Origin of the sequence: Ralstonia insidiosa, from assembly GCF_008801405.1 — a bacterium.
Taxonomy (GTDB): domain Bacteria; phylum Pseudomonadota; class Gammaproteobacteria; order Burkholderiales; family Burkholderiaceae; genus Ralstonia; species Ralstonia insidiosa.
Genome location: NZ_VZPV01000001.1, coordinates 3,298,001 through 3,355,318, shown reverse-complemented (window position 1 = coordinate 3,355,318; position 57,318 = coordinate 3,298,001). Strand labels below are relative to the sequence as shown.

The 57,318-nt window shown below is 64.1% G+C and carries 51 protein-coding genes (2 of these 51 only partly in view); 8 read left to right on the top strand and 43 right to left on the bottom strand.

Going from position 1 to position 57,318, the window contains the following annotated elements; translation table 11 throughout:
• From F7R11_RS15945 to queA, 8 genes are all read right to left on the bottom strand, one after another.
• Positions 1–1,932, bottom strand: the 5' portion of a protein-coding gene (locus F7R11_RS15945; RefSeq protein WP_064805068.1) for a xanthine dehydrogenase family protein molybdopterin-binding subunit. Its footprint begins 324 nt before the window's first position; only the first 1,932 of its 2,256 coding nucleotides appear in the window; it begins with the start codon at positions 1,930–1,932; its stop codon lies beyond the left edge, outside the window.
• Complete coding sequence (locus F7R11_RS15940; RefSeq protein WP_064805066.1) at positions 1,933–2,406, bottom strand: (2Fe-2S)-binding protein; 474 nt, start codon at positions 2,404–2,406, stop codon at positions 1,933–1,935.
• The gene (locus F7R11_RS15935; protein ID WP_082932886.1) at positions 2,403–3,578 is read right to left on the bottom strand and encodes a cytochrome c; all 1,176 of its coding nucleotides are present in this window, start codon (positions 3,576–3,578) and stop codon (positions 2,403–2,405) included. The genes F7R11_RS15940 and F7R11_RS15935 overlap by 4 nt, the downstream gene beginning before the upstream one ends.
• A 454-nt stretch (positions 3,579–4,032) precedes the next feature.
• Positions 4,033–5,004, bottom strand: a complete 972-nt coding sequence (gene secF, locus F7R11_RS15930) for a protein translocase subunit SecF (protein ID WP_064805061.1) — start codon at positions 5,002–5,004, stop codon at positions 4,033–4,035.
• A gap of 76 nt (positions 5,005–5,080) precedes the next feature.
• Positions 5,081–6,973 carry a protein translocase subunit SecD gene (gene secD, locus F7R11_RS15925; protein ID WP_021195971.1) on the bottom strand — a complete coding sequence of 631 codons (1,893 nt, stop codon included), beginning with the start codon at positions 6,971–6,973 and terminating at the stop codon, positions 5,081–5,083.
• 121 nt (positions 6,974–7,094) lie between these two features.
• Positions 7,095–7,424 carry a preprotein translocase subunit YajC gene (yajC, locus tag F7R11_RS15920; protein WP_031329700.1) on the bottom strand — a complete coding sequence of 110 codons (330 nt, stop codon included), beginning with the start codon at positions 7,422–7,424 and terminating at the stop codon, positions 7,095–7,097.
• 109 nt (positions 7,425–7,533) lie between these two features.
• Positions 7,534–8,685, bottom strand: coding sequence for a tRNA guanosine(34) transglycosylase Tgt (tgt, locus tag F7R11_RS15915; RefSeq protein WP_021195969.1), 1,152 nt, complete (start codon positions 8,683–8,685; stop codon positions 7,534–7,536).
• 2 nt (positions 8,686–8,687) lie between these two features.
• Positions 8,688–9,752, bottom strand: a complete 1,065-nt coding sequence (gene queA, locus F7R11_RS15910) for a tRNA preQ1(34) S-adenosylmethionine ribosyltransferase-isomerase QueA (protein WP_064805059.1) — start codon at positions 9,750–9,752, stop codon at positions 8,688–8,690.
• A 92-nt stretch (positions 9,753–9,844) separates the two neighbouring features.
• Here queA and recG point away from each other — a divergent pair, with 92 nt between their 5' ends.
• On the top strand, positions 9,845–12,034 hold the full coding sequence (gene recG, locus F7R11_RS15905; protein WP_064805057.1) for an ATP-dependent DNA helicase RecG: 2,190 nt from the start codon (positions 9,845–9,847) through the stop codon (positions 12,032–12,034).
• A gap of 12 nt (positions 12,035–12,046) precedes the next feature.
• Here the strand turns inward: recG and F7R11_RS15900 are convergent, their stop codons facing one another.
• The 3 genes from F7R11_RS15900 to F7R11_RS15895 all read right to left on the bottom strand — a co-directional run bounded on the left by F7R11_RS15900 (position 12,047) and on the right by F7R11_RS15895 (position 13,433).
• Positions 12,047–12,478 carry a hypothetical protein gene (locus F7R11_RS15900; protein WP_064805055.1) on the bottom strand — a complete coding sequence of 144 codons (432 nt, stop codon included), beginning with the start codon at positions 12,476–12,478 and terminating at the stop codon, positions 12,047–12,049.
• A 189-nt stretch (positions 12,479–12,667) separates the two neighbouring features.
• On the bottom strand, positions 12,668–12,805 hold the full coding sequence (locus tag F7R11_RS27050; protein WP_021195965.1) for a hypothetical protein: 138 nt from the start codon (positions 12,803–12,805) through the stop codon (positions 12,668–12,670).
• Between the two features lie 61 nt (positions 12,806–12,866).
• Positions 12,867–13,433, bottom strand: coding sequence for a TetR/AcrR family transcriptional regulator (locus F7R11_RS15895; RefSeq protein ID WP_167317204.1), 567 nt, complete (start codon positions 13,431–13,433; stop codon positions 12,867–12,869).
• Between the two features lie 171 nt (positions 13,434–13,604).
• Between F7R11_RS15895 and F7R11_RS15890 the strand changes: the two genes are divergently transcribed.
• A complete protein-coding gene (locus F7R11_RS15890; protein ID WP_064805051.1) occupies positions 13,605–15,002 on the top strand; it encodes a DUF1254 domain-containing protein in 1,398 nt (465 codons plus the stop codon).
• Between the two features lie 25 nt (positions 15,003–15,027).
• Here F7R11_RS15890 and F7R11_RS15885 read toward each other — a convergent pair whose 3' ends face one another.
• Positions 15,028–16,059, bottom strand: a complete 1,032-nt coding sequence (locus tag F7R11_RS15885) for a sensor domain-containing diguanylate cyclase (protein ID WP_104577710.1) — start codon at positions 16,057–16,059, stop codon at positions 15,028–15,030.
• Positions 16,060–16,734: 675 nt separating this feature from the next.
• Between F7R11_RS15885 and F7R11_RS15880 the strand changes: the two genes are divergently transcribed.
• On the top strand, positions 16,735–18,480 hold the full coding sequence (locus F7R11_RS15880; RefSeq protein WP_064805045.1) for a hypothetical protein: 1,746 nt from the start codon (positions 16,735–16,737) through the stop codon (positions 18,478–18,480).
• Between the two features lie 164 nt (positions 18,481–18,644).
• Here the strand turns inward: F7R11_RS15880 and F7R11_RS15875 are convergent, their stop codons facing one another.
• The 3 genes from F7R11_RS15875 to F7R11_RS15865 form a co-directional block, all read right to left on the bottom strand.
• Positions 18,645–19,481: an undecaprenyl-diphosphate phosphatase gene (locus F7R11_RS15875; RefSeq protein ID WP_064805043.1), complete on the bottom strand. Its 837-nt coding sequence runs from the start codon at positions 19,479–19,481 to the stop codon at positions 18,645–18,647.
• 165 nt (positions 19,482–19,646) lie between these two features.
• Positions 19,647–20,543: an alpha/beta hydrolase gene (locus tag F7R11_RS15870; protein WP_064805041.1), complete on the bottom strand. Its 897-nt coding sequence runs from the start codon at positions 20,541–20,543 to the stop codon at positions 19,647–19,649.
• A gap of 91 nt (positions 20,544–20,634) precedes the next feature.
• The gene (locus F7R11_RS15865) at positions 20,635–21,486 is read right to left on the bottom strand and encodes an AraC family transcriptional regulator (RefSeq protein ID WP_197495014.1); all 852 of its coding nucleotides are present in this window, start codon (positions 21,484–21,486) and stop codon (positions 20,635–20,637) included.
• Positions 21,487–21,655: 169 nt separating this feature from the next.
• Between F7R11_RS15865 and F7R11_RS15860 the strand changes: the two genes are divergently transcribed.
• The 5 genes from F7R11_RS15860 (at position 21,656) to ubiA (ending at position 27,130) form a co-directional block, all read left to right on the top strand.
• Positions 21,656–22,603, top strand: coding sequence for a LysR substrate-binding domain-containing protein (locus tag F7R11_RS15860; RefSeq protein WP_064805039.1), 948 nt, complete (start codon positions 21,656–21,658; stop codon positions 22,601–22,603).
• 363 nt (positions 22,604–22,966) lie between these two features.
• Entirely contained in the window at positions 22,967–23,209 is a 243-nt protein-coding gene (locus F7R11_RS15855; RefSeq protein WP_064805037.1) for a hypothetical protein, read from the top strand.
• 168 nt (positions 23,210–23,377) lie between these two features.
• Positions 23,378–23,878, top strand: coding sequence for a Dps family protein (locus F7R11_RS15850; protein WP_048933003.1), 501 nt, complete (start codon positions 23,378–23,380; stop codon positions 23,876–23,878).
• Positions 23,879–24,007: 129 nt separating this feature from the next.
• Complete coding sequence (gene katG, locus F7R11_RS15845; protein WP_064805035.1) at positions 24,008–26,179, top strand: catalase/peroxidase HPI; 2,172 nt, start codon at positions 24,008–24,010, stop codon at positions 26,177–26,179.
• Positions 26,180–26,254: 75 nt separating this feature from the next.
• Positions 26,255–27,130: a 4-hydroxybenzoate octaprenyltransferase gene (ubiA, locus tag F7R11_RS15840; protein WP_064805033.1), complete on the top strand. Its 876-nt coding sequence runs from the start codon at positions 26,255–26,257 to the stop codon at positions 27,128–27,130.
• A 274-nt stretch (positions 27,131–27,404) separates the two neighbouring features.
• On the opposite strand, the gene F7R11_RS15835 is transcribed toward ubiA, so the two are convergent.
• From F7R11_RS15835 to F7R11_RS15705, 28 genes are all read right to left on the bottom strand, one after another.
• Positions 27,405–27,989: a hypothetical protein gene (locus F7R11_RS15835; RefSeq protein ID WP_064805031.1), complete on the bottom strand. Its 585-nt coding sequence runs from the start codon at positions 27,987–27,989 to the stop codon at positions 27,405–27,407.
• A gap of 65 nt (positions 27,990–28,054) precedes the next feature.
• Positions 28,055–28,852 (bottom strand): DNA adenine methylase, encoded by a 798-nt coding sequence (locus F7R11_RS15830; RefSeq protein ID WP_064805029.1) that lies wholly within the window; start codon positions 28,850–28,852, stop codon positions 28,055–28,057.
• 147 nt (positions 28,853–28,999) lie between these two features.
• Positions 29,000–29,224 carry a hypothetical protein gene (locus F7R11_RS15825; RefSeq protein ID WP_064805027.1) on the bottom strand — a complete coding sequence of 75 codons (225 nt, stop codon included), beginning with the start codon at positions 29,222–29,224 and terminating at the stop codon, positions 29,000–29,002.
• Positions 29,214–31,142 carry a hypothetical protein gene (locus F7R11_RS15820; protein WP_064805025.1) on the bottom strand — a complete coding sequence of 643 codons (1,929 nt, stop codon included), beginning with the start codon at positions 31,140–31,142 and terminating at the stop codon, positions 29,214–29,216. The genes F7R11_RS15825 and F7R11_RS15820 overlap by 11 nt, the downstream gene beginning before the upstream one ends.
• Before the next feature lie 4 nt (positions 31,143–31,146).
• Positions 31,147–31,575 (bottom strand): hypothetical protein, encoded by a 429-nt coding sequence (locus F7R11_RS15815; protein ID WP_064805023.1) that lies wholly within the window; start codon positions 31,573–31,575, stop codon positions 31,147–31,149.
• The gene (locus tag F7R11_RS15810) at positions 31,572–34,625 is read right to left on the bottom strand and encodes a LamG domain-containing protein (RefSeq protein ID WP_064805021.1); all 3,054 of its coding nucleotides are present in this window, start codon (positions 34,623–34,625) and stop codon (positions 31,572–31,574) included. Before F7R11_RS15810 ends, F7R11_RS15815 begins: the two co-directional genes overlap by 4 nt.
• Before the next feature lie 9 nt (positions 34,626–34,634).
• The gene (locus F7R11_RS15805; protein ID WP_064805019.1) at positions 34,635–35,801 is read right to left on the bottom strand and encodes a hypothetical protein; all 1,167 of its coding nucleotides are present in this window, start codon (positions 35,799–35,801) and stop codon (positions 34,635–34,637) included.
• Between the two features lie 10 nt (positions 35,802–35,811).
• The gene (locus F7R11_RS15800) at positions 35,812–39,492 is read right to left on the bottom strand and encodes a hypothetical protein (RefSeq protein WP_064805016.1); all 3,681 of its coding nucleotides are present in this window, start codon (positions 39,490–39,492) and stop codon (positions 35,812–35,814) included.
• Positions 39,493–39,891, bottom strand: a complete 399-nt coding sequence (locus tag F7R11_RS15795) for a hypothetical protein (RefSeq protein ID WP_064805014.1) — start codon at positions 39,889–39,891, stop codon at positions 39,493–39,495.
• A complete protein-coding gene (locus F7R11_RS15790) occupies positions 39,891–44,570 on the bottom strand; it encodes a tape measure protein (RefSeq protein ID WP_064805012.1) in 4,680 nt (1,559 codons plus the stop codon). Before F7R11_RS15790 ends, F7R11_RS15795 begins: the two co-directional genes overlap by 1 nt.
• Before the next feature lie 145 nt (positions 44,571–44,715).
• The gene (locus tag F7R11_RS15785) at positions 44,716–45,060 is read right to left on the bottom strand and encodes a hypothetical protein (RefSeq protein ID WP_064805010.1); all 345 of its coding nucleotides are present in this window, start codon (positions 45,058–45,060) and stop codon (positions 44,716–44,718) included.
• Positions 45,061–45,081: 21 nt separating this feature from the next.
• Positions 45,082–45,846: a phage tail tube protein gene (locus F7R11_RS15780; RefSeq protein WP_064805007.1), complete on the bottom strand. Its 765-nt coding sequence runs from the start codon at positions 45,844–45,846 to the stop codon at positions 45,082–45,084.
• 39 nt (positions 45,847–45,885) lie between these two features.
• The gene (locus tag F7R11_RS27045; RefSeq protein ID WP_156669025.1) at positions 45,886–46,062 is read right to left on the bottom strand and encodes a DUF7210 family protein; all 177 of its coding nucleotides are present in this window, start codon (positions 46,060–46,062) and stop codon (positions 45,886–45,888) included.
• Positions 46,059–46,514 (bottom strand): phage tail terminator protein, encoded by a 456-nt coding sequence (locus F7R11_RS15775; protein ID WP_064805005.1) that lies wholly within the window; start codon positions 46,512–46,514, stop codon positions 46,059–46,061. The genes F7R11_RS27045 and F7R11_RS15775 overlap by 4 nt, the downstream gene beginning before the upstream one ends.
• Complete coding sequence (locus tag F7R11_RS15770; protein ID WP_064805003.1) at positions 46,511–46,927, bottom strand: gp436 family protein; 417 nt, start codon at positions 46,925–46,927, stop codon at positions 46,511–46,513. The genes F7R11_RS15775 and F7R11_RS15770 overlap by 4 nt, the downstream gene beginning before the upstream one ends.
• Before the next feature lie 6 nt (positions 46,928–46,933).
• On the bottom strand, positions 46,934–47,389 hold the full coding sequence (locus F7R11_RS15765) for an HI1506-related protein (RefSeq protein ID WP_064805001.1): 456 nt from the start codon (positions 47,387–47,389) through the stop codon (positions 46,934–46,936).
• Positions 47,390–47,513: 124 nt separating this feature from the next.
• Positions 47,514–48,407: a Mu-like prophage major head subunit gpT family protein gene (locus F7R11_RS15760; protein ID WP_064804999.1), complete on the bottom strand. Its 894-nt coding sequence runs from the start codon at positions 48,405–48,407 to the stop codon at positions 47,514–47,516.
• Positions 48,408–48,468: 61 nt separating this feature from the next.
• On the bottom strand, positions 48,469–48,876 hold the full coding sequence (locus tag F7R11_RS15755; RefSeq protein ID WP_064804997.1) for a hypothetical protein: 408 nt from the start codon (positions 48,874–48,876) through the stop codon (positions 48,469–48,471).
• Positions 48,877–48,918: 42 nt separating this feature from the next.
• Positions 48,919–49,977, bottom strand: a complete 1,059-nt coding sequence (locus F7R11_RS15750) for a phage protease (protein ID WP_064804995.1) — start codon at positions 49,975–49,977, stop codon at positions 48,919–48,921.
• A 253-nt stretch (positions 49,978–50,230) separates the two neighbouring features.
• Positions 50,231–50,698 carry a phage virion morphogenesis protein gene (locus F7R11_RS15745; protein WP_064804993.1) on the bottom strand — a complete coding sequence of 156 codons (468 nt, stop codon included), beginning with the start codon at positions 50,696–50,698 and terminating at the stop codon, positions 50,231–50,233.
• Between the two features lie 153 nt (positions 50,699–50,851).
• Positions 50,852–52,222, bottom strand: coding sequence for a phage head morphogenesis protein (locus tag F7R11_RS15740; protein ID WP_064804991.1), 1,371 nt, complete (start codon positions 52,220–52,222; stop codon positions 50,852–50,854).
• 3 nt (positions 52,223–52,225) lie between these two features.
• Positions 52,226–53,866, bottom strand: coding sequence for a DUF935 domain-containing protein (locus F7R11_RS15735; protein WP_064804989.1), 1,641 nt, complete (start codon positions 53,864–53,866; stop codon positions 52,226–52,228).
• 5 nt (positions 53,867–53,871) lie between these two features.
• Positions 53,872–55,650, bottom strand: coding sequence for a hypothetical protein (locus F7R11_RS15730; RefSeq protein WP_064804987.1), 1,779 nt, complete (start codon positions 55,648–55,650; stop codon positions 53,872–53,874).
• Positions 55,643–56,143 (bottom strand): DUF1804 family protein, encoded by a 501-nt coding sequence (locus F7R11_RS15725; RefSeq protein WP_064804985.1) that lies wholly within the window; start codon positions 56,141–56,143, stop codon positions 55,643–55,645. Before F7R11_RS15725 ends, F7R11_RS15730 begins: the two co-directional genes overlap by 8 nt.
• Positions 56,143–56,364 (bottom strand): hypothetical protein, encoded by a 222-nt coding sequence (locus F7R11_RS15720; protein ID WP_064804983.1) that lies wholly within the window; start codon positions 56,362–56,364, stop codon positions 56,143–56,145. Before F7R11_RS15720 ends, F7R11_RS15725 begins: the two co-directional genes overlap by 1 nt.
• A complete protein-coding gene (locus F7R11_RS27495; RefSeq protein ID WP_082932846.1) occupies positions 56,364–56,591 on the bottom strand; it encodes a TraR/DksA C4-type zinc finger protein in 228 nt (75 codons plus the stop codon). The genes F7R11_RS15720 and F7R11_RS27495 overlap by 1 nt, the downstream gene beginning before the upstream one ends.
• On the bottom strand, positions 56,578–57,189 hold the full coding sequence (locus F7R11_RS15710) for a hypothetical protein (RefSeq protein ID WP_151180533.1): 612 nt from the start codon (positions 57,187–57,189) through the stop codon (positions 56,578–56,580). The genes F7R11_RS27495 and F7R11_RS15710 overlap by 14 nt, the downstream gene beginning before the upstream one ends.
• A protein-coding gene (locus F7R11_RS15705; RefSeq protein ID WP_064804979.1) for a hypothetical protein crosses the window boundary here: on the bottom strand, positions 57,170–57,318 show its 3' portion. Its footprint extends 109 nt past the window's final position; only the last 149 of its 258 coding nucleotides appear in the window; the start codon falls outside the window, past its right edge; its stop codon occupies positions 57,170–57,172. Before F7R11_RS15705 ends, F7R11_RS15710 begins: the two co-directional genes overlap by 20 nt.

Sequence of the window (57,318 nt, the reverse complement as noted above, 5' to 3'; positions counted from 1 at the left end):
GACCACCAGCCCACAGTCGTGCGCCACCGTCACCTTGCCGACCTGAATGACGCCGGTGGTGCGATCGACTTCCAATTCAATAACCGCAGCCACGTAGGCGTTGTTCGGCTCGTAGCGCACGCAGGCCATGCCGCGGCCACGGGCGATGTTGCCGCTGGGCTTGGTCGAGAACAATGGGCGGCGCACCCATCCGGAGCGCTTTTCCACCGCGTCGACGACTGCCTTGATGCGTGGCTCAGACAGATGGCGCAGCCGGAATTCGATCGGGTCGGCCTTGGCGGCCACCGACAGTTCGTCCATGAACGACTCGTTCGCATACGTGTGCTGGAGCCGGCCTGGGCCACGCAGCCATGCCGGGCGCAGCGGCGCGCGCGCATAGCGGTTGACCACGACGCTGGCGTTGGGCAGCTCGTAGGGCGCGACCATGTTGAATTCCATGCCACCGGGGTTGTCGGGTGGCTCGGCCAAGGTCGCGGAGCGGGTCAGTTCGCCAGCCAGCAAGGGCACGTCGACGCTGCCCGAAGCGCGATGCGGCACCCACGACGTGTACTGCCACGCCTGGATGCGACCCTGGTCATCGAGTGTGCCTGCCACATCGGAGATGACCGGCGGGCCTTTCGGGTCCCAGCCGTGCTCGTCATCACGCATCCACTGCACGCGCACGGGTTGGCCGATGGCCTTGGAGAGCAGGGCGGCTTCCGCCGCGGCGTCTTTGTGGCCATTGCGGCCGTAGCAGCCGGCGCCTTCTACGTAGATCAGGCGCACATCGCCCTTGTCCATCTTCAGCATCCTGGCGATCTGGTCGCGCGTCAGATGCGGTGATTGCGTGGCCGACCAGACGGTCAGCTTGCCATCGCGGTAATCACCAATCGCGCAGGAGGGGCCGATCGAGCCGTGTGTCTGAAACGGCCACGCATATGTGGCGCGAATGGCCTTGCCCTTGCTGATCTGCGCATCCGCCTGGCCGCGTTCCAGCACCTTGCCCTGATCGTGCAACGGCAGTGCGCGCACGGCATCGTACAGCTTGGCTTGCGCGGGCAGCCCCTTCCAGTCGGACCACGTGGCCTTCAGTGCGCGGGCGCTGCGGATGGCCGCCCATTCGTCGCTGGCGATGACGGCCAGCAGGTTGCCCACGCGCACCGTGCGCAGGAAGCCCGGCACCTTCTTGGCGTGCGTGTCGTCCACGGTTTCCAACTGCGCGCCGTAGGCATCGGGGTGGATCACGCGTGCGTGCACCATGCCGTCGACCTTCACGTCCTGCATGAAGGTGAAGTCGGCAAAGACCTTCGTACGCACGTCGTCGCGCTTGATCGGCTTGCCCACGAGCTTGTAGTCCGCCGGCTTCTTGAGCGGCGCCTTGGGGTCGAGGTTGAGTGACAGCGGGTGTGCGGCCAGTAGCTTGTGATACGGCGTGCCCTGCGTGTCCGCCGCGCTACGGAAGGCGAGGCCGTTTTCCAGGCGCACATCGGCGGGCGCCATGCGATACGCACGCCCTGCCACCTCGCGGATGGCCGCTGCAGCCGTGGCAGCAGCCTGGCGCAACTGCGGGCCTGCATTGGACACCGACAGTGAGCCGATGGTGGCCCCCTGATCGACCGTCATGGCCGTATCGCCCTGCACGACGCGCACGCCGTCGATCGGAAACTCCAGCTCTTCGGCCACCATCTGTGCGAGCGCGGTGGTGTTGCCGGTGCCCAGGTTGACCTTGCCCGTATAGAGCGTGAGCGCGCCGTCGCCTTCCAGCACGAGGAAGGCGTCGACGCGCGTGGCATCCAGGGACTTGGCCTTGGCGAGTGGTGCGGCGCTTTCCTCGGTGATCTCACCCAGGGCACGGGCCATGGCCAGCCCTGAGAACGAGAAACCAACAGCAAGCGCAGCCCCTTGCTTGAGAAAGTGCCGGCGGGAGAACGAAGTGGATTCACTGACGCGCATTTAGGCCTCGCTGGCTTTGAGGATGGCGCGGACGATCCGCATGTGCGTGCCGCAGCGGCACAGGTTGGAGGCCAGGGCTTCCTTGACCTGGGCTTCCGTCGGCTTCGGGTTGGTGTTGAGCAGCGAGCGCGCGGCGATCAGCATGCCGTTGATGCAGTAGCCGCATTGCACCGCTTGTTCGTCAATGAAAGCCTGCTGCAGCGGATCGGGTTTCTCTGGCGTGCCCATGCCTTCGAGTGTGGTGATGGGGCGTCCGGCTGCGGCGCCAACCGGCAGCACGCACGAGCGTTGCACCACACCGTCGATCAGCACGGAGCAGGCACCGCATTGGCCGAGTCCGCAGCCGAAGCGTGGCCCCTTGAGCGAGAGATCATTGCGCAGCGCATACAGCAGCGGCATCTCGGGCGAGACATTGACGTCAACCACCTTTCCGTTGACGTGCAGGGTGATGGGGGTCGAGGTAGGGGTGGTCATTTGTCGTGTCCGGTTTGCTCGCGCAGCGTCTTGACGTCGCGGGCGGTGACGGCGGGTGCCTGATTGCCCCAGCTATTGCGCGTGAAGGTCAGCGCGTCGGCAATCTGGGCGTCGGTAAGCGCAAGACGATGCGCGGGCATCGGATAGGGCGCGGGAACACCGTCAATCACCAGCGCTTCCGTGCCGTTCAGGGTGACGTTGATAAGGGAGACCGGATTGCCTTCCAGCACGTTGGGGTTGCCCGCAAGCGGTGACAGCCACGGCGCGGTGCCCTTGCCGTTGGGCAGATGGCAGGACACGCAGTAGTTCTGATACACCTGCGCGCCGTGCGCCATCACCTTCGGGTCGACGGGGCCATGCTGCGGGATTGGCGTGCCTGCGGCGGCCAGGGATTTCAGGTAGACCGCCATGGCGGCCAGATCCTGGTCGGTCATCCACTGCGCGCTGTTGTTGATGACCTCGGTCATCGGCCCGAATGCGGTGGCGTGCGAGTTGGCACCGGTCTTCAGGAAATCCACGATGTCCTGGGCACTCCACGTGCCGATGCCCGTGATGGGGTTGGACGTCAGGTTGGATGCGAACCAGCCGCCCAGCTCCGCGCCAGACAGGTAGGCGCTGCCACGCTGATCGAGCGCTTTTTCCTGCAGGCCGATACCGCGTGGCGTGTGGCAGGTGCCGCAATGGCCCAGGCCCTGCACCAGGTAGGCTCCACGGTTCCACTCGACGCTATTTTCGGGAATGGGCTTGAAGCGCTCGGTATCGAGAAACACCAGGTTCCACAGCTTGAGCGGCCAGCGCATCTGCAGCAGCTTGGGAATCTCGGGCGCGAGATTGGCCTGCTTGACGGGCTTCACGCCATGCATGAAGTACGCGTACAGGGCCGAGATATCTTCGTCCGAGACCTTGCTGTACGACGGATACGGCATGGCCGGATAGAGGTTGTGCCCATCTTTGGCGACCCCCTCACGCACGGCGCGCGCGAAATCCTGCACGGTATAGCGGCCGATGCCGGTTTCCGGGTCTGGCGTGATGTTGGTGGCGAAGATGGAGCCCAGCATGGGCACGGCCATCTTCAAGCCGCCCGCAAAGGGTGCTGCACCCTTTGCCGTGGAGGTGTGGCAGGCAACGCAGTCGCCCGCCTGAGCGAGGTAGCGCCCGCGCTCGATCAGCATTTGATCGGGCTCGGGTTGACTGGCTCTGGCGATGCCGATGGTGCTCAACAGCACGAGTATTGCGGGGGAGTAGGGTTCTCAACGGCCTGTCCTTTGTCGAAATCTGCCGCGACTTTCCCGACTGCGGGGAAAGCCATTGCCGAATGGGACGCGCCGCATTGGCGTGCTGTGAGAGCAGGGAGGGCGGCGGGAGCGACAGGCTGGGTTCGGTAGGGTGTTGCGCTTTTGGGTGTCCGATCCGCCATGCGGAGGTGCCGCTCGAATCGGCCGTGGCACGTATGGAGCGCGTCTACCCGAGACTGTGCGGGATCGCCTCGACTTCCGAAATCGGAAAAGTCCGATATGGAGGTGCGATGTGGCGCCGAGTTGCCAGAGCGGCGTCGGCGGAGCTACCAAAGAAAAAGCCCCGCGATTGCGGGGCTTTTTCTTGCTGCCTGAACGGCTGGCGAGGTGCTCAGACCTGCGCGCCGAAGTTTGGATCGTCTTCCTTGGGGCCGCCGGCCTTCTTGTCGGCCTTGACCAGGTCTTCACGCTTGACGCCCAGCCACATGCACAGCGCGGCCGCCACGAACACCGACGAATAGATACCGAACAAGATACCGATGGTCAGCGCCAGGGCGAAGTAGTGCAGCGTCGGGCCACCGAACACCAGCATCGACAGCACCATCATTTCGGTCGAGCCGTGGGTGATGATCGTGCGCGAGATGGTGCTGGTAATCGCGTGGTCGATCACCTCGTGCGTGTTCATCTTGCGGTACTTGCGGAACGCCTCGCGGATCCGGTCAAAGATCACGACCGACTCGTTCACCGAGTAGCCCAGCACCGCCAGGATACCGGCCAGCACCGACAGCGAGAACTCCCACTGGAAGAACGCGAAGAAGCCCAGGATGATGACCACGTCGTGCAGGTTGGCGATGATGCCCGCCACTGCAAACTTCCACTCGAAGCGGATCGACAGGTAGATGACGATGCCGATCACCACGAACAGCAGCGCCAGCAGGCCGTCGGTGGCGAGTTCCTTGCCGACCTGCGGGCCGACAAATTCAACGCGCTGCAGCGTGGCGTCGGGGCTGGTGGCGTTCAGGGCCGTCATGACCTGCTGGCTCTGCACGGCCGAGGCGATGGGCTTGCCATCCGGGCCGTTCTTGAGCGGCAGGCGGATCATCACGTCGCGCGAGGTGCCGAAGTTCTGCACCTGGGCGTCGGCATAGCCGAGCTTCTCGACGTCGGCGCGGACCTTCGGCAGATCAGCGGCCTGGGTGTAGGCGACTTCCATCACCGTACCGCCGGTGAATTCCACCGACAGGTGCAGCCCCTTGTGGAACAGGAAGAAGACAGCGGCGATAAACGTGATGAACGACACGGCGTTGAGAACCAACGCGTGCTTCATGAATGGAATATCGCGGCGGATGCGGAAAAACTCCATGGTCTGCCCTTTGTGGCACCGGCTGCGAAAGCGCTAGCCGGTGCCGGTTATGCAAGATGTCTGTGGGTGATGTGCCTTACTGCTTCGCCGGCGGCTGGGCGTTGGGGGCGGTATTGCCCGGCTTCCAGATCTGACCGATTGCCAGACCTTGCAGCTTCTTGCGGCGGCCGTACCAGAGGTTGACCAGGGCGCGGTTGAAGAACACCGCCGAGAACATCGACGTCAGAATGCCCAGGCAGTGCACCACGGCAAAGCCCTTCACCGGACCAGAGCCGAAGGCGATCAGCGCCAGACCTGCGATGAGCGTGGTGACGTTCGAGTCCACGATGGTGGCCCACGCACGCTCGAAGCCCGCGGCAATCGCCATCTGGGCCGAGGCGCCGTTGCGCAGCTCTTCACGGATACGTTCGTTGATCAGCACGTTCGCGTCGATGGCCATACCGAGTGCCAGCGCAATAGCGGCAATGCCCGGCAGCGTGAGGGTGGCCTGCAGCATCGACAGCACGGCGATCAGCAAGAACACGTTCACGCCCAGCGCCACCACCGAAAACACGCCGAACAGCATGTAGTACAGGACCATGAACACCGACACGGCGAGGAATCCGTACAGCGCCGAGTCGAAGCCCTTGCGGATGTTGTCGGCACCCAGCGACGGGCCGATGGTGCGCTCTTCGATGATCTCCATCGGCGCCGCCAGCGAGCCTGCGCGCAGCAGCAGCGCCAGGTCAGCCGACGCTTCCGTCGAGCCCATGCCGGTGATCTGGAAACGCGAGCCCAGTTCGGACTGGATGGTGGCCACCGTCAGCACTTCGCCCTTGCCCTTTTCGAACAGGACGATGCCCATGCGCTTGCCGATGTTGTCGCGCGAGACATCGCGCAGCATGCGGCCGCCCTGGCCGTCTAGCGTGATGTCGACCGAGGCGTTGTGGTTCTGGTCAAAGCCGGCCGACGCGCTGGTGATGCGGTCACCCGTGAAGATCACCTGCTTCTGCAGCAGCACCGGGGCGCTGCGGCCTTGCGTGAAGAGCTCGTCGCCCAGCGGCACCGGGTCGCCGGCACGCGGCACCAGCGGCGCGTTCGGGTCGGCCAGGCGGGCTTCCAGCGTGGCGGTCCGGCCGATGATGTCCTTGGCCTTGGCAGTGTCCTGCACGCCGGGCAGCTGCACGACGATGCGGTCCGGGCCCTGTTGCTGGATCACCGGCTCGGCCACGCCCAGTTCGTTCACGCGGTTGTGCAGCGTCACGACGTTCTGCTTGACGGCGTTGTCTTGCACTTCCTTCATCGCGGCTGCGGTGAAGGTGCCGGTGAGCGTGGCGCCGTCAGCGGTCTTGTCGACGCTGTAGGCCAGTTCACGGGTGGAATCTGCCAGTACGCCACGGGCGCGGTCGGCGTCGTCGGCGTTGCTGAACTTGATGGTGATGGTGTTGCCGCTGCGGTCGATGCCGTTGTGGCGGATGCTCTTGTCGCGCAGTTGCGTGCGGATGTCGCCCGCCAGCGAGTCGAGCTTCTTGGTGATTGCACCGTTCATGTCGACCTGCAGCAGGAAGTGCACGCCGCCACGCAAGTCCAGACCCAGGAACATGGGCAGGGCGTGGATGGAGGTCAGCCAGCGCGGCGAGCCCGACAGCAGGTTCAGCGCGACGATGTAGGTCGGATCGGTCTGGTCGGTGTTCAGGCCGTGGGACAGGATGTCCTTGGCCTTGAGCTGCGTGTCGGTGTCGGCAAAGCGCACACGCACGCTGGCCGAGGTGCCGTTGTTGTCGAAGAACACGCCGTTGGGCTGGATGTTGGCCGCAGCGAGCAGGCTCTCGACCTGCTTTTGCACGTTCAGGTCGACCTTGACGGTGGCCTTGCCCGAAGACACCTGCACGGCAGGCGCCTCACCGAAGAAATTCGGCAGCGTATAGAGGAACCCGATGGCAAGCGCCACCAGGATCACAAGGTATTTCCAGAGCGGATAGCGATTCATCTTGCTTGGATGGCGGTGAGGCGGCCCGTCAGCGATGCGGGCGTGGGCGCGGATTCTTAGAATAGGCGCTGCCAGGGGTTCCGGCGCCCGCGTACAACGTTCGGGCGCCGGTCAAACCGGATTACAGCGCTTTGAGCGTGCCCTTGGGCAGCACGGTCGTTACAGCGCTCTTCTGGACGGTGATTTCAGTGTTGGCGGCGATTTCAACCACCACGAATTGCTCGGTCACCTTGGCAACCTTGCCCAGGATGCCGCCGGCGGTGACGACTTCGTCGCCCTTGGCCAGGGCTTCGAGCATGGCCTTGGTTTCTTTCTGGCGCTTCATTTGCGGGCGGATCATGATGAACCACAGCACCACAAACATCAGGATGATGGGCAGGAAGCTCATCAGGCCACTGGCGGCGCCGCCCGCCGGAGCGGTTTGGGCGTAAGCGTCGGAAATGAGGAACACGGTCAAAACTCCGTAAATGGTTCGTCGATCGGGCAAAAATTGGACCGGACATTCTACCATTGCCGTCTTGCGGCAAATGGGCGCATGGCCAGTCCTGTCAAGGGGGGCGTCAGAGTGCGCCGCGAGCCCGGTCGGCGGCAAAGCGCGCCTGGAATGCGGCAAAGCCGTGCGACTCAATGGCGGTGCGCATCTCGGCCATCAGTTCCAGGTAGTAATACAGGTTGTGGATGGTGTTCAGGCGGGCGCCCAGGATCTCACCCACGCGCTGCAGGTGGTGCAGATAGGCGCGCGAGAAATTGCGGCAGGTGTAGCAGCCGCAGGTTTCGTCCAGCGGGCGCGGATCGTTGCGGTGCACCGCGTTCTTGATCTTGATATCGCCAAAGCGGGTGAACAGCCAGCCGTTGCGCGCGTTGCGGGTGGGCATTACGCAGTCGAACATGTCGACGCCGGCGGCAACACCCGCCACCAGGTCTTCCGGCGTGCCCACGCCCATCAGATAGTGCGGCTTGTTGGCCGGCAGGCGCGGCGCCACGTGCTGCAGCACGCGCATCATGTCTTCCTTGGGCTCGCCGACGGAGAGGCCGCCGATGGCGTAGCCGCCAAAGCCTTCGCCGCCCGCATCGGCGTCAATCGCCTGCAGCCCGGCCAGTGATTCATCGCGCAGGTTCTCGAACATGCCGCCCTGGACGATGGCGAACAGCGCGTTCGGGTTGTTCTCCCGCTCGAATTCGTTGCGCGAGCGCTGCGCCCAGCGCAGGCTCATGCGCATCGAGGCGGCGGCTTCGGCCTCGGTGGCGGGGCGATCCCCGATCTTGTATGGCGTGCATTCGTCGAACTGCATGACGATGTCCGAATTCAGCCGGCGCTGGATCTGCATCGAGATTTCGGGCGACAGGAACAGCTTGTCGCCGTTGATGGGCGAGGCGAACGTCACGCCTTCTTCGGTGATCTTGCGTAGATCGCCCAGCGAAAACACCTGAAAGCCACCCGAATCGGTCAGGATGGGCTTATCCCAGCCATTGAAGCCGTGCAGGCCCTTGTGCGCATCCATCACTTCCAGCCCCGGGCGCAGCCACAGGTGGAAGGTGTTGCCGAGGATGATCTGGGCGCCGATGTCCTTCAGCTCCGCCGGCGACATCGCCTTGACCGCACCATAGGTGCCCACCGGCATGAAGATGGGCGTTTCCACCACACCGTGGTTCAGGGTCATGCGGCCGCGTCGGGCGAGGCCATCGGTGGTGAGCAGTTCGTACTTGAGCATGGTCAGAGCGATTGGGTTTCCGGTTCAGCGCGCGTGAGGAGCATGGCGTCGCCGTAACTGAAGAAGCGGTAGCGCTGGGCAATGGCGTGCTGGTAGGCGCCGCGGATGGCGTCCATGCCGGCAAACGCCGACACCAGCATCAGCAGCGTCGACTTGGGCAGGTGGAAGTTGGTCACCAGCGCGTCGACCAGGCGGAAGCGGTAGCCGGGGGTGATGAAGATGTCGGTGTCGCCGCTGCCTGCGTGGAGCGTGCCGTCCGGCTGTGCGGCCGATTCGAGCGCGCGCATCGAGGTGGTGCCCACCGCGATGATGCGTCCGCCCGCAGCCCGTGTGGCACGGATGGCCTCGGCCAGTTCGGGTGTGATTTCGTACCACTCGCTGTGCATGCGGTGCTCGGCGATGTTTTCCACGCGCACCGGCTGGAACGTGCCTGCGCCCACGTGCAGCGTCAGGAAACCACGTTGGATGCCCATGGCGTCGAGCTTGGCAAACAGCGCATCGTCGAAATGCAGACCCGCCGTGGGTGCCGCGACGGCGCCCGGGTTGCGTGCGTAGATGGTCTGGTAGCGCGTCTCGTCAAAGCTATCGGGATCGTGCTCGATATACGGCGGCAGCGGCAGGCGGCCGTACTGCTCAATCAGATCCAGCGCTGGCTGCGGGAAGCGCAGCGTGAAGAACGGCTCGGCACGTGGACCGACCGTCACATCAAAGGCATCGGCCAGGCGCAGCGTCGTGCCCTCGACGGGCGATTTGCTGGAGCGGATCTGCGCCAGCACGGTGTGCTCGTCCAGCAGGCGCTCGACCAGCACCTCGACCTTGCCGCCGCTGGCTTTGTGGCCAAAGAAACGGGCCTTGATGACACGTGTGTCGTTGAAGACCAGCAGGTCGCCGGGGCGCAGGTAGTCGCCCAGGTCGGCGAACTGGCGATCTTCAAAGGACACACCCGAGTGCACGCCATCGGCCTCACGGCGGACAGCCAGCAGACGGCTCGCGGTGCGGTCGGGCAGGGCGGTTTGCGCGATCAGCTCGGGCGGCAGATCGAAATCGAAGTCGGACAGCGTCAGCATGAAAAGTGGCGCAGACGTGGATTGCGCCAAGTGATGGTGGCGGGCGCCGGTACAATCGGGCGACTCGCAAAGTTCGCCATTGTAAACGTCCTGTGCCGCCTCGCGCCCGTTCCGCCGCTGATACTGCTCCACTGCTCGACGCTGATACTGCGCCGGCGCCGAAGCCAAAACGTGCGACTCCGGCAGACAAGCCCGCCGGGGTGACCAAAGCGGCGGCCCGCCCGGCCGACAAACTCGCCAAGCTGGGCCTGCACCGCGACGTCGATCTCGTCCTGCATCTGCCGATGCGCTATGAGGACGAAACCACGCTCCTGACCATCGCCGAAGCCACCGTCCGCGCCAACACTGGCTGGGCCGCGCAAGTGGAAGGCACCGTCACCCGCAACGAAGTGGCGTTCCGGCCGCGCCGGCAGCTCGTCGTGCATATCGCGGACGACTCCGGCGAGCTGGTACTGCGCTTTCTCAATTTCTACGGCAGCCAGGTCAAGCAGATGGCCGAAGGCGTGCAGTTGCGCGTGCGTGGCGAGGTGCGCGGCGGCTTCTTCGGCGCGGAGATGGTGCACCCGACCGTGCGCGCCGTCGCCCCGGACGAACCGCTGCCCGATCGCCTGACGCCGGTGTATTCGACCGTGGCGGGCGTGCCGCAGGCGTATCTGCGCAAGGCGATCCTGAACACGCTCACGCGTACGCCGCTGCCGGAAACGGTGCCGAACAGCCTCATCACCGGGCCGCTCGCGCCGCTCAAGCTGATGGCCCCGGCGGAAGCCGTGCGCCTGTTGCATCAACCCACGCCCGACGTGGACGAACACAGTCTGGTCGAGCGTACGCACCCGGCGTGGTTGCGTATCAAATTTGACGAGCTGCTCTCGCAGCAGCTGTCGCTCAAGCGGGCGCAGGCCGCGCGGCGCATGCGCAATGCGCCCATCCTGCGCGACAGCGGTGAGGACGGCCTGCTCGCGCGTTTCATGCGTGCGCTGCCGTTCAAGCTGACCGGCGCTCAGGCCTGCGTGTGGGAAGAGATCCGCGCCGACCTCGCGCATCCGTACCCGATGCAGCGGTTGCTGCAGGGCGACGTGGGCAGCGGCAAGACCGTCATCGCCGCGTTGGCCGCGTGTCAGGCCATCGATGCCGGCTGGCAGGCCGCGCTGATGGCGCCAACCGAACTGCTGGCCGAACAGCACTATCGCAAGTTGTCCACATGGCTTGAGCCGCTGGGTGTGGATATCGTCTGGCTGGCCGGCAGCCTCAAGCGCAGGCAGAAGGACGAGGCGGCTGCACGCGTGGCGGCCGGCACCGCGCAACTCGTGATCGGCACGCACGCGTTGATTCAGGATGCTGTCACGTTCGCGCGCCTTGGCTTGGCCGTGGTGGATGAACAGCACCGCTTTGGCGTGGCGCAGCGGCTTGCCCTGCGTGGCAAGGCAAGCAATGGCGGTGCACCTGTCGCTGCCAATGCCCAGGTGCCGCATCAGTTGATGATGTCCGCCACGCCCATCCCGCGCACGCTGGCGATGACGTACTACGCCGATCTCGATGTCTCCGCCATCGACGAATTGCCGCCGGGGCGCACGCCCATCGTCACACGGCTGGTGAACGACGCGCGCCGCGACGAGGTGATCGAGCGCATCCACGCCGCCGCGCAAGAGGGGCGACAGGTTTACTGGGTCTGTCCGCTCATCGAAGAAAGCGAAGCGCTGCAATTGCAGACTGCTGTGGAGACGTTCGAGACGCTCTCGCAAAGCCTTGCCGGTTTGAAGGTGGGCCTAGTGCATGGCCGCTTGCCTTCCGCTGACAAAGCCGCCGTGATGAGCGCCTTCGCCAGCGGTGAGTTGCATGTGCTGGTGGCCACCACCGTCATCGAAGTAGGGGTGGACGTGCCCAATGCCTCATTGATGGTGATCGAACACGCCGAGCGCTTTGGCCTCGCACAATTGCATCAGTTGCGCGGGCGCGTGGGGCGGGGCACGGCGGAATCGGTGTGCATCCTGCTGTACCAGGCGCCGCTGTCGCCCACGGCCAAGCAGCGCCTGCAGACCATGCGCGAGACCACCGATGGCTTCGAGATCGCCCGGCGCGATCTGGACATTCGCGGCCCCGGTGAATTCCTTGGCGCGCGGCAATCGGGCGAGGCCATGCTGCGCTTTGCCGATCTCAATCACGATGCGTGGCTGGTCGAGTTTGCGCAGGGCGCCGCGGAGCAGATGCTCGCGCGCTTTCCCGAAGCCGTGGAGGCGCATCTCAAGCGCTGGCTGGGTGAGCGTGAGCACTATCTGCGGGTCTAGCCACCCGAGGTTCTAGCGGCGCGAGCCGCCTTCATGACCACCCTCGTGTCCGCCGTGGAATCCGCCGTGGAAGCCTCCGCCGCCCCGCGCAAAGCCACGGCCGTCGTGGTGGAAGAACGCACCGCGCATATGGTGGATATGGTGGAAGCGGTCCACAAAGACCACGCTGCCGAAGAACACCGGGCCGCCCCAGTACCACGTGTCATCCACGTAGTACGGTGGGCTGACGTAGGTGACGGGGTTGCCGTCGGTGTCCACCATCTGCCACGTGCCGTCCGGTTGCAGGCATGCCATGCCTTGCACCTCCTGCATCACGCCGTCGATCTCGGTTTGCCCGACGGTCGGCTGGCAGGTGCCGACCGGCACATCCTGCGCTGTCGCGCACGCGCAAATGCCAAAACTCATCAGCGCAGTCATCAAGACTGTCAGACGTTTCATGTTCATTCCCCAACCTAGGAATGCCCGACGTCTCAATACGGCACCTGCACGAACTGTCCGGTCGTATCACCTGGCACATCGGTTTGCCTGCGGGGGCTCGCCGACACCGTGATCGACGGGCCCCCGCTTGACGAGTAAACCGATCCGCCGCGTGGTTTATTCCGGAGCGTGTGCAGCGATGTGTAACTGTTCATTTCAGTAGCCGTGGTGCGTCATGCTGCCCGCGTTTGGGCTGCTGTTGCTATTGCTTGGCGGCGCCCCGTTACCCGTGGAACACGCTGCCAGCGGCAGCAGGACGAGCAAGGCGATGCAAAGCGGACGAAGTGCGTTCATTGAGCGTCTCCTGGGGGTGGGTTTTGCCTCCCGATAGCAGTAAACCCGCGACCTTGCCGGTTTATTCCACAGCAATAGCGGGCTTGTCCGCGCACTCGCGCAGGAAACCACGGACCAGCATGAACAGGCTGTCTTCAAACGCGGTGCTGGCGAGCCACTGCTCGTCGTAGGAAAGCGCGCTGCCGATCGCCCCCATGACCGAGCGCGTGAGCACGAAGGCCTGGATGGGCGAGAGCGTCACACGTTGCCCGTCGGCGTCACGCGCGCCGGCTGAACTCAGGAAGGTCGACACGTGCCCCGGCGTGATCAGCGGGTTGCGCCCGCGTGCGATGGCCTGTTCGAGCACGATGCGGCGCGCGCGATGCCGCCCGCCGAATGCGCCCAGCAAGGTGCGCACGGCCAGCCGCAGCCGTGCATCCGGCGACAGCGCGTCGGGCGCGGTCAGTACCGCCAGCAACTCGGCGGTCAGCCGATCACTCTCGCGCTGCGCGAGTTCATCCAGCACCTGCAGCTTGTCTCCGAAATACTGGTACAGCGTGCCGATGCTGATGCCGGCCGCCTCTGCGATGCGGTTGGTGGTGAGCGCCTCCAACCCCGCCTGATCGAGAATCCGCAGCGTCGCTTCCAAGATGAGTTCGACCTTCTCGCGCGAGCGGGCCTGGCGCGGTTGGCGTCGCGCAAGTGATTGATCTGTATCGGTTTTGTCTCCGGATTGCGAGGCCATGGAACGCGAGTGGTGAAATATGAGTCGTGCTCATATTATGGTCGCCAGATCGAAAAACTCCTCAGGAGGAGACCGATGTTGTTCAGCCGACGACGCCCCCTCGCGGGCAAACGCCTGCTCGCCTTTGCTGCGGCGAGCCTGTGCGCCAATCTGGCGGCGGCAGCCGCCCAGGACTGGAGTACCGCCGAATCCACGCCCTCGCAGGAGACCGTGTTGCACCAGGCCTTCGACTACGCGTTTCCGCTGGTCGCGATGGGGCGCCTGCGTGCCGGCATGCTCGGCACGGATGCCAAGCCCGGGCGCCTTCAGTTGGGCCAGTGGTCGCATCAGCACAAGCTCTCGGGCCCGGAAGATCGCTGGGTGACCACGCCTAACAGCGATACGGCGTACTCCACGCTGTGGCTCGACTTGCGCCAGGGGCCTGTCGCACTGACGGTGCCGGACATGGCCGGCCGCTACTACTCGCTCGCCTTCCTGGACATGGCGACGAACAATTTCGAGATTCTCGGCCGGCGCGCCAATGGCACGCGCAGCGGCACGTTCGTCATCGTCGGCCCCGATTCAACGCAGCCGCTGCCGCCCAACGCGCAGGTGATCCGCGCACCCGCCAACGATGTGCTTGTGCTGGCCCGCATCCTGGTGAATGGCGAGGCCGACATGCCCGCCGTGACGGCCCTGCAGGACCAGTTCAAGGTCGAACTGATCGGCACCGGTAAGACGCCGCCGCGGTGGCAAGCTGCGCCTCCGGTTGAACAGAGCCCGCAAGCCTTTGTCGACATGGCCAACCTGATGCTGGCACGCAACCCCGCACCGCGCTACGAAGATGCGCTGATGCAGCGCCTGGCATCGGTCGGCATTTGTGGTGCCGCATGCCAGTGGGAGGCGCTGTCGCCGGAGGTCAAGGCGTTGTGGACGAAGCAGTTGCCGGCCATGCTGGCCTCGCTCAAGGGCGGGCTGTCGGCGGCTGGCCCTAAGAGCGATGGCTGGTCGTACTCAAAGGCCGATCTTGGCGATTTCGGCACCGACTATGCCTACCGCGCGCAAGTCGCGCTGGGCGGCCTGCTCGCGCTCAAGACAGTCGAGGCCATGTACCCGATCACGTTTGTCGACCAGCAACAGGGGCGGCTTTCGGGCGCGCACCGCTATCGGCTGCATTTGCCGGCGGGGGCGCTGCCGGTCAATGCGTTCTGGTCGCTGTCGATGTACGAGGTGGAGCCGGACGGCAAGCTGTTCTTCACGCCCAACCCGATCGCGCGCTATGCCATTGGCGATCGCACCGCCGGTCTCAAGGTGGGCGCAGATGGTGCGATCGATCTCTTGATCCAGCGTGATGCACCGGCCGATCCTGCCCAGCGCGCCAACTGGCTGCCGGCGCCCGCTGGTGATTTCGCCCTGGTGCTGCGTGCGTACGAACCGAAAGCCGAGCTACGCGATGGGCGTGTGCGGGTGCCGGCCGTGGAGCGGTTGGACTGAGCCTGCTGCCGTTGGGCTGAGGGCGTCAATGCGCGGTGGTAGCGGTCTGAGTCTGCTTGCGCAGGCGCTTGGTGGCGTACATCGCGCGGTCGGCCTGATCGAGCAGGGTGGTGATCTCGGTGCCGTCTTCGGGCATGAACGCCACCCCTACGCTCACGCGCAGGTCCAGCGACTGGCCTTCAAACGCATACGGTTGCTGCACCTCTTCGATCAGGCGCTCGCATTGGGTGTGCGCATCGCCGCGCGCGTCGATGCCCGGCAGGATGACGGCAAATTCGTCACCGCCCACACGCGCCACGGTGTCGGAGCGGCGCGCGCTGCGGCTCATGCGCTGCGCGGTCTCGCGGATGGCTGCATCGCCGGCGCGATGGCCGTAGCGGTCGTTGATGGTCTTGAGGTTGTCCATGTCGACGTTGAGCACGCCGAGCGCGCCTTGCGCGCGCTGCGCGAGGTGGATCGACTGGCGCAGGCGGTCGTAGAACAGCGCGCGGTTGGGCAGGGCGGTCAGCGCATCGTGCGTTGCGCGCAGGTAGAGTTGGTCGCGCTCGGCATTGGCGGCATGGAACATGGCCGCCGCAATCAGTTCGGACATCAACTCCAGCACGCCGACATCACGCTCGGTAAAGGCATCCACCTCGGGTGCCACCAGCTTGAGCACGCCCACCGTCGTGTCCAGATGCTTGAGCGGCGTCACCACCATGGAGCGCAGGCCCACGCGGCGGCAGGCTTCGCGGTCGACGCGCGGGTCGATCTCGGAGTCTTCGCAGCGCAGGATGTCGCCGGTCTGCACACACAGGCCAGACAGGCTGCCCTTGCGCGCCAGGCGCAGGCCCAACAGCGAGTCGGTCAGGCCAGACGTGGCGCGGTAGACCATGTCTTCGCCCTCGGCCAGTTCCAGCACGGCGCCGGTTGCGCAGGTCAGGTGCTGCGCCCGTTCGGTAACGAGCGCCATGATGGACCCCAGATCCGTGCCGAGCTTGGCGATTTCGGACTGCGCCCGCACGATCTCAATGAGGGTGGCGGGGTCCTGCAGACTAGGGTGATCGAGGGTCGACATAAAGCGGCGAAGCGGGACGTTCGAGCCGCAAATTCTAGCGTGGTCGACCGAACTGCGTAGATCAAACTGCGGTTGCCGGATTACAGGAGATTAAGGCATTCGGATGCCCTGTATTGGGGCGCGCAAGCGACGTTGCGGCGGGGTGTGTTGCCTTGGGAAATCAACGGGATGCGCGAAGTGTCTGCCGTGTGAATCGCCATCGTGATGCCGTGCAGATGTGCCGCAAGAACGGCCACGCACAGCGTCACGAACAGCGGCGAGTAATGCATGCTGTACGTCGGGTTGCATCGGAAACGTTTGGCCCCGAGCGTATCCAAATACAGGCGTATCTCATGCGGTTGCATGCACATCAGAGCAAAGAAACTTTCATGCTTGGCTGCCCCGACCATCTCCTAGGCTAGCACTGCCATTGCGCAGTCCCCGCGCAGTGCACGCCGGATCCACACACAACAATCACGGCAACGCACTGTGCAAGCGAGTGCAGTCATCGGGGTATCCCGCCGAGCTGCAGCGTGCGAACCGTCGCGCCCCCGACCTGACTGCGTCGTTCATTCCGCCGCCTGCGCTGTGCTTGCGCGCCGCAGGTTTCGCGGCACATCCATGAAGGAGATGAACGCCCACCCGAATCCCGATTCAGTACCAAAGGAACAATGACCAATACCCTGGGGAGGCGCTATGCCGCTGCGTTCCGAAGTTCAGCAAGCTTTGCGTGGTGCGGCGTTGCTGGCCGCGTTGGGCGTTGCACAGACGGCTGCGGCGCAAGCCGTGCCGACCGATGCCGCCGGAGGATGTCCGATCTCGCCGGCCACTGTTGCGAGTTTCTTTGAGAGCGGTACCGTCACGCTCAACGGTGTGGTCAAGCCCGCCGACAGCACAGTGGCGCTTGCGCCCAATTGCGGGTTCTTCCAGTGGACCGAGCAGATGTTCCTGTGGCTGACGTCGCCCGCGCCCGCCACGTACGGCGGTGGCAGCCACGTCATGTTCTCGCCGCAGTTCTACACGGTCAGCCCGGAAGACAGCAGCGGACGCCGTAGCTTCATCCCCAATTCGCCGGGGCGGCCGATCAACATGTTCTTGCGTGCCATGGAGCTGGGCCCGCACGGCCTGCCGATCGTGATGGCGCGCACCGGGCAGATCGTGGAAGTGCCGCACGAAATGCCGGGGCAGAAGCCGCCGTCGATCCGCCTGGGCAACGGCAAGCTGATCCCGGGTACGCAAGTCCAGAACGTACGCAAGACTGAGCAGGGCACGCTGGAACTGCTCGATGCGCGCGGCAAGCTGCTGGCGCCGAAGGTGCTCAAGCTCGCACCGATCGTGCGCCAGCGCGCGCTGCTTTCGGCAGATCGGCCGGTGCCGGTTGTGCCTGTGAAGGCGTTTACCTCTGCCATCCAGGCGCGCAAGCTGGTCGTCAAGGGCATCCCGATCTTCATTGATCCGGCGGGCAACGTGATTGACGTTGAGCCGGGCCAGGCAGACAGCGGCGTGCTGATCTCGCAGAACGGGTCGTTGATCTACTACATCATCGCCGTGAACGATGTGTTTGCCTTCCACCGCACGATGCAGGGCGCAGCGGTGATCCCGGGCAATACCAACATCGCATTTCCAACCTCAATGGCTGACGTGAACGCCGTGGTCAGCTTTGCGGCCAGCAAGGGCCATACGATCCAGGACCCGAAGGCGCTGGCCATCGAGACCAAGTCGAGCTGGATGGATGCCAGCAAGGTGCCCAACCCGAACGACTACATCCAGGTCGAAGCGGTGGTCCCGACGTTCGACAAGAGCAACCCGAACAACTGGGTGCCCAACGGGCAGACGACGTTGACGCTGGTCATGCTGGGCCTGCACGTGGTGGGCTCGACCAGTGGGCACGGGGAGATGGTGTGGGGCACGTTCGAGCACGAGGGCAATGCACCGAATGCGACCTACGCCTACAACTCGACCAGCGGCATGAAGACCGTGGCGCAGAACACCTCGGGCAACTGGCTGTTCACGCCCAGCGGGTCGAGCGGTCCGTTCAATGCCACCAACAACAGCTGGACGGGCACGGCCATTACCGGCACGCCGGTTGGTCCGTCGCCCGTGCTGCGCGCCAAGCCGTGGGGCTCGAACGATGGCGGCAACCCTGCCAATGCGGCCGGCTTGAACACGCAGGTGATCTCGGCCAACGCCAGCGTGATCTCACAGTTGAATGCGGCAGACGTGCGCCGGCAGTACTTCCAGCTGGGCACGACGTGGACGATTGGCGGCGCACCGCCCAGCGGGGGGAACGAGGTCGGCACGAACCATCTTGCCAACGCGACGATGGAAACCTTTGTGCAGGGCACGACGCCCTCCGCCCCGAGCGCCAACTGCTTCTCGTGCCATACGACCAACAAGGTGCCGGTCAGCCATGTCTACCCGAGGCTGACGCCGCTGCCCTGATCGGCAACGCTGTCACGAGACACGGGGCATCGACGGATGCGAAAGCGTTCGTCGATGCCCCGTGTTGTTAGTAATGGCGTGTCGTTATGCGATGGCGTTGCCGCAGAAGGGCGAACGCCTTGTGAGCCTCTGCAGCCGACGTCTTCAAGGGAGTGGACGCAGCCTCAGCCCCCAAACATCCACACGACGACCGATGCGATCAGGCAGTAGCAGCCGAACAGATACCACCGCCCTTGCTCCAGCCAACGCGACAGCCAGCGCAGTGCGACCAAGCCGGCGATAAAGCTGAACACCATGCCCAGCAGGCTTGGCGCGAGCATGTGCAGCATGCTGTCGGCGGTGCCCGCATAGGCCTTGTAGAAGCGATAGCCTTCCTTGACGATGACCGCCGGGGTCAGCACCACGGCAAGTGCGAAGCTGAACTCTTCAGCACGGCGGCGCTGCACACCCACCAGCATCCCCGCAGAGATCGTCGCGCCCGAGCGCGACAGCCCGCGAAACGGCAAGCACAGCCCCTGCACGGCTCCGATCCAAAGCGCACGCCAGCCGGTCAACTCGCCGGTGGCCGTGTTGGCGTGCCTGGACGACACGATGATCAGCACACCAGCCACGGCCAGGCTGACCGCCATCAACTTGGTATTGCCAAAGAGGTGCTCCACCTCAAAGCTGTCGGCGCCGCCCATGAAGGCGTGCTTGATCACGTACAGCAGGGTCAGCCCGACGACGCCTGTGGCCGCCGTGGCCACGGCCAGCTGGACGCCGTTGTTCCACAGTGCCCGGGTCGACGAGAAATACGTCTGCCGCCACGAGCGCCAGAAATACACGATGACGGCAAACATGGTGCCCGTGTGCAGCATGACCAGCATCAGCGTCATATCGGGCGAGGTCGGGTCCAGCCCCAACCATTTCTCGGCCAGGATGACGTGGGCCGAACTGGAAACCGGCAGCAGCTCGGCAAGGCCTTGGACGCAGGCCAGGATGATGATGTGAAGCGTGGTCATGCTTGGGTGGGGGCGATGGACTGAACGTTGTGTGGTGACGTGCGCGTGGCATGGCCAAGGCTTGTCAGATCGAAACGGTATCAGATCATCAAGACGCGTCGGGCCGAAGGTGGCTTGAAGGGCGTCGGCGTTGTATTTGCGCCGACCGCCCTTGGGCCGGTCAGATCAAAGATGCTGGCCAAACCATTCGGCTGCGGTACGGCTGGTCTGCTCAAAATGTTCGATGTAGGGCGTGAAGTGTCCGCCCTTGACCAGCGAGAGCGCCTTGGGCTGCAGCGCGCGCTCGTAGGCCTGCAGGCAGAGATCGACCGGCGTCAGCACGTCCTGATCCGCCACGATCATCAGCAGCGGGGTGGGCGCGATGCGGTCGACAAAGGCGCCGGGCTCATTCTCGCGCGACAGCTCTGCGCTGCGCAGCGTGACTTCATTGCGCCAGTTGGGGGCGAACGGCGCGGTGTCGGTAAAAAAGCGGAAGCCGTCGGCACCGGCCATTGCACACGGCGCTGTCGGGTCGGCGGATACGGCGGGCATCGTCATCGGTGTGCCACCCTCGAAGCGCTGCTGCCTGTCCTGTGCGAAGCGCGCCAGCGCTGCCGGCACGAGATCGGCACGCGTGCGCCGCAAGGCGGATTGATAGCCGCTGATGGTGGGCACCTGCGACACCACGCACTTGACCCGTTTGTCGACGGCGGCCACCTCCAGCACGTGCCCTCCGCTGAAGCTCGTCCCCCAGATACCAATACGCTGGCCGTCCACCTCGGGCCGCGAGATCAGATAGCTGATGGCATCGCGATAGCCGCGCTTCTGCAGTACTGGGTCGGCTTCCTGGCGCGGCTGGCCGTCGCTCGCGCCAAAATTGCGATGGTCATACACCAGCACCGCAAAGCCGCTGCGTGCAAAGACTTCGGCATAGCGATCCAGGTATTGCTCCTTGACCGCGGAAAAGCCATGCGCCATCACGATGGCCGCGCCGGCCTGGTCTGGACGCGCATCGGCGGCCGGATAGAACCAGCCGCGCAGGATCACGCCTTCGGAAAGAAATTCAACGTCTTCACGCACCATGTCGGGTCCTCAATCGTTTTGCTGCACGGGGTGTGCTGGGCAACACGATAGGCGGCGCACCTCACGGGCGCATCTGCGTGGCGGACGTTTGCTACGCCGAATCGGACAACATGGCGTACGCGCTGGGCGGCACACCGATAAAGCGCCTGAACAGGGTCGAGAACGCTCCCACGGTCTCATAGCCCAGCTCGGCCGAAACCGCTGTGACGGGCATGCCCGCAGCCAGCAACGGCAGTGCTGCGCAGATGCGGGCCTGCTGCCGCCAATGCACGAAGGACAACCCGGTCTGTGCAATGAAGAGGCGCGACAGCGTGCGGCTCGACGCGCCCGCCTCGGCGGCCCAGTCTTCCAGCGTGCGCGGGTCGGATGGGTCGGCCAGGATGGCGTCACAGATGCGGGTCAGGCGACGGTCCGAGCCCGATGGCAGGGGGAGGGGCTGGTCTGGCGACCACTCGATCTCTGCCAGCATCAGTTCAGTCATCAAGGCCTCGCGGCCTGCCGGCAGATGCTCGATGGGCAACGCCGCCACGCGCACGATCAACTCGCGCAGCAGTGGCGACACGTTGACCATGCGCGGCACCGGCGGCGCGCTCTGCCCGTAAGCCTCGGGGCTGACGTAGGCCGTGCGCATCTCGACATCGCCACAGGCGCGCATGGCGTGCGGCATGCCCTGCGGAATCCAGAGCGCTTTCTGCGGAGGAATACGCCAGAGCGCATGGTTGGCCGTGACCTCCACAACACCGCTGGTAGCGAAGATCAACTGCGCCCGCGCGTGCTCGTGTGCCGCCACCACGAAACCGTTGGGGAACCGCTTGGGCATCACGGCTGCCGGGCCAGGCGTGTTCTGGTAGTCGCGCGGGTTCAGGCTCTTGGTGTCCACCGCAGGGCCGTGCAGTTGGCGCGGTCGGTGCGCGCTGTCGTCAGGTGTGGGTGGGGGTGGCATAGGGGTTGGTGAAGCGGTGGATTGCGCACAATTGTAGAGCCGCGGCGGCAACCGGCTTTGTTTCCGCCGGGCCGTGCTAGACAGGGCGCCAGCAAGACTTCATGAAGTCCAAGCAATCTCCCGCGTCACAAGTTAAAATCTATCGGACCCCAAAAGCCGATTGATTGCCATGACGCTCACCGAACTCAAATACATCGTCGCTGTTGCGCGGGAACGCCACTTTGGCCGTGCCGCCGAGGCCTGCTTTGTCTCGCAGCCGACGCTGTCGGTCGCCATCAAGAAGCTGGAAGACGAACTGGCCGTGCAGATCTTCGAGCGCGGTGCGTCGGAGGTGAGCGTCACGCCGGTGGGCGAGCAGATCGTCACGCAGGCCCAACGCGTGCTGGAGCAGACCATGGCGATCCGCGAGATCGCCAAGCAGGGCATGGACCCGCTGGCCGGGCCGCTGCGCCTGGGGGTGATCTATACGATCGGGCCGTACCTGCTGCCGGCGCTGGTCAAGCAGATGATCGACACAGTCCCGCAGATGCCGCTGATGCTGCAGGAGAACTTCACCGTGCGGCTGGTGGAGCTGCTCAAGCAGGGCGAGATCGACTGCGCCATCATGGCCGAGCCGTTTCCCGAAGCCGGGTTGATGACGGTGCCGCTGTACGACGAGCCCTTCGTGGTGGCGGTGCCGCGCGGCCATGATTTGGCCAAGCTGCGGGCGGTGGATCCGGAAGCACTCAAGCAGCAGACCATGCTGCTGCTGGGCAATGGTCACTGCTTCCGCGATCACGTGCTGGGCGTCTGCCCGGAGCTGTCGCGCTTCTCGCAGAACGCCGACGGCATCCAGAAGACCTTTGAAGGTTCCTCGCTGGAGACGATCCGTCATATGGTGGCCAGCGGCGTCGGCATTACCGTGCTGCCGCGCACCTCGGTGCCGAACATGCAGCCGGCAGCCACCGATCTGCTGGCTTATGTGCCGTTCCAGGAGCCGGTGCCGGACCGCCGCGTCGTGCTGGCCTGGCGCAAGAGCTTTACCCGCATCGCTGCCATCGAGGCGGTGGCCAAGGCGGTCGCGCAATGCGATCTGCCCGGCATCAAGCCGCTGCCCATTACCCCGCTGATCCACTGATTGTCACCCGCCGCCGTCGTCGTGTTTCATGACGGCGATAGCGCACGTCTAATTGATAGATAAAAACAATCAAATTAACGAATTGATAGCTAAAAGGTAGACTGTTTCCCATGGTGAGCGCGTTGCTCATCGCAGCGTCGCCATGGAGCCCGTCATGTCCTACCACCTTGCCTCGACCGCCGTCGCAACCGTGCTGGAATGGCTCGCCGCCTATGGTGAATCGCATTGATCTCGCGGGTTTCCGAGGTCGCCCCAGCCTGTGGTGCAAGCATCAAGCAGGTACTGGGTTTGAAGTCGTGCAATAGCAGCAACGCACGCGGTGCGACACGCAGCGCCGCGCATCAGTTGTGAGGAGAAAAGATCATGGCAATGGTGCGGATGTTCGTTTCGGAATGGCAGGCGTTTGGTGGCGCAGTGCGCGCATCACAGGCGGACGTGCCGACGCTGTCTGGTTTGCCCGGCAGTGTGGCCGGTGGCCGAGGCATGCCTAACGCGGAGCCCGCCCGCCTGCAGCGCAAGTGGGTGCGCAAGCAGATCGGTCTGACCATCGTGGCGGCCGGCGCTATGATCGTGTTCCTGCACGGTATGGTGCAGCTCATGGTCTGACGGGCCTGACGCTCGGTTGCGACCGGCTTTGCGTTTCGTCATGGAGCGATGCCATGATCGGAACTTGCGGCCCGCGCAGCAACCGAAAGAAGGCTTGAAGCGCGCGTCGTCTGACCGGGCCTCGGTCGGTCTTCGCGTTTTTGCACACCACTTCATAGGGGAAGCCAGATGGCAAAGAAAAACAGCGGCGCGACTGCCGCAGCCCAGATCAACATCGGTATTGCTGACAAGGACCGCAAGAAGATCGCCGAAGGCCTGTCGCGCCTGCTGGCCGATACGTATTCGCTCTACCTGAAGACGCACTACTTCCACTGGAACGTCACCGGCCCGATGTTCAACACGCTGCATCTGATGTTCGAGACGCAGTACAACGAACTGTGGAACGCCGTTGACCCTGTGGCTGAACGCATCCGTGCGCTGGGTTATCCGGCACCGGGTTCGTACTCCGAATTTGCCAAGCTGTCGTCGATTCCGGAATCGAAAGGCATTCCCGAGGCGATGGACATGGTGCGCGAGCTGGTGGCCGGCCACGAAGCCGTGACGCGCACCGCCCGCAGCCTGTTCCCGGACGTCGACAAGGCCGCTGACGAGCCGACTGCCGATCTGCTCACGCAACGCATGGACATCCACGAAAAGACCGCCTGGATGCTGCGCTCGCTGCTGGCCTAAGTTGGCCATGGCGGTCGTGTTGCCACGGTGGCGACAGGTGTTTCGAGAACAGTGAATTCCTCCCCCCGCCCGTCAGCCTGCTGCGCTGCGGGTGGGGCCTCATCCCCCCAAGACCGAAACGAGAGAGCGATGACTACTGAAGCTAAATGCCCGTTTTCCAGCCAGGCGCTTGCGGCTTCGCAAGCCGATGGCGGTGGCACGACCAACAAGGACTGGTGGCCCAATCAACTGCGCGTTGATCTGCTCGCCCAGCATTCCGAAAAATCCGATCCGCTCGGTACGAACTTTAACTACCGCGAAGCCTTCAAGAAGGTGGACTACGACGCCCTCAAGGCTGATCTGCGTAAGTTGATGACCGACTCGCAGGACTGGTGGCCGGCCGACTTTGGCCACTACGGCCCGCAGTTCATCCGCATGGCTTGGCACGCCGCCGGCACCTACCGCACCGGCGATGGCCGCGGCGGCGCCGGGCGTGGCCAGCAGCGTTTCGCACCGCTCAACTCGTGGCCCGACAACGTCAACATCGACAAGTCGCGCCGCCTGCTGTGGCCGATCAAGCAGAAGTACGGCCAGGCCATCTCGTGGGCCGACCTGCTGATCCTGACCGGCAACGTGGCGCTGGAAACCATGGGCTTCCGCACCTTTGGCTTTGCCGGCGGCCGTGAAGACACCTGGGAACCGGACAACGACGTCTACTGGGGCGCCGAGAAAACCTGGCTCGCGCCCACCAACAACCCCCATAGCCGCTACTCGGGCGAACGCGATCTCGACAACCCGCTCGCCGCCGTGCAGATGGGCCTGATCTACGTGAACCCGGAAGGCCCGGACGGCAACGGCGATCCGATTTCGGCCGCACGCGACATCCGCGAAACCTTCGCCCGCATGGCGATGGATGACGAAGAAACCGTGGCGCTAATCGCCGGCGGCCACACCTTCGGCAAGACGCACGGCGCGGGTCCGGCGAGCAACGTCGGCCCGGACGTTGAGGCTGCACCGCTCGAAGCGCAGGGCCTCGGCTGGGCCAGTACTTATCAGTCCGGCAAGGGCAAGGATGCGATCACCAGCGGACTGGAAGTCACCTGGACGCAGACGCCCGCGCAATGGAGCAACTTCTTCTTCGAGAACCTGTTCAAGTACGAATGGGTGCAGGAGAAGAGCCCGGCCGGCGCGCTGCAATGGGTGGCCAAGGATGCTGAAGCGATCATTCCGGGCCCGACGCCCGATTCGCCCAAGCGTAAGCCGACGATGCTGACGACCGACTTGTCGCTGCGCTTCGACCCGGCATACGAAAAGATTTCGCGCCGCTTCCTCGACAACCCGCAGGCGTTTGCTGAAGCCTTCGCGCGTGCCTGGTTCAAGCTGACGCACCGCGATCTGGGGCCGAAGTCGCGTTACCTTGGCCCGGAAGTGCCGCGCGAAGACCTGATCTGGCAAGACCCGCTGCCGGCCGCAACGCACAAGCCGACCGAGGCTGACATCGCCGATTTGAAGGCGAAGATCGCGGCGTCTGGTCTGTCGGCGTCGGAGCTGGTGGCGGTGGCCTGGGCGTCCGCCTCGACCTTCCGCGGTTCGGACAAGCGTGGCGGCGCCAACGGTGCGCGCATCCGTCTGGCACCGCAAAAGGACTGGGCCGTCAACCAGCCGGTTGCTGGCACGCTGGCCAAGCTGGAGGACATCCAGAAGGCTTCGGGCAAGGCGTCGCTGGCGGACGTGATCGTGCTGGCGGGCAGCGTGGGTATTGAACTCGCTGCCAAGGCCGCCGGCACGAGCATCACCGTGCCGTTCACGCCGGGCCGTGTCGACGCCACGGTCGAACAGACCGATCCGGTTGCGATGGCCGTGCTCGAACCCATTGCCGATGGTTTCCGCAATTTCCAGAAGGCCAAGTTCTCGGTGCCGGCCGAAGCGCTGCTGATCGACAAGGCGCAGTTGCTGACGCTGACCGCGCCCGAGTTGACCGTGCTGATCGGTGGCCTGCGCGCCATCAACATCAACGCGGATGGCAGCAAGAACGGTGTCTTCACCGCCACGCCCGGCGCGCTGACGAATGACTTCTTCGTCAACCTGCTCGACATGGGTACGGAGTGGAAGGCCGCTGGCGATATCTACGAAGGCGTTGACCGCAAGACGGGTCAGGTCAAGTGGACGGGCACGCGCGTTGATCTGGTGTTCGGCTCGAACTCGATCCTGCGCGCGCTGGCCGAGGTGTATGGCAGCGCTGACGGCAAGGCACGTTTCGTGAGCGACTTTGTCGCGGCCTGGGTCAAGGTGATGAATCTCGACCGTTTCGATCTGGCCTAAGCCTTCAGCCCAAGTCATCGGGACTAAAATGGCGCCTTGCCTCGTGCAGGCGCCATTTTTCTTTGGTGATTTCCCATGCAATCGTCTGCTGCTCAACCCAGCCGTCTCGTGCTCTATGCGCGCCTGATGCGCATGGACAAACCGATTGGCACGCTGCTGCTGCTGTGGCCGACGCTGTGGGCGCTGTGGATGGCGTCCGACGGGCATCCGCCGGTTGCGTTCGTGGTGATCTTCTCGGTCGGTACGTTCCTGATGCGCTCGGCGGGGTGTGCCGTCAACGACTGGGCGGATCGTGACTTCGACAAGCACGTCAAACGCACCAAGGAGCGGCCGCTCACCGCCGGCCTGATCGCGCCATGGGAGGCACTGGCCGTGGCGGCCGTGCTGTCACTCATCGCTTTCACGCTGATCCTGCCGCTCAATGCGCTGACCAAATGGATGTCGGTCGCGGCCATCGTGATTGCCGGCACGTATCCGTTCTTCAAGCGCTTCTTTGCGATTCCGCAGGCGTATCTGGGGATTGCGTTTGGCTTTGGCATTCCGATGGCGTATGCGGCTGTGCAGGATCAAGTGCCCACGCTGGCGTGGCTGATGCTCATCGGCAACGTGTTCTGGGCTGTTGCCTACGACACGGCCTATGCGATGGTCGATCGTGATGACGATCTGCATATCGGTATCAAGACCTCGGCTATTACCTTCGGCCGTTTCGACGTGGCGGCCATCATGCTGTGCTACGTGGCTTTCTTCGGCATCATGGCCTGGGCTGGTTACGTGATGGCGCTGGGTGTGGCGTACTGGATCGGGATGGCGGCTGCCGTGGCGCTGGCACTCTGGTATTACCCGATGCTGCGCACGCGGGACCGCATGAAGTGCTTCTTCGTCTTTCGCCACAACAACTGGTTGGGGGCCTGTTTGTTTGCTGGGGTGGCGGTTGCTTACTTGATGCGGTGAGTTTTTTGGCCCCGGTGGTCCATCCCCTGTTTCATCCCCTGCCGGGGCTGACTCACTTTCTTTGGTCTTGCCCAAAGAAAGTAAGCAAAGAAATGCGCGCCCGAGATGGCGACCCACTCCTTGAATTTTCATAACCGGGCGGAGATGGGGAAAACTCGCTTCGCTCAAACAGTTCCCCATCTTTTTTCCGCCCGCTTACGAAAATTCAAGGCGCCATCAAGGGCAGAACGTCAAAAGACAAAGGCCAACCCGTCGTGAGGTGTAACGGCGCGCGCTATTTGGCACGATTTTGCGCGTGATTTGGCATTTCAGCTGCATCGACGCGAACAATCTGTGCGGCAGCTACTTCAGTGTCCTTGTCCAAGTTAAGGACCGCCTCAACGACATAAGCCGCACCTACGGGTACAAGGAACGGCTCTACCTCATCAAACTCGACGCCGGGATCAAGCTGGTAGCCTCCGTAGCCCTGGATGATGTTCTTGGCCTCGAAGACGACAGGCAGCTTTTCTCGGTCAATGTGGCCAGATTGGGCGCCATCGGGGATGCGCCTAACCGCAACTGATATGGGTAGGCGTAGATTGATTGGAGTCTTCCCAAGGTTGGAGGGCTTCACATGCACGACCAGGAGTTGCTTCCCTTCGTCGTAGGGCAACACCTCAATGGCCACCTTCATCAGGGGGGTGGGCTCGGAGGTCCCCAGTAGGTTGAAGTTGTAGAGTGCCCAGAAGCCGGCCCCCAGGATGGCTACCACCTGCATCCATTTCGCCCAAGGATCGGCGGAACGCACAAACCAAGCCTTTGCCTGCGTCGCCCGGGAGCGTAGTGCCCAGAGCCTCCCGCCGCCGGACGTGTCTTCCATTGCACTCTCCCATTGTGAGTGTTTGTGATCGAAACGTAGTTTAGCGCCGGCGGGAACGTCCCGATTCAGAACAACTGCCCGTCGCTAGGCTTCCAGTTGGTGATCACCAGCTCGCCGCTGGTCTGCGGCTTTCCGTGCGCCTGGCCCAGGCTGTACTTGATGTCCAGCTCGGCCATGTGGTGCCCCTCGAACGCCTGGCGGATATCCGGGTGGTCGTTGATGGACACCATCACGCGCCCCTTACAGGTCCGCATCAGCTCGGCCATTTCCACATAGTTCTCGAACCCGAACGGTACGCCGTAGCCCTCGGTTTGCCAGTACGGCGGGTCCATGTAGAAGAACGTATGCGGGCGGTCATAGCGCCGCACGCACTCGGCCCAGGGCAGGTTTTCGACGTTGGTCCCTGCCAGGCGCAGATGCGCTGCCGACAGGTTCTCCTCGATGCGCAAGAGATTCACCATGGGGGCCGTGGTGGCCGTACCGTAGGACTGCCCGTCAACCTTGCCACCGAACGCATGGTGCTGCAGGTAAAAGAAGCGCGCCGCGCGCTGGATGTCGGTCAGCGTCTCGGGATTGGTGTCCTGCTGCCATTTGAAGACCTGGCGCCCAGACAGCATCCATTTGAAGCTACGGACGAATTCCTCCAGGTGGTGCTGCACGACGCGGTACAGGTTGACCAGGTCGCCGTTGATGTCGTTTAACACCTCGACGGCCGCCGGCACCTGGCGCAGGAAATACAGCGCCGCGCCGCCACAAAACACCTCGACGTAGCACTCATGCGCGGGGAACAACGGCAACAGCTTGTCGGCTAGGCGCCGTTTTCCACCAATCCAAGGCACAACCGGAACAGCATTCTGATACATGTGCAAGCCTGTTTAACATGGTTAAAAACTGATAGGCTCCGCCCGCTATGTCGACATGGCAGGGGGCCTTGGTCTTGGCTCACAGCTCGCTTCTGTGGGTCAGGATGGCGGCCTGGTGTTAGCGCACCTGGCCGTCGCCCTCTTCACTCAAACCTCGATTACTTCCACCGGCAGCGTCGGGGCCTTGCCCTCGATCCGCCCATCCCTGAAGAACACCCAATCGTTGGGCGCGGCATCGCCACGCGCTGACGCCATACCGCCGCCTGGCAGTTGAATGGCGGCCACTCCCCCCGTGATCGTGATGACTTTTCCGACCTGCAGCGCGGGATCGGGCAGCAGGTTGAGCAGAAGGCGGTAGGGGTTAAGAAACATGGGTTTCCACTCCAATGGTTTGCCAGATCTCGGGCATGCCCACGTCGACCGACGTGCCGCGCACGATGCCGATGCGGGTCACGCCTTCGTCGACGTATTGCACAAACTTGCCCGGTGTGATGATTCCGGTCTCCGGCAGGACTGGCAGGCGCAGGGACAACAGGGCCTGGTTGCCGGTGTCGCCCAGGATGGCCAGGCCACGCTGGCGCGCCGCGTCTGCATGCGTGATCAGCGCATCCGTGACCATGGGGGCCTCGATGCTGCCATCCGTGCCGGCGCGGGTGACCTGGCCAAGAATGCCCTGAGCCTGGCCGGAGACGAACACACGGTTGTAGCGCGGGAGGCGCACGTCCTCGACCCCCTCTCGGCTGGTGACGTCGGACGGCAACACGAAATCGGGCGTCACGGTGCCCCAGTTCCACGGTGCCACGGGATAACGCGGTAGCACCATCAGCTTGGCCAGGGACGGGTCTGGCTGGATGTAGGCACCTGCAGCGCCCGCAATGGCCTGCAGAGCGGTCTTGTAGGTGCCCTGGTGGACCCACGCGCCGGCGGGCACCAGCCAGTCAGTCAGGCGCCAGTCGACGGCCCAACCGATGCTGGCGCCGTTGATGGTCAGCGCGTCATTCATGAGCTGCTGTGCCGTGCGGGCCTGCGTGTTGGTAAAGCTCATGATTCGTGCATCCGGTGCATCCAAGATGCCCGACTTGCCACGACCGGTAACGCGTACGACGGCCTTGCCAAACTCGCGGTCGCGCCGTCGTTTGTCGGCCAGCAGGCGGTACGCGGTACCGTTGATGACTGCCTCCAGCTCGACGGGCGTGCCGTCACTTGCTGGGGCCACCGCATCCTCTGCGCTTCGCTCGATGGCAGCGTTAAAGCCCCATGTCCAGCCGTCTGCCTCGATGGTCAGCGACAGGGAGGTGGTCGGCAGCTCCACGTTGCCGTCAACTCGCCGCAGCAGCACGTTGTTGATCACGATATAGACCCTCTTAACAGGCACCACGATGGTCGTGCCTGGTGGTTTTGGCTCGGCTTCCTTGCAGGGGTACTTGCCGAACTTGAGCAGCACGTCGTCGCCGGCGTAGTCCAGCCACGGGCAAATGAACACCAGGTCGCCGGTGCCTTGGTACGGCGGCTTAACTGGTGGCTTGCTGTCGTCTTCTTTGCCAGCCGGCGCCTGCCGGCTGCCTTGCCAGCGCACACGGTCCAGCGCCGAGAATGGCGTGCCCACCTTGGACGTCATGAGCATGGGAGAGCCGCCAAATGGCTTGGCCATCTGCCATGGCTCGGCCGACGTGCGCTTGATCGGGATGCCTTGCTGGTGGCGGAAACCTATGGCGGAGATGTTGCCCGGCTGTGCCTTCTGCCAGCGCACCCGCGACAGGGGCTTGTGCGGCACCAGGTCAACGAACTTGCCACCGATAGCATTGCCAGCCAGCGGCTTGGCGACCTGGTGCTGCAGACGGCCAACCACCTTGTGCGGAGTTGAGCTTTGCCACTCGTCGCGCACGACCGCGTCGGCCAGCTTCTGCGCCGTGTTCCACTCGGTGACGACGTCGGCCGACGCCGGCGTGCCGACCTGGTACTCGCCCCGTGTGTCTGCCCGCGTGCGGCTCGCGGATTGATGGCGGACGTGCACTTCCGGGCCAAACGGCCGCGTCACCAACAGGTCGTAATGCGCCACCACGCGCAGTACCGGCACGGCCTTAACCATCGCCAAGTGCGCGTCACGATTGGGGGGCTTGGCGACCGTTGCGGCGATTGCCAGCACTGGCTTGGCGTACACCAGGCGCACCGACCCACGGTTCGCAACCGGGCCGCCCGACGCGGGCATGGCCAGGTCGACCGCATTCCCTGCTGGCGGCACATACTCGCCGGAGAAATCCAGATCGGTGGACGGGGTATAGCCGGGCATCGACTCAAAGCTCCGTCAGCTTCGCAACGTCTCGGATGGTGACCGAGCCGCCGGCATATATCTGTGTGTTGTCGAGTTGGATTTCAGATGTGCCTGGCAGCCCGTCCGGCATCAGGACGGGCGACACATCCATGTCAGCAACGTATCCCCCGCCGCCGTCGACAAAGCGAGCCCAAACAGCGACGCCCGTGCCCACGGCCAGGACCGGGCCGGCCACGTAGTTCAACGTCAGCACGTTGTTAACGACGCCGCCAGAGCTGGGCTTTTGGAACGGGATGGACGCCAGCAGTGTTTGGCTGGTGACATTCGCTCCTGGCGCCGGACGCGGGCCACTGTAGAGGTTGATGCGTCCAGGTGCAGCGTCGGCATCAAGCGCTCGGGTCAGGGCTTGCAATCGATCCGTGAGAACCGTCTGGGCAAAATTCAGCGTCATGCGGGCCTCACCCGGTCTTGGATCACGGCGTTAAACGTCTTCGTGTAGTCGTGACCCACCACGAAATAGTCGCGGTTAGGGTCCATGCCTGGAAAGGAGTACGTGCCATCAGCCGCGCTCCAGGTGACACGCAGGAGACGCGCACTTCGCAGGTCGAACAGCCGCACCATCCGACTGTCTGGGTTGTCATTCACCGTGACCTTGCCGGCGATCGGCTTCGATCCGCCGTCGTAGTAGTCGGTGACGCGGTGCGTACGGAAGATGCGGTTGGTGTTGCCTGGCGCCAGGCTGCGGATGTTCTTCACCAGGCGCGACTGAGTGCCGATGAACTTGGTGTACTTCTGGATCACCGGAGCCACGCCTGGATTGGGGAAGGCGGTGGTCGGCACCGTGAAGTTCGCCGTATAGCGCGCTACGCCCTTGGTGATGCGGATCTCGTCGAGACGGCCATCCAAGCGACTGTTCACGTTGTCATTCCACACGTGGGTCCGCATCGGCTGGCCCAGCGAGTTCTGGACGGTGCCCGAGAACGTAGCGGTGCCTACTTGGGTGCCGTCGATGAACAACCGCAGCGTGCTGCCCTGACGAGTAACAGCCACATGGTGGTAGTTGCCGTCGTTCGGCAATGCCGAGCTGGAGCTTTCCGGCAACGTCTGGCCGCCGTTGATGTAGAGCCCCACCTGACGGCTGGGACTGATATACACGATCCAGTCCGCATTGGTGCTTGGGCCAATACCCCAACGGCCGATCATGGCGCCCCCCGATGCACCCAGCCCGGTCACCAACACCCAACCCTCCACCGTGAAGTCAGCAGAAGCCAGGTCAAACTCCGGTGCGTTGCTGTTGGAGATTTCCAGGTGGTCGACCCAGGCGCCCTGCGACAAAGCACAGCCACTACCGAACTTGGGGTTCGTTGTCGAGACCACACAATTGCCCGTGGCCGTCACCGCGTGGACGTAGGACGACGTGTCAGTGAACGTCGTGCTGTTGTTCGCCCCATCGCAATGGATCAGCAGCGAGACGTTGTTGGCATACGGGTCTGTCGGGTTAGACCCAGCAGTGTTCGGGAATGCCGCCGAAGGAGGCGTGAAATTGCCCGTATAGCGCGCCACGTTCTTGGTGAATCGCACGTCGTCCATGAAGCCGGTGAAGGCCCAGCCGTTATTCGAATCGGCCCCCAAGGTCAGCGCGCCATCCGACAAGCTGTTTGTGGGGCCGACGGCAGCCGAGCCCTGCAAGACGCCATTCACGAATCCCATCAACGTGCCGGCACTCATCACCAGGGCGACGTGATACCACTGGTTCATCGGCAAGGGTGTGACGCTGGATATCTGGGTCAGGGCGTTGCCGCTCAGCTGCAGGAACTTCAACTTGTTGCTGCTATCGAGGTCGATAGTCAGCGAATATTGGAAATTCGTGGCAGTACCATCGCTGAAGGCCATCAGACGCTGGAACGAGCCGCCGGCAGTGGGGTAGATCCAGGCTTCAAACGTCATGGCCGACGAGGCCATCGCCGCGTATAGCGTCGCACCTGGGTACTTCAACATCCCGCCCGAGAACCCGATGCTGCCGCCACCAAACTTGAACGTGCTAGTGGACACCGCCACCGAACCGATCGGAGTGCCGGTCAGCGGGCTGGCCGACGAATCCACATAGTTGGAATCGCCCTGCACCAGCAACAGCACATCGCCAAAATTCGGGTCGGCAGACGCGGTAGGCGACGCGAGACCGGACGTGTAGTGCGCGGCGATACGATCAGAGGACAGCTCTTTGCTGTACACCGCAACGTTCGACAGACTGCCGCCCATCGGCTCCAGCGGTCTACCGGTGGCTGTGTAGCCCAGCGACACAGCCGAACCGTCCATCGACGACCAGGCCGTGGTGTTGCTGGCCACCAGCGAGCCGTTGACGTAGATCTTCACCCCAGAGCTGCTGGCTGTCACCACCACGTGATACAGCGTGTTCGGGCTCAGATTGGCCGGTGACGACAGGACGTTGGCGGCGTTAAAGATCACGTTCACGCCACTACCGCCCGCTCCACCACCGATCTGCACGCGGAAGCCGTTGTTGTAAGCGCAGCTAAAAATATTGCCGCCACCCGACTGCGAGTACTTCACCCAGCCTTCGACTGTGATCGCGCCCGCAATGGCGAACTTGGTTACTGACGGGGCGATGTCGATGCGGTTGGTGCTGCCATCCAGCAGCAAGCAGGTGCCCAGACCTGGAGCAATCGCCGCTTGGGCTACCGTGACTCCGCCCGAAGCCGTGGCATTGGCTGGATTCGACATCACGTCCGCCAACGAAGTCCCGGAGGCGTCATTCAGGGGCCAATACGCGATTGGTGCATCGTTGATCACGACGTTTTTGTAGGCCAGCACTTGGTCCGCGCCCCCAAACGCTGCAGTGGGAGGTGAGAACGGTGCTAGGTACTGCGCCAGGCCGTTGCTAACGCGGATTTCGTCGTAGTACGCCTCCGACCAGGTGGCGCCCCCGGACTGGTTGGCTTGGCCGAAGTACAGCGGGACACCGTGCGTGCAAGGGATTGCAAGCGCGTACGCGGCTGAGCCCTTGGCCGCCCCGCTAACGTAAAGCGTCACCACACCCGAGGCACGGACCAAGGCCACGTGAGCGAAGGCATTCAGCGGCAGGTCACCGGCCGAGGTCGAGAACAGCAAACTGCCGTTGACATACACAGCCAGCGAGCCGTCGCTATTGCGCGCAACCAGGAAGTCGTTGTTTGTGCCGTCCCAGCGCCCGAATACCGCGCCGCCATCCGCCCCCTGCGAGACCGGATAGACGAAGCTCTCGACCGTGAAGTCGGCGACGCCGAAGTCCATCGTCTGGTTGGTGCCCACGGCAAAGAAACTGCCATTTGCGCTGCCGGTCTTCACCGAGCTGCCGCCAAACATCGACTGCACCGTGCTGAGAGCGCACGTGCCATAGCACTTGGCCAGCTGCGCGTACTGCGACGAGTCGGCTAGGACCGTAGAGCCGGCGGCGTCATCACAATGCAGCAGCAAGACGACGTTGCCATTCGGAAGAATCGCCATCGCCGCCCCCTAGCGCCACGGGCCGGTGATGTCGATGCCGACCATGCCGTAGTACGACAGGCCGCCGCTCGGCGTGCCGGTGCGGATGACCATCAGCTTCTTGCCCACCAGCGCATCGGTGCCGGGAATCTTGTCCCGGTGGTTGTAGTTACTGAACCAGTTCTGGCAGGTGTGGTACAGCCCCGGCAATTGACCACGGAGGCCGGCATCGTGTCCCACATAGGGGGCGTTCACGAAGATGCCGTTGTCCGCCGGGTTCGGGAACGACAAGCCCACGGCGCTGCCGTTGTTGGCGTTGCCAGTGCCGCTGTACACCGAGCCCATCGGGATACCGAAGGAGGCCAGGAACGCCTGCTTGGCCGAGCCCGTCTGGGTGTACCCACGCGGGAAGAAGATGCCGTTGCTGCTGGCCTGTTGGGGGAACGACAGGTCGCCCGCCAGCGCCCCGTTGGTGTACGAAAAATCGGTGGGGACACAGGCCAGCATGCAGGCATAAGCGTCTGCCGACGATTGGGCATTGATGTCTCCGAAGCCCACCAGCGGACCTACCGACGATACGCCTTGCGGGAACAGCAGAAGGTAAAAAATGCGTTCGTCTCCAAACAACGCCCACTGCACCGCGTAGGTAGAGTACTGCTTGCTCCAGAAGCCACCGCCGTTGATCTGGCCATCTGTCGGGAACGGCCCCACGCCAGTGTCCACGTCGGTCATGCTCTCATAGCCGCGCACGCGCGCCACGCTGCCGGTGTCATCCACGCGCAGGAAAAAGCCCAGGCTCTGCGGCACAGACGGCGTGTACACGCGCTTGTTCGTGCCGGTGAAGGCGATGTTCCAGCCCAGCGGCGCCACCTTGACGCTCACCGTGCCCGTGGCAGTCGCGGCCGTGTTACTCGGCACCGCGAAGGTGATCGACGTGCTGGTGGTGGACAGGATCGTCTGCTCACCGTTGTACCCCGCTTCGTTTGCCCCCGACACCAGCACCTTCTGGTCCGGGTTGAAGCCGTGGCCGCTGTTGAGCACCATCGTGGCCGTGCCGGCGGTCTGGGTCAGCGATGTGGCGGTCTGAGCGTTGTACCCGGTATTCAGACAGACATCGAGAAAGGCCGCCAGGGCGCCGGCCGCGCTCGACGGCGTGGGCATGCCCTTGTCTGTGCTCGCAAAGAATTTAACGGTCATGGTGGGTCCTCTATTGACGGTCGATGTCGCCGCGAATCTGGATTTGGAAGGTGTCGTCCTGCACCGTGGCAGGCCCTTGCAGGACCGTACGAGCGACCCACACGGGGAAGTTGGCGGCCGTGGTGTTAAACCGCAGGATGTTGCCGGCCTGCCAGCCACCGCCCCAGCCAGCAGCGCGAAGGGTGAAGTACGGCTGATTGGTTGCAGGGTTGTTGGGTGCGCAGTCCTGGTTGACGTTGCCGGTTGCCACCTGGCCGCTTTGCTCGCCTACGACTCGGAAGTTCTGCGGGTCGGTGAACATCAACGCCCAGCGTTCCTGCAGCGCGCCCTTGTTGGTGACCAGAATTGGGTACTGCGCGTTGTTGTAGTTGGCCGTGGGTGCAGCACCAATCAGCGCGTTTGACCATGCGCCGCTCCAGGTTGCCTGCGCAAACATGTTCAGCGCCTGCGCCTGCAGGTCGCCCGCGATCAGGGCCGAAGAGACCTTCGAGCCTGGTACCGGGAAGTTGTGGGTGAGTTGACGCGTCAGCGCCAGGCGGCCGTTGATCTGCACGTCGGACGTCTGCGCCATGTCCTCGATGCGGTTCTCGAACACCAGCGGCAGCTTGTAGCCGCTCGTGTTGATCGAGCCACCCAAGGTGCAAGTGCCGGCGTTAAGGTCCGTCGAGTACATGCTCGGGTCCACGACCTTGTACGGCACCGAGCTGTCGATCACTCGGCCGACAGCCAGGCGCACGCGCGTTGCGCTGACCTTTGTGCCCGCGTTCGCGTTGGGGAACGGGATCTGCTCGGTGTGGTGGACCACCACCACGTAGCCCTTCTGGAAGATCGGCACGCGGCCGTCGACGGGCAGGCGCACCGGGTCCAGGCCCAGGATCGAGCTGTCTAGCGGCAGGTACGAATACGCCACGGCGTTGTAGGTGGCCGTGTTGGCGAAGATCGGATACGGCTTGAAAATCTTGCCGTCCGTCGTCACGGCATCAGGGTTGTACCAGATGGCACTCTCATTGCCCGCTGCCGTCACCATTCGACCGAAGCGCATGTTCACGACGCCGGTCTGGTAGTTGATATAGCCGAAGCAGTTGGTGCCGGTGATGGTGCCGTCCGGGTTCGATGTGGCCGTCACCGTGCCACCCGTCACCGGGCTGAACTGGAGCTGCAGGCTGCCCGGCACCACCGGGGCTTGCGGTACGCGGAAGCTCAGGAAGTCCACCGGCTGGCCCGTTACGGTTGTCAGCAGCGACAGGAGGCTGACCCCATTGCCGCCACCTGGCGTGTAGGTGGTGATCGAGACTTCGCCGGTGGCGTAGTTGATGGTGCCGGCGGCGGTGCCGCTGTTTGTCCCTGCATTGAAGTCGCAGAACAGCGTGCCGTTCAGCTCGTAGTACACCTTGCCGCCCCAGGCGAACATCACAGACCCAGGCACCAGCGGCTCGTTGTACTGGTACGTCAGGTCGAACTTCCACTCGGAGACGGTCACCTGTTGCTGCTGTGCGCTGCCCGTGGTGGTCATGTACTCGACGTCGACCGAGCCGCTGGCGTCGTTGGGATAGGTGGCCGCGACGGGGTAATAGTTGATGCCGACCAGCGTGTTTTGATAGACCGGGTTAAAGAAGTCCGGGCCGCTCAGACCACCATTCGCGTTGCGCATGTATCCGATCACGTTGGACTGGTACACGGGCTGCGGCACGCTCACGATCACGTCCGGCTTGAACTTCACCAGGCCATTGACGTAGTCGACCGCGCTGTGATCGACCACCGTGTTGGTGCCATCTGCCTTGTACTGGCGCAGCTTGCCCGTGCTGTCACCTTGCGCGGTCGCATAGGGGTCAGTCTGGAAGTACTGCATCTGCGCGGGGACGTTCGAGATCGTGCTGTAGTCGTTGATGAGCACGTTCCAGGTCACCTTCAGCGAGCTGGGGACGATGTTCTTGTCATCCAGCACCAGGTTCAGGTCGGCATTGCCATCGCGCAGCGGTGCCGTGAAATGCTTGGTCTTCTTGCTGCCCAGGTTGTAGTTCAACGTGAAGGTGGTGCCGCCCGCCGGCAGCACATTGGGCGATAGGCGGATCTCGTACTGGCCGTTGTACCAGCGGATATAGCCCGTGGCGTCGCCCGTGATCTTCTGGGTGTCCGATACCACGGTGGCGCTGTAGTTGCCGCCACCAGGCTTCGGCCAGGTCACGTTGACGGTGCCCATGACGAGCTGCTGCGTGCTGTCGGTCGGCGTAATAAAGAAGCTGACCCACGGGGCCGGCGGCGTCGTGTCCGAGCGATTGAAGTACTGCACCGGCGACGACCAGGCAAACATCAGCGACGAGCCGTCATCGGGCAACGCCCCGAGCGTCAGCGTGACGGTACCGGTCGCGTAGTTGATCGTGCCGGCACCGAGTGATGGGTCGCTGCCCTTGATCGCACCGAAGCCGCCGGAGCCGCCTGTGTCCGTGAGCGTGTACCAGTTCCCCTGTGCCATGTAGGAGATCTGCAGACGCCGCGGTGCCGGGAAAGGTGCCAGCGTTTGAACGAAGACGTTCTGCCGATTCGTCTGGTTGATGTCGATCGACGCGGTGTTTGCCACCATGACCGGCACGCCGGCCGGCATCCAGCTCAGGCTGACCTGGCCGGTTTGCCCCATCGACTGGCTGAGCGTGATCGTGTTGGTGGTGTAGGCAACGGTGCCGACCACCACGTTGTTGGAGGTGATGATCAGGTTGCCGGCCCCGTCGTCCGAACAAGCCCCGAGCGTGAGCGAACCCGGCTTGATGGCGGTCGGCACATAGATCAGCTGCGGATACGCGCCGCTGATGATCACCGGGATAGCCTGGCGCGTCTGGCCGGACTGCACGGCTGGGTTGTAGTTGCCGGCCGCGTTCAAGTTGGCCAGCGGCGTGCTCTGCTGGGCACTGGGCACCAACTGCGAATAGATCGACTTAACGCCGATATTCACGTCGCCAGGCGCCACCGCCTCGATCAAGTCCGACACGCCGTAGTAGTTGGCGGCGTTGGCCACAACGGTGTCGCGGCAGATCGCTTGAGCGGCGCCGTTGTCGTAGGGGGTCGGCTCCGGGCCGTTAAACGTGTAGAGCAGTTGCGACGAGATCGTAAGCGTCGCCATGACGCCCGTGAACGTGATGCCGCCTGCCGTGCCGTTGTTGTAGTTGAACTGGCGTGTGGTGGTCTTAACGTCCGACACGCGCACGTATTGGGAGAACTCGGTCGGCAAGCCCTCGAACTGCACCAGGACGAGCGTCTGCCCGATCTTCGGTACCGGATCACCGACCTTCAGCAGAAGCTGCACCGAGCGCTGGCCCTGCAGTTGCGTGCCGAGCAGTTGGCCGGCCCATTTAACGGACTTGGCCAGGTAGGACTGCACGCCGTTGGCCGCGTCGCTGCGATGGTCGAACCAGTTGCGGGTCGTGAACATCGTCATCGAGACGTTGGGATCGTCCGGGGCCTTTGCAACGACCAGGTTGCAACCGAAGTAAGCGTCCGTGGTGCTGGTCATGACGGCCGGGAACGCCTTGCGCAGCGCGATGCGGCCGTAGGTCCGGTCCAGCTCGGAAATGTCCGGGAAGAGGTTGTTGGACAGGCCGTCCACCACCTCGTTGGCCGTCATCCGGCCGCCGCCGTTGTCGGTATCGAGCAGCACTTCCGACTGCAGCAGTTTGATGTCACCGGTTTGAATCGGCATTTAGATCTCCATCAAGCGGATCGTGGCCAGGAACGGATCGTCTGGCTGGGGAGAAGGGAAACCTTTGACTGGCCGCGAATCCATGGCGCCGTCGGCATGGCGGAACTGGACGTTGCGGGTCTTGCCGTCTTCCATTTCCAGCGTCATCTGCAGCCCTGCGATATCGGCCCAGTCGTGCAGCGCGTCGACCGTAGAGCGTGGCAACCAGGCCATTTCCTCGTTGGGTGGCGCCAGGGTGATCGGGCGGCCGGTCTTGCGCGTGGCGGCCTGCACAAGCAGCGCACCGGTGATGGCATAGGTCGTAGTGGTGACCGCCTTTGTCCAGGAGTGCTCATCAGTCCAAAGCAGATCGTGGTGAAGCTGCAGCACCACGCCTGAGACCTGGTTAGTGAGCTTCATTACGCGCGCTCCTTCGCTTGCTGCATGAGTCTGATAAATGCGTCTTCATCCTTGGCATTGATGTCGGCCTCGATGGTTCCGTCTTTCGTCGCCAGCTCAATGCGTACGCGCCTGGCCGGTTCCGTCTGCGCATTGGCTGCAGAGGCAGCAGCAGACGCCTGCTGAGCTGATTGATCGACCGCATCCAGTCGGTTGGTTGTCTTTTCCTGGGCGGCTGTCTGCAGGGCCTGCAGGCGCTGCTCCTCTGTGCGCCGCGCCTCTTCTTCGGCAGCCTGCTGCTTGGCGCGCTTCTCATCGGCGATATCGGCCATGGTCCGTTTGTGGATCTCGGCCAGGTCGGCTTTGGCGCTTTGATAGCCCGTCTGCAGGTCGCGGGCGGCTTGGGCGAGCGCGGCCCGGTCTTCTGGCGTCTTGGCTTCAGCCTGGGCCGTCACCATCTTGGCGTTGGCGATCTTGAATTCCAGGTCGAGATCGAGCAGGCGCTGCTTGTAGCGGCGCTGTTCGACTTCCTCTTCCTTGCCCTGCATGCGCAGCAGCTCTTCGTGGATGCCGCGCGCATTGCTGGCCAGGCTCTCCGACTGTGAGACGGCGTCGCGCGTGCTTTGGCGGATGGCGTCGCCGACACCGCTGTAGCCACGTGCGAGCAACTGCGCAGCGTTGGCGCCAGCCAGCGCGCTGGCGGCCATCCGCTCAATGTTGACGCGACTCTCCAGCGTATCGACCTTCACGCGCGCTGCAGCCTGGGCCATGTTGACCAGTGCCGTGCTCAGGCCAACGGCGTCCCCAATGGGCTTGTTGCTCTGCAGGTACCCCAGCTCGAAGCGGGCGTCAGCCAGGCTCTTGGCGAGTTTGCCCGCCGCGTCAGTCGGCCCGTTAAACATGCCGGTCATCTGGGCGAAGCGCTGTTCGGCATCGTCGCCTAGTGCCCGCACGCTTTCGCGGATGCCGTTGATGATCGTCGCAACACCGTCACCGATACTGCCGGCAACCTTCTGGCCAGCTTCCCCACCAGCGTTGCCAGCTTCGGCCACGTCGCTGGCGGCAGCCTTGGCCTGGTCGGCCACGGCGCTCCAGCCATCCGCCAACGATTTGGCCTCGATGGCGGCCTGGCGGCTGTTCTCAGCCAGGCGCGCGGCTTCATCTGCAGTGGCCTTGGCCAGCTCGGACGCCAGGCGTGCCTTGTCGGTGTCTTCGAGCTGGGCGCGGCGCTCGGCTTCCTTGGCTCGGGCTTGGGCTTCGACTGCAGCAGCTGCGTCCTTCTGCGCGCGGGCCTCGGCCTCGGCTGCAGCGACGGCGGCGCGGGCGGCATCCACGACGGCCTGCTGGGCTACGGCGGCATCCTTGGCCGCCAGCGTGCCTTCCTGCTGGGCCTTGGTCTGGGCGACGTACAGCGCCCGGCCTTCTCGCACGAGCTGAGCATTGGCGCGCGTGACGTCGTTTGTCGCGCGCTGCGCCTCCGCCTGGGCCTGCACCACTTGGGTCTGGTCGCGGGCCGCCTGCACGCTGGCAGACGACAACTCGCGCAGGCGGTTGGTCACCTTGGCGAACGAGGCGGCCATCAGGTCGGCCGACGCGCGGCCACTATCTGCCAGGCTGTTCAGCTGCGCTTGCACTGCCTGCAGCTCCTGCGCAGTCTTGGCCGAGTCGATCAGCTTCTCGGTGGCCGCACGGATCTCCGGGGCCTTGACGCGAGCGTTGGACACCAACGCATCGAACGCCATCTGGATGTCTGCAAACTGCTTGGATAGGCCCGTGCGCGCGGACTCGACAGACAGCCCCATCTTGTCCAGGGCGATCTTTAACGTGGTGTCCAGGACGCTGGAGAGCCGGCGTGCATCATCGGCGCTGCTACCGAACGCTGCCTGCGCGATGGTCTGGAAACGCACCAGGCCATCGAGCGGGATGTTGTTCAGCTCCTTTTCCAGCGCCGTACGGATCTGCAGGGCGCTCGCCTTGCCGCGCACGGCCAGCTCGTCCAGGGTGGCCACCACGGCCTGGACGCTGGCCAGGTTGTTGCTGTCCAGGCCCTCGAACACCTTGCCCAGGGCCGTGGCGACTTCCGGGCTGCGGGCAATCTGGGCATCGAATGCCGCCAGCAGCTGATTGACCGCCGGCAGGATGGTTGCCTTAACGTTGCTCGCGGTGCCCTTGGTGGCAGCGTCCAGGGCGGTCAGCGCGGCGTTGGTCTGGCCCAGCTCGACCTGCCAGCGTTGCGCCTGGCGGCCGGCCTCGGCGTGCTGCTCGGACAGCAGCTTCACCATGCTGGCGCTGTTACGACCGCCTTTTTCCTGCTGCAGCTGCAGGCCGGTCAGCTCCTCGGTACGCATGGCCAGGCCCATCTCCGCCAGCTGCAGCGCCTTCTTGGCGGCCAGTTGCTCGCGGTAGGCGGCCAGCTGCTGGGGCGACAGCTTCAGCAGCTCGTCAGCCGAACGCAGCTGCACGTTGGCGTACTGCTGCTGGGCTTCGGTCGCGGCCTTGAGCGCCGGCAGTTGCCCCTGGAGCTGGGCCATGCGGGCACGCTCGGCTTCGCCTAGCGACCGATGCTCCAGGGCGTAGTCCGACAGCAGCTTGACGCCAGCGCGCACGGCCTCGATGCCGATCAGGCCGATAGTCAGGTAGACGCTCAAGCGCGACAGCGCCATGGCGCCAGCCTGCAGGACACCGACCTGGCGGCCGGCTTCGGCGGCAGCTTGGCCAGCGGCAGCGAATCCACCCGTCAGCTTGCCAACCAGGAGCCCGGCACCGGCGATCTGGCCGATCTTGACCAGCTCGCCCGAGACCTTGGCCACGGCAACGGCCATGTTGCCCAGCGAAATGCCCGTCTCGCGCAGGAACTGCTGCACGCGCGGATCGGCCAGCTTCTCGGACAGCAAGTGTGCGGCCTCGGCCAGGCGCTCGTTAAGCCCCGACTTACCAACCGATGCGGCCGTCTCGAACACTTGGTTCTGTAGGCGGGCAAACTCGGCGCGGGCCGATGTCATCGCCGCCGGCAGACCGTCCTGGAATGTCTTGCGCAGCTCGGCCGCGAACTTGGGCAGGAACACGTCGGCCGCGACGCCGCCTTGCTCCAGCATGTGGCCCAGGCCCTGGGTGGTCACACCCATGGCACGAGCTGCGATCTGGAACGCGCCAGGCAGACGCTCGCCGAGCTGGCCGCGCAGCTCTTCGGCCGCCACCGTGCCCTTGCTCACCATCTGCTGGATGGCCAGCAGCGCCCCGGCCGTCTCCTCGGACGACAGGCCCAGCACCGTGGACGCCTCGGTGACGGCGGAGAAAACGTCGCGGGTCTTCTGCCCCTCCAGGGTGGTGCCACGCGTTGCGGCGGCCAGCTTGGTGTATTCCTTGGAGACGGTGGCCAGGTCCAGGCCCAGGCGCTGGGCTTCCTGGCGGATGAACCCAAACTCAGCCGTTGCTTTCTCAGACGATCCCGTGATCGCCGTTAAACCGGTCTTGATGCGGTCCAGCGCCAGCGCATCCTGCATGGCCATGCGTGCGCCGGACAGAACGGTCTGGAAGCCGACATAGGCCGCCGCCGCCGCAAGCACCGACTGCACAACACCGCCCATGGCACCGTTGTGCGCCTGCGCTGCAGCGACACCGCCGTTCAGCTCAGTGTTCAGCTCACGCATGCGCAGGCGCGCGGCCGTGGCTGCGCGCGACAGTTCTGCGGCCGGCAGGTTGGCCGTCGTGGCCAGGCGCTTATACGCGGCCTCGGTCTGCGCCAGTTCGGCGCGTACCGCCTGCAGGGAGCGCAGGCCCAGGACCTCGTACGCTTGTTCGTTGCCGGCCGTGGCCAGCTCGCGCTTGAGCGCAGCGACACGTTCACGGGTGGCGGCCAAGGCGCGCGCCTGCTCTTCGGCCGACAGCTTGCCGCTTTGCGACAGCGTGCGATACGCGGCCTGCGTGCGTTCGACCTCGGCACGGATGTCGGCAAAGGCGCGGATGCCTAGCGTGCGATACGCCTCGATGCCGGCGTCGGCCTTGTCGCCTTTCAGCTCCCGGTTCAGAGCAGCGATGCGGCTCTCTGCAGCTTCTGCAGCCCGCGCCAGCTCGACACCACTCAAGCGTCCGGAGTTGGCCAGGACCTGGTAGGCATCACGTACGCGGGCGATCTCGGCGCGCAGCTCCTCAAACGACCGGATGCCCAGCGTGACAAAGCCATCCTCGAAACTGGTACCAGCGATCTCGCGCTGCAGCTCGGCAATGCGCTGGTCGGCGGCTGCAGCCGCTCGCTCCAGGTCGGCCATCGATGCCTTGCCGCTGGCGGCCAGCGTGTAGTACGCCGAGCGGACCTGCGAGATCTCGACCTGGATGTCTTTGAGGGAGCGCACGCCCAGCGTGCCCCAGGCGGCGGCCGTGTTGTCTGTCGACATCGAGCGGTTCAGCTGCTCGATCTCCTGTTTGGCTGCACGTGCTGCGCGGATCAGGTCTTGCGTCGACGCCTCGCCGCTGCTGGCCAGGCGCTTGTAGGCGGCTTCGATCCGCTCGATGCCAGCCAGAATCTGATTGGAACTCTGGATGCCCAGCGTGTTAAACGCTGTCTCGATGTCGTCGGACGCCGCTCGGGCGCCTTGACGCATGGTGTTAAAGGACCGATCCGTCTCCGACGTCGTCTCGCCCATGGCCCGGACGAACTCTTGGGCCAACAGCTTGAGCTTCAGACTCAGTTCGATATCCATGGCGACGGTAGACGGTTAAAGCCCGCGCCGTGCCGTGTTGCCGGTACGGCGCGGGGTTACTTCTGGTTGGATTGCTTGATCTCTTCCCAGGCCGCCAGGTAGACGGCCCAGGGGTACTTCCAGGCGTTCGGATGCCCGAGCCTGATCAGGGCACAGACGGTGCGCTCGAACTCGCCAGGTCGGGCGCGGCGCGATTTCCGATTTCCGCCAGCCGTGCCCGCAGCTCGAAAAAATCCGGGTTCACCTCCTTGATCTTTTCGATCAGCGTGCGGATCTCGCTCGGCGCCAGGCTGCCAAAGGCTTCCGCCGTCAGGTCGGTGCTGGCTAGGATGTCTGCGACAGACACGTCGCGGAACATCAGCGCATCGACCACGTCGAGCTGTTGCTGAGGGTCCCGTATGCGCGCGAACCAGGCACGGATCTCTTCCACCGTCAGCTCGCGCACCAGGACGGTGTGCGTGCCGATGGGGACCGTTGTCGTCAGGCTCATAGCTTCCGGCTGCTCCTGGCGTTAAGCGGCAGCCGGCAACTGCACGAGGCGGCCGAACTGGCCGAACTCGGCGCTGTAGGCGCGCGTCGGGTCCAGCATGATTTCGCCAGTCACCTCCATGCCTGCGATATCGCCCGAGCTGATCATCGACAGCTTCTTGAGCGGATCGGTCGACACGCGGTAGAACTCGGCGATCACCGGCTTGCCTTCGTCGGCCAGGTTGATGCCCTCGTAGCGCAGGAAGAACTCGGGCTGCGGCGACGTAAAGATCGACACCGATTCGGCCGCGCCGTACGAGTAGGCTGCCTTCCAGGGCTGCGTGGTGCCGGTCACATCCTTGATGTCGATGGCCCCGTAGGTCGGGTCCAGGACGTACTTGGACGCATCCACTGGCACCGGCGTCGCCGCCGCATCGGTCAGCACCAGATTTGTGACGGCCGGGTGCGCGAGCGCGATACGGTCGCCTGCAGCGAGCCCAGCGGGCAGCGCTTCACCGGTCACAGTGCCGGCGATGCCCTTGGTGGCGGTGCCGTGCAGGAACAGCGCCAGGTTTTCGGACGAACGCTGCATCGCAGTCATCGACAGACTGGCCGACTTGCCGGCGATGATCTTGACCACCGTCGCGGCCTGGCCCGAGTAGCTTTCCTTGGCCTTCTTCACTTCGACCTGGAATTCGGCATCCAGGGCGCTGACATCGAGCAGCCAACGCAGCGACTTCACGACGCCGTTGACGCGCATGCCGCCAAAGACCTTGCCCTGGCCGTAGTAGTAGGGTTGCAAATCCATGCTGGGTTCTCCGGGAGTTGAGAAAGTGCGACCGGGCGTTTAACGCTGGCGGCTGCTGGGTGCGGTCTCGGTTGCGACCGCCTTGCCCACGCCGTGCTGTTTCAGCCATTCGGCGTCGTGCTCGTGGACGTGGATCGTGGTGCCTGCGTCCTTTTTCTCGCCGTCGTGCTTGTGCGGCTTGAGCAGTTCGATGGCGACCTTGCTTTGGGTGGTCATGCTTTTCCTCGAATCAGGTTGTTGGTGCGGAAAACAAAGGGGTAGTAGCCGAAACCGTCCTGATAGCCTGCCTTCGGACCGGGCGCGCGGCGCAACGGAGCCCAGGTGGGCAGCAGCTGGTGTCCCACCAAGCCCTGGAGGAGCTGCCAGATCAGGGGGCCGGCAATGCGTCGCGCGCCTGCACCGCTCTGGACGGTTCCGGAGTGCTTGACCTGCAGCACAACCATCCAGAGCTGCGACGTGAGCTGGACACCGCCGCCGCCCTGCATGGCAGCGCCTTGACCGACCTCATCGCCCACATAGATGACGTGAGCCGCCTTGGGCGCTCTGCGCCAATCCTTGGCGGTTTCGGCGTCTTCGGCGGTGATGACGTGGGGCACGTCTGGGAGCACAACCTTGATGCGGTCGACCAGCGGCTGTTCGATGGCGAAGTAGTCTCCGGTCGCGCTCACCAGTTGTTCCCCCAGTCGTTGCGGCCTGCGGACACCTGGACCGTGTTGGCCGGCAGCTGGACGACTCCCGCCGTATCTAGGCCCAGCGACAGCGTGCCGTCAGCGATGCCCCGCAGCAGCTTGAGCTGGCGTGCATAGCGCAGCGCCACCGGGGAGTCGTCCAGGACGTCGTTGGACAGGTAGTACCGCGCCAGGTCGACCGCCACGCGGCGCAGCACGGTGGGCGTGCTGGCCAGCGGCAAGGGGTAGCGCCCCTCCAGGTACACGTTGATTTCGGCGGTGGCCGTCTCGATGGCCTGGGCCACGCGCTCCGCGTCGATCTGACCGGTGGGCGGATCGGCGCGGTCCGTGAGCTGGACCAGCTCTTCGGTGCCGAACTCGCGCACTAGGTCGGCCTGGGTGCAGTACGTCATGGCCGCTTAACCGCCCGACTTCTTGGTGGCGGACTCGGCCTTGGCCACGGCTTTCTCACGCGCTGCCAACCCGGCTTCGCGCTGGTCCAGCTCGTGCTGGCGCGCGTCCAGCTCGTGCTCGCGTTTGCTCAGCTCGTCCCGGCGGTCATCCAGTTCCATCGCGCGGGCGTCAAGCCGCTCCTGGTCGGCTTGCAGCGCTGCGGCCAGTTTTTCCAGCTCAGCCTTGCGGCTGTCCGTGTCGTCCAAGTCCGGCTGAGGTATGTCGACAAGGGTTCCGTCCTCGCGCTGGTGCATCACGACCTGGAAGGAGACCAGAGACGGGTCGCCCGTGATCGCCGTGTGTACGTGTTTAGGAATCTCTTCCAGCGGGAGATTTTTCGGAACGGCGCCGAATTCCATGCCGGCACGACGAAAACCGTCCCGCTTGGCAACAACGCGCAAAACCTTGACTTGCTTGGGCATAAGGCCCTCCTGATTGGGTTGTCCGGTTCGCTCAGGAACCCAGCTACAGCGCCACGGGTTCCTGGCTTCCTTCCCCCGCGCTTATGGCGTCGCGCGGGCGTTCTCGCGGCGGGGTGTTATGCGGTTAAGAGAGCCACGACGTGTCGAGCACGTCGACGACGTCCTTGTTGATGTTGGTCGCGCCCATGGCGTTGCGCTCAGCCTTGACGACTTCAAGCGCTTGCTCGCGCAGGTTGGGCGGCACCACGAGCAGCTTCGGACGGATATTCAGCGGCTTGCCGTTGTCACCCTTGTAAGCGCGCATCTGCGCGTAGGCATCGCTGAACGACTTGGAGTCGAGCGCTTCGCGGCTGGCAAATGCCAGTTGCCACAGACCGAAGCCGACGTTCGAGCGGGCGTCAACGCCGTACAGGAACTCCTTGCGGTGGAAGACGTTTTCGTCGTCTTCCTTGTCCATGGCTACGAACGTGTACGGCTTGCGTACCTGGTAGATGATCGGCTTGACCATCCGCGAGGTGTCCAGCAAGTACCAACCCGTGCCGGTACCACCCTGGAAGTTGGAAACGGACGTGATGCCACCGCCTGGGATACCAACCGGATGGTCCGTATCGAAGAAGTACTGGCCGTCGTAGCAAGGCTGCGAGAAGCCGTTTTTCCAAAGGCCCCACACCAGCTCGTCCGGATGCTCTTTCGCGTCCTGGCCCAACTGCTGGATAGCCGGCTTGTAGAGGCCGTAGGTGTCGTCTTCAATCGACTCACGTTCGACGCCGATGGTGTTTTCCCACGGCTTGTTCTTGATCGTGAAGTCGTTGGACGCGAGGTTCTGCACGACGCGGTCGCCGATCCACTCGCGGAAGCGGGTGTTTTTGCCCAGCCAGGCGTAGACCTCTTGGCTGGTGCTGGACGGAACGGTCATGGCGATCTGACCGAAGTCGGAGGGCGCCGCATCGAACGCACCCTGAAAGGTCAGATTGAAGCCGCGAAACATCGCGTCCAAGTTCTGGCGGTTGATTTCCATTTTCTGTTGGGCTCCGGGATGGTGGAGTTAGCTGCCTGCAGGAGACAGCCGGGCGAGCGGGTTACAGGTAGATCCAGACGCCCTGAGCGTCGACGTCACGGATCTTCCCGGCAACCGAGCGCGTATTGGTGGCACTGGTCTTCGCCACCGTGGAGTCATCCACGATGTAGGCGTCATTGCCGACATCGGCGAGCGTGATCTGGTCGGCGCCGGCCGAGTTATCGAAGCGCCAGAGTTCGCCGCGACGCACCTTGATCGACACAGCACCGTCGGTGCCGTTGGTGTTGTCGACGGTCTCTTGGGCAACGCCTGCGCAGAACAAGCCTGTGCCGGGGCGGCCGTTGACGGCCAATCCGGCGAGCAGGCAAACCAGCGTCCCCGTGTAGATCTTGGTCGCGCCTTTCATCGGAAAGGCGTAGTTGGTCCCCGCTCGGCGGAAGGTGTTGCGATCAGCGGTTGCTGCAGTCATGTGTTACTCCAGGAGTTGATTGAGAAGCCGCGCCGCGCTGCGTTAAGCCGCGTCGGCCTTCTGCGTCTTCTTGAAGTCTTCGGGCGCGATGCCCATCGACTTGCAGACGGCAAGTTCCGCTTCAGACAGGCCACCTTCATTGGCTGAACCGCCGGGGGCGTGGCCGCCGGTTTGCATCTGCGACAGGGCCGCAACGGCCGGCGCGCTGTCCACGAACGAGCGCAGAGCGGCGATGTCTTTGTTGCCCAGCTCGCGCGCCCATGTCACCTGCGCTTCGAGCAGCTTCCCGGCCTTGCGAGCTCCCTCGATGACGTCTTCGACGTCACGGCCATTGACCTTGGCGGTCAGCGCGGCGACTTGCGTCTGCAGAGCGGTCATCGTCTCGACGGGCACGAACTTGGCTGGATCGGGGTTGCCGGTTGCGGCGGCCTCAGCTTTCGCGCGTAGCGCGACGATCTCGCTTTCCTTGGCTGCAGCTGAGTCGGCCTTAGTCTTCAGGCCGGTCAGTGCAGCAGTAGCGGCCTGCTCGTTGTCAGGGTCGATGCCAAGCGACATCAGCAGCTTCTTGAGCCATTCGGGCATAACGTTCTCCAGGAATTGGTCGTGTTGGAAGTGCGCCGCCGCCCTTAGCGCCACTTCCGGCAGGTCATCCAGGGCGGGGAAATTGGTCAGGGCGGCGTGGAGCAGCTTCAGCACGGCGCCCGTGTTCTTGTCGTAGGCGAAGACGGGGGACAGGTATTTGTATTCGCCGTCAGCGATCATCTGGCGGGCCTTGTCGGTCCATTCCGGCGCGGAGGCCCAGAGGCCATCTCCTTCGCGCCACTCCATATCCTTGAACCAGCCGGACGCGGGTGCCGGCAGACCGTTCTTTTCGGAGTTGAGCGTCTGGTGCTCGTAGTCGATGACGATGCTGCGCTTCTGCGCATTCGCCGCGTTGATCACGCGCTGCGCGTCGGCTGCCGTGCAGACCCATGCGGGGCACTCAGCGGGACGGCCGTCAACCGAACGGAATGCGCCAGCGGGCAGAAGCTTGATCGGCGCGGCCGGCTCTGCAGCGTTCAGCTCAACGGAATAGGAAAGGACGGCGATGGCGTAGGTCATGACGCCATCGTGCCGAGGGGGAGAGGTTGGTCGTAGCTGGACGAATGTCAGGGAGCCCTGATTCGTCCGCTCGCGCCTGCGCGGTGTTGGTGGCCTGCCTGAATGCGCCTAGCAGGCGATTTAACGTATGTTTAACGCGGGTATCTTGGGGCGCCTGCTACCCGTATGGCTGTATTCTCCTTGCGCGCCGCCTGAGGCTGTTTAAACGCCTCTACGGGCAAAACCGCAGTACGACGCGGCTTGGCGAGCGATTTCAGGCGGTTTCGAGATAGTTCGCCAGGAAAGCCAGGATATCGTCGCGGACCTCTGGGAGCAATTGCTGATTGTCGTCCACAGGGACCTGGCGCCGAGCTGGAATCGTGGCTGCCAGCCCACGCCCGGCCTTGCCACCAAAGTTCTGGATCGCCGCGTACTCCACGAAGCTGGACAGCATTGCGTAGTCAGGCCCAGATGAGGCGGTGTAGGAGCCGGCCAGCGTGCCCGTGACATGCAGGATATTGCCCGGCCAAGTGCCATCCGCCTTGCGCTTGGCCTTGGTCGAGTCGGCCAGGTCAACCCAGGGCGGGATGCCTTGTTCCTCGAATGCTTGCGACGTGCGCTCGTGCAGGGTCTCCGCGATCTCCTGCATGGCGGGCTGTGCATTCGTGACCCGCTCCATGAAGCGGGCAAACAACGCATTGAGCGCTGCGTCGTTCACTTCCAGGTCGATCATCTGGCTCATTCGTTCACCTTTGCTATAGTCTGGATTCCGACCGCCGTGACGACAGAAAGTCGCCGGGCTGCTCGCTGGGGCCAGGTTTCAACCTGGCCGCTACATGAGGGACACCGGATAAGCCAAGCGGCCCAGCTCCGGAATGGCGCCCCTCCACGGCGGTCACTCCTCCATCTTTCCGGTCAACACCGTGTAACGCTTCCCGTTGGCCAGGTCTGCAGCCTCCACCAATCCCGCCGTTCGTACCGCGTTGCGTGCCCCTTTCTGTCGGCCGCTGTCGTCACGTGTCTGCTGTGCGAAGTCGACGCGCACCACCACCTTGCTCTTCTTCTGCAGACCGTCGCTCTGGAACACGTACACCAGCGCCGGGTCTTCCAAATCCCACAGGATGGCCTGGGGCGACGCCAGGCGAAACGGCAGGGCCAGGATGTCGTCCATGGGAAGTGCCGCGCTGCGTGCTGTCTTGGTATCGCGTGCCAGGTGCAGCAGCTCGGCATCGCGCACGGTCAGCGCAGCCGTCTCCGGCTGGATGTCCATGCGCTTGAGCGCCGCCAGCACGTCGGGCTGCAGCGCTCCCACCACCCGGTAGTTGTTCGCCGCGCGCCCCGCCTCGATGACCTGGCTGGCCCACGTGCGGTACTCGGCCGCGAGCTGGGGCAGCACCAGGTGCAGCGCTGACTGCATTGCCTGGGCGCCCAGCTCCGGGTCGGCGAACTCCACCTTGCGGGCCAGCACCTGGCTGGCCTGCTCCAGGCCGGCGGCGCCGTGGTTGTAGTTAAAGCCGGCGTCCGGATAGAACGTGATCGGTTTGCCGTCGTGCACCAGGCGAATGCCGGTCTGCTCCGTTCGGTAGACCTCGCCAGTACGCGGGTCGACGCCGGCATCAATCTCGCGTGTCACCAGCATGCCGTCGCTGGACGACAGCACCAGGCCCCGGCGCTTCATGTCGCGCTCGGACAGGGCCACCACACGGCAGCGGCAGTTGTAGCCGTTGGGCGGGTACAGGTACTGCCAAATCGGATCGTCGTACCGGAACACCCGGCCGTTTAACGCCGCGTGCGATGGGCGTGTGCGGCCGTCCATGACGGCCACGTACATCCAATACGGCCGGAAGCGCGCGTTGGCCAGCATCTGCTTGTAGCGCGCGGCCATCATCGCGCTCTGCACGTTGGTGCGGTAGATGGTCTCCAGGCGGCGCGGGCTGCCGAGCTGGGCCACCTCGGCACCGCCCTCGCCATCCACGATGACCTGCTTGCCCCACCAGCCCTTGGCCTGCAGGATCGGTGTCAGGTTGCGCTTGAAGGTGCCGAGGCTCCAGCCTTTCTCGAAGACGGATTCGACAGCGCTGCGGATGTCCTGCAGGACATCGAGCCGGGCAACCTTGGCCACCGTGAACGCCTGCGCGTGCGCCGCGTCTCTCACCTCGTACCAGTTCCAGCCGATCTGGAAACCTTTCTGCTTAACAAAGGCGATGGCGTCTTCCGGCGGCATGCGGAAGACGGCACGGATATCGGCGTCGGTGAGCGTTGCCATGCGTTACGCCTGGTCGCTGTCGTCGGCCGTCAGGCGTCCGACCAGGTCGGCAGCGAACAGCATGTTGGCCAGGCTCTCCTGCAGTGCGCTGTCGTCCATGTCCGGGAACAGCTCGGCCAGCAAGCCCAGCGCTGCGTCCGCCGACGGCGCCTCCTGCAGGCGCTTGAGCACATCGGATAGCAGCTCGACGGCTTGGCGCTGCAGGGTGCCGTCCTGGCCGAGCTGGTCGACGGCCTTGTCCATCTGCACCTGATCCTGGAACGGCTGCGGACTGTCGGTGCCGCGCAGGATGGCCAGCGCGGCGTGCAGTCGGCTACGGTTGGCCGCAACAGAGGGATCGGTGGGCGGCGTCTCTGACCCGTCCGGTGCCGGCGTCGGCGCCGCTGACTGGCGTTGCGGTTGCAGCGTCGCCTCGCCGTCCTTGGGCTTGGGGATGTTGAACTTCTCGTAGGCCCAGTCCTGGCCAACCGGCAGCCCAATGTTCACCAGCGTCTGCACGTTGGTAGCCAGCGCGCCCATGTCTTCCGGTTCGCTCACGTGGAAGACCACGCGCGGGCGCCGACGTGGATTGTCCGCCTGACCTCCGTTGAGCACCAGGAGCGGATACACGATGTCACGGCTCAGGGTCGGAGCGAGCTGCCGGCAGTCCGATGCCTGGATGTCGTGGCGCACTTCGTTGTGTACCTCGCCCAGCGCATTGGTTGATGTCTTGCCGTCGGCCTGGCTGGTGAGCGTGCCGCCCAGGATCGCCTTGGACTGTGCCCGCTCCATCATGTCGAACATGACACTGAACGGCACTTCGGTGCCGTTGCTGGCGTTCTCGAATTCGATGGACATTCCCTCGGGAATGATCCCGGCGGCCGAGTGCCCCAACTGCGTGACGGCACGCAGCAGCGCCGACTTCTCTGCATCACCAGCACCGGACGGGTATTTGCCCAGGCGCAGCGGCATGCCGTAGATCTCCAGCAACTCAGCCAGGTCGCGCACGGCGTAGTGCTTGAACAGGTACGGCCATGCCAACACGCGATGCAGGCCGCTGCGCGACACGTAGCCCGACTTGGCCTTGTGCACGTGCTGAATCCAGCCAAAGGGGAGCAGCGTCGCCCCATCGGGCGAGTTGTCGCGCAAGCGGATCACGTTCTGGTCGTTCTGCGAGATCTGGAACCACGACTGCGGCCGGTGATGCAGCGTCTTTGGCAGCCAGCTCGCACCGAGTTGCTGCCACTCGATTTCCAGCATCGAGAAGCCATGCCCGATACCGTCGAGCATGTCCAGGATCATGTCTTCCTTGCCGGGGATGTCGCTGACAAGCTCCTGGACCATGGCCGCGTCGCGCTTTTCCCTGGCGCTCGGATTCTTGGGGGGCTCGACCGTCCACTCGATGTTAAGGACGGCGCGCTTGCGCTTGCTCATCTCCGAATAGATGTGCGCATCCCGCTCTTCCATGTCCAGGAACAGGTCCGTCTGCGCTTGCAGGCGTCCGCGCTCGGCTTCTTCCAGCAGGCGCGCGAGCTTGTACGGCGTCATGCCGCGCGCCGGGTGGTTGGCGTATTCGCGGTGCAGGTAGGTCAGCTCGGCGGTTTGCTGCTCGCGCAGCACTGCCTGCTGGATGGGGTTGCCATTGACGTCAACGATGGTTGCCATGATCGTTACCAGTTGCCGGCGAACGGCGAATCGCCGCTATGCTCGGATTGCGTTTCTGCGGTGGAGGAGTGACGGCTGGCGGCCGTGAACTCGAAGTGGCCATTGCCCCGCGTGCTGGCGATGTACCAAAGCAGATGCAAGGCGGTCAGACCGTCGTAGTGATGCCCTGATTGCGGCTCGGGCCAGGTGTCCAGCTCTGAAAGCAGCGCAGTCAGCTTGGCGTGCAACAGGATCATCGGCGCTACCCGGTCCGTGATGTACGGCTCCAGGGAGTCGATGCGAACTTCTGGCGCCACCGTGGCGGTGATACCCACCAGCGGCAGCGGCACACCCTTGAGCGCAGCGTTGATCATGAACGTCTGCCGCGAGTGCTCATAGGCGTTGTTGTTCTCGAACGCCCAGGCTCGACATTTGAACTCGCGCTGAGCGTCGATCAGGTCGGCTTCCAGTTTCGATATCACGCGGCGCTTGATTACGGCTTCCACCACGTGCAGCTTCATGTTCCACGTATCCAAGCCACCGACCAGGATGGCGGACGGGTCGGACGTTTCGCCCTTGCCCATCGACGGATCACAAGCCCCGTACATGATCCAGTGCTGCAGCCGCTGCACCCAGAACGTGATGTTCCCGAAGACCTTGTCTTCGTCGGAGCGCGGATCGCCCTGCATTTCGGTGGCGAAGGCGCGCGGCGAGGTGGCCCGCTGACGCATCAACCAGAACAGCGAACGCACGGTTGGCCAGGAAATCACCGCGCCTTCGTCCATGCCGGCCTTGTTCTCCAGGTAGAACTGGAAGGACGGCAGTTCCGTTTCGGCGACCACCTTGCCCTGTGCAAGGGCCTGCTCCACAAACGGCTTGTCGGCATTGCGCATCAGCTGCTCGCATTGCTCCCACAAGTCCATGTTCACCGGCAACTTGACGAGCGCGCGGAAGTGGTGGACCACGTGGCCGATGGTCTTCTTGGCCCGCGAGATCGGATCGTCTTTGTCCAGGATCGTGCCCACGCCCAGGTACTTGACCGTACCGTCAGGCGGCCCGAGGTAGTCGATGGCCTTGGTCAGCCAGGTCCAGCGGTTCTCGCGCTCAGTCGGGCTCTTCGCCTCGGCGTCGGTAATCAGATCATCGCCAAAGAGCACCTTGGGGCGAGACGCCCCGTGGAACGTGCCCCGGATGGCCTGCTCAGCGCCGAACGGCTCGAACTTAACGCCCGTGCGCGTGACGATTTCGCCAACCTTCCAGGTGCTGCCCTTGCCGCACACCTCGGGGAAGTCAACCGCCAGCACTGAGTTGGCGATGTGCTCAGTCTTGATGACTTCCAGCAGCTTGGTAGGCAGCTTGGTCTCCGCGCCCAACAAGATGCCGTAGTCGATGAACGGTGGAGGCGGGCCTTGCCAGCCCACCTCCTTGCGCACCTCTTCGCGCTGCAGGAGCCCCTGCACCGAAATCCACACCGGGCCAACCTTGGTCAACAGTGACGATTTGGCCTCGCCCCGTGGCGCGATCCACCATTCCTTAACGCCGCCGGCCTGACGCAGCAACTGCGGGAACCGCGTGCAGAACTGTCCCTGGAACATCGACGGCTCGCCGCGAATGTGATGCGGGAAGTAGGTGTAGGCGAAGAACTGGAAATCGCCGTCGACCAGGACGCGGCGGCGGCGCTCAGCAATCGCGGCCGGACTCGTGTCCAGGCCGCTTTGGTATGCCTCGATGTCACGTCGCAGCTGAGCACCGAGCTTCTGGAGTTCTTCCAGGAACTCCTTTTCTGTGACTTGCGTATCAGCCATAGTCGCGGGCCAGCTCGCGGCCGAAACCGTCCAGCATCTGTGCAAACACTCCGATCAGGTCGGCGTGGTGTTCCTTAACGTAGGCGGCCAGGCGCTGCAGCACGTCCATGGCCGTGGCCAGCTCGGACGTCTCGGGCAGGATGCGCTTGGATGCGGCGATGGTCTTGTTGTACGCATCGGCCAGGCTGGCCAGGAGCTGGACCTTGTCGGCCGGCTTCAGCTCCTTGTCGGTCTGCAGGGCTTCCATCGACGCCTGGTACTGCAGGACGAGACCAGCCAGCATCTGGCGCGCAATATCTTCGATGGTGCCGCCGGCCATGAGCTGCGCAGCCTGCGCCTTGTCCCAGTCGTCGCCGTTGGCCTTTGCGTCGGCTTTCCAGCGGCGGGCCGTGCTGATCGGTACGCCAGCGGAGACGGCCGCCAGCTCCAACGACAGCCGCTGGAACACGAACGCGCTGCGGACCTTGTCCCGCACTGCCTGGTCGTACGCCATTACAGGCCCAACTTGCGCTTGGCGAACTCGACGCCGAGAGCGGTTAGCACTGCCGTGAAGCCGCCGGCAATGGCGCCCGTCTGAGCTGCTTTCACCTCGACGGCGCGCAGGCGTTTGTCCATGCTGTCCATGCGTTGGCCTTGGCTCTGTTGATTCACCAGCATCATGTCCAGCTTGCCCTCCATGCGGCCAAGCGCCTGGACCAGGTCTTTGTCGTCCATCAGATTCTCCGGGTGTGTTGGTCCAGGCGTGCCTGGCAGTTGATGCAATACCGGCAACCCGGTACTGCCAGGCGGCGGGCCTCGGGAATCTCCCGGCCGCAAAGGGGGTTCGTGCAGATTGGGGCGGACTCGCCCTTGGGGATACGCGACCGAACCGCCTCGACGGTCGCGTCGCGTTCCAGCTGTTCGACGCGGCTGGCTTCGTCCAGGGCTTTATTGCTTAACATCCAGCCCTTCCTCGTAGTCGATCAGCTTGTTGAGCTGTGCTTCCAGGTCTTTCGCTCCTGCCGCGTAGTCGATGTGATGACTCAGGACGCCGGCTTGAGTGATGGCCGCGGGGGCGAGATCGTCGTCTCCTGGAGCGGCACCGGTGGTTTCGGTCGCTTGAGCAGGTACGCTGGTGCCTTGGGCGTTGGCGGGCACTGAAGCACCGATGGCTGCGTTGTAGCTGCGCAGCCAGCCGCGAGTGAACACGCAAGCAGGAACAGGCACCGGCTGGGCAGCCGGCGCCGGACGGTAGACAGTCGTGACATGGGGCACCTGTGCATGAAGGTCGGCGGCCGTCTGCGCGTTGCCGCGCTCCTGGTCCACCAGCTGGCTGGTCAGCAGGTTGCCCAAGGCGACACGCTGGCCAAAGTTCTGCAGGGCCGTGTTCAACCCTGCGGCGGTGACGGTGGCCAGGCCTGTCTTGTAAGTCGACATGGCCAGATCGCCGTTCTTGGTGGCTTCCTTGAACCCCAGGTGATAACCCACGCCGCCACCAATCATGGCGATGACCAAGGCGATCAGCAGGATCAAGGGGGCGTTAAGTAGACGGTTGGGCATCGGGCTTGCCTTTGCTGGTGACGTAGCGCATCAGGACTGTGTAACCGCCCACGGCCGCCAAGTAGACGCCCCATATCTCGGGCGTCAGGCGGTGGTCCCAGCCTTCGCGCAGGAACACCACCGTGGCGG

Bases quoted from the DNA above. Each gene is read 5' to 3' on its own strand.
- F7R11_RS15940 (WP_064805066.1), bottom strand. From the start codon at position 2,406: ATGACCACCCCTACCTCGACCCCCATCACCCTGCACGTCAACGGAAAG.
- F7R11_RS15935 (WP_082932886.1), bottom strand. From the start codon at position 3,578: ATGCTGATCGAGCGCGGGCGCTACCTCGCTCAGGCGGGCGACTGCGTT.
- secF (WP_064805061.1), bottom strand. From the start codon at position 5,004: ATGGAGTTTTTCCGCATCCGCCGCGATATTCCATTCATGAAGCACGCG.
- secD (WP_021195971.1), bottom strand. From the start codon at position 6,973: ATGAATCGCTATCCGCTCTGGAAATACCTTGTGATCCTGGTGGCGCTT.
- tgt (WP_021195969.1), bottom strand. From the start codon at position 8,685: ATGCTCAAGTACGAACTGCTCACCACCGATGGCCTCGCCCGACGCGGC.
- queA (WP_064805059.1), bottom strand. From the start codon at position 9,752: ATGCTGACGCTGTCCGACTTCGATTTCGATCTGCCGCCCGAGCTGATC.
- F7R11_RS15900 (WP_064805055.1), bottom strand. From the start codon at position 12,478: ATGAACATGAAACGTCTGACAGTCTTGATGACTGCGCTGATGAGTTTT.
- F7R11_RS27050 (WP_021195965.1), bottom strand. From the start codon at position 12,805: ATGAACGCACTTCGTCCGCTTTGCATCGCCTTGCTCGTCCTGCTGCCG.
- F7R11_RS15890 (WP_064805051.1), top strand. From the start codon at position 13,605: ATGTTGTTCAGCCGACGACGCCCCCTCGCGGGCAAACGCCTGCTCGCC.
- F7R11_RS15885 (WP_104577710.1), bottom strand. From the start codon at position 16,059: ATGTCGACCCTCGATCACCCTAGTCTGCAGGACCCCGCCACCCTCATT.
- F7R11_RS15880 (WP_064805045.1), top strand. From the start codon at position 16,735: ATGCCGCTGCGTTCCGAAGTTCAGCAAGCTTTGCGTGGTGCGGCGTTG.
- F7R11_RS15875 (WP_064805043.1), bottom strand. From the start codon at position 19,481: ATGACCACGCTTCACATCATCATCCTGGCCTGCGTCCAAGGCCTTGCC.
- F7R11_RS15870 (WP_064805041.1), bottom strand. From the start codon at position 20,543: ATGGTGCGTGAAGACGTTGAATTTCTTTCCGAAGGCGTGATCCTGCGC.
- F7R11_RS15865 (WP_197495014.1), bottom strand. From the start codon at position 21,486: ATGCCACCCCCACCCACACCTGACGACAGCGCGCACCGACCGCGCCAA.
- F7R11_RS15860 (WP_064805039.1), top strand. From the start codon at position 21,656: ATGACGCTCACCGAACTCAAATACATCGTCGCTGTTGCGCGGGAACGC.
- F7R11_RS15855 (WP_064805037.1), top strand. From the start codon at position 22,967: ATGGCAATGGTGCGGATGTTCGTTTCGGAATGGCAGGCGTTTGGTGGC.
- F7R11_RS15850 (WP_048933003.1), top strand. From the start codon at position 23,378: ATGGCAAAGAAAAACAGCGGCGCGACTGCCGCAGCCCAGATCAACATC.
- katG (WP_064805035.1), top strand. From the start codon at position 24,008: ATGACTACTGAAGCTAAATGCCCGTTTTCCAGCCAGGCGCTTGCGGCT.
- ubiA (WP_064805033.1), top strand. From the start codon at position 26,255: ATGCAATCGTCTGCTGCTCAACCCAGCCGTCTCGTGCTCTATGCGCGC.
- F7R11_RS15835 (WP_064805031.1), bottom strand. From the start codon at position 27,989: ATGGAAGACACGTCCGGCGGCGGGAGGCTCTGGGCACTACGCTCCCGG.
- F7R11_RS15830 (WP_064805029.1), bottom strand. From the start codon at position 28,852: ATGTATCAGAATGCTGTTCCGGTTGTGCCTTGGATTGGTGGAAAACGG.
- F7R11_RS15825 (WP_064805027.1), bottom strand. From the start codon at position 29,224: ATGTTTCTTAACCCCTACCGCCTTCTGCTCAACCTGCTGCCCGATCCC.
- F7R11_RS15820 (WP_064805025.1), bottom strand. From the start codon at position 31,142: ATGCCCGGCTATACCCCGTCCACCGATCTGGATTTCTCCGGCGAGTAT.
- F7R11_RS15815 (WP_064805023.1), bottom strand. From the start codon at position 31,575: ATGACGCTGAATTTTGCCCAGACGGTTCTCACGGATCGATTGCAAGCC.
- F7R11_RS15810 (WP_064805021.1), bottom strand. From the start codon at position 34,625: ATGGCGATTCTTCCGAATGGCAACGTCGTCTTGCTGCTGCATTGTGAT.
- F7R11_RS15805 (WP_064805019.1), bottom strand. From the start codon at position 35,801: ATGACCGTTAAATTCTTTGCGAGCACAGACAAGGGCATGCCCACGCCG.
- F7R11_RS15800 (WP_064805016.1), bottom strand. From the start codon at position 39,492: ATGCCGATTCAAACCGGTGACATCAAACTGCTGCAGTCGGAAGTGCTG.
- F7R11_RS15795 (WP_064805014.1), bottom strand. From the start codon at position 39,891: ATGAAGCTCACTAACCAGGTCTCAGGCGTGGTGCTGCAGCTTCACCAC.
- F7R11_RS15790 (WP_064805012.1), bottom strand. From the start codon at position 44,570: ATGGATATCGAACTGAGTCTGAAGCTCAAGCTGTTGGCCCAAGAGTTC.
- F7R11_RS15785 (WP_064805010.1), bottom strand. From the start codon at position 45,060: ATGAGCCTGACGACAACGGTCCCCATCGGCACGCACACCGTCCTGGTG.
- F7R11_RS15780 (WP_064805007.1), bottom strand. From the start codon at position 45,846: ATGGATTTGCAACCCTACTACTACGGCCAGGGCAAGGTCTTTGGCGGC.
- F7R11_RS27045 (WP_156669025.1), bottom strand. From the start codon at position 46,062: ATGACCACCCAAAGCAAGGTCGCCATCGAACTGCTCAAGCCGCACAAG.
- F7R11_RS15770 (WP_064805003.1), bottom strand. From the start codon at position 46,927: ATGACGTACTGCACCCAGGCCGACCTAGTGCGCGAGTTCGGCACCGAA.
- F7R11_RS15765 (WP_064805001.1), bottom strand. From the start codon at position 47,389: ATGCCCAAGCAAGTCAAGGTTTTGCGCGTTGTTGCCAAGCGGGACGGT.
- F7R11_RS15760 (WP_064804999.1), bottom strand. From the start codon at position 48,407: ATGGAAATCAACCGCCAGAACTTGGACGCGATGTTTCGCGGCTTCAAT.
- F7R11_RS15755 (WP_064804997.1), bottom strand. From the start codon at position 48,876: ATGACTGCAGCAACCGCTGATCGCAACACCTTCCGCCGAGCGGGGACC.
- F7R11_RS15750 (WP_064804995.1), bottom strand. From the start codon at position 49,977: ATGACCTACGCCATCGCCGTCCTTTCCTATTCCGTTGAGCTGAACGCT.
- F7R11_RS15745 (WP_064804993.1), bottom strand. From the start codon at position 50,698: ATGAGCCAGATGATCGACCTGGAAGTGAACGACGCAGCGCTCAATGCG.
- F7R11_RS15740 (WP_064804991.1), bottom strand. From the start codon at position 52,222: ATGGCAACGCTCACCGACGCCGATATCCGTGCCGTCTTCCGCATGCCG.
- F7R11_RS15735 (WP_064804989.1), bottom strand. From the start codon at position 53,866: ATGGCAACCATCGTTGACGTCAATGGCAACCCCATCCAGCAGGCAGTG.
- F7R11_RS15730 (WP_064804987.1), bottom strand. From the start codon at position 55,650: ATGGCTGATACGCAAGTCACAGAAAAGGAGTTCCTGGAAGAACTCCAG.
- F7R11_RS15725 (WP_064804985.1), bottom strand. From the start codon at position 56,143: ATGGCGTACGACCAGGCAGTGCGGGACAAGGTCCGCAGCGCGTTCGTG.
- F7R11_RS15720 (WP_064804983.1), bottom strand. From the start codon at position 56,364: ATGGACGACAAAGACCTGGTCCAGGCGCTTGGCCGCATGGAGGGCAAG.
- F7R11_RS27495 (WP_082932846.1), bottom strand. From the start codon at position 56,591: ATGTTAAGCAATAAAGCCCTGGACGAAGCCAGCCGCGTCGAACAGCTG.
- F7R11_RS15710 (WP_151180533.1), bottom strand. From the start codon at position 57,189: ATGCCCAACCGTCTACTTAACGCCCCCTTGATCCTGCTGATCGCCTTG.